This window comes from Rathayibacter sp. AY2B3 (assembly GCF_002931755.1).
In the GTDB taxonomy this organism is placed as follows: Bacteria; Actinomycetota; Actinomycetes; order Actinomycetales; family Microbacteriaceae; genus Rathayibacter.
The window spans coordinates 1-55475 of sequence record NZ_PSUG01000025.1 but is presented as its reverse complement, the minus strand read 5'-3'; the positions used below and the strand labels follow the sequence as shown (position 1 = coordinate 55475).

Sequence of the window (55475 nt, the reverse complement as noted above, 5' to 3'; positions counted from 1 at the left end):
GATGCTCATGTCGTTCCTCCTGAGGGGACGATCGACCGTCCAGGAGTCGTCGCACTCGGCGTCGAGTGCGACGACTCGTGGACAGTGGAGGGTGGGCAGGCGCTTCAGGTCGCCGGCCGGTGGGAGTGGGTCAGCGGCGCAGCTCGAGCGTGCAGCACTTCACGCCGCCGCCGCCGAGCAGCAGCTCGGACAGGTCGACGCCGATCGGGTTGTAGCCGCGCTCGCGCAGCTGGCGCTCGAAGCCCGTCGCGCGGGACGCGATCACGACGTTGAGGCCGTCGGAGAAGGAGTTCAGTCCGAGCACGGACGCGTCCTCCTCCGAGACGAGGATCGCGTCGGGGTAGAGCTCGCGGAGGGTGCGGTTGCCCTCCTCGCTGAACGCGCTCGGGAGGTAGGCGATGGTCGTGTCGTCGAGCACGGCGATCGCGGTGTCGAGGTGGTAGAACGACGGGTTCACGAGCTCGAGCGTGACGACCTCGCGGCCGAAGACGCGGGCGACCTCGGCGTGCGAGTCGGAGGCGGAGCGGAAGCCGGTGCCGGCGAGGATGCGCTCGCCGACGAGGAGGAAGTCGCCCTCGCCCTCGTTGACCTCCTCGGGGACGCGGACGTCGAAGCCGGCCGAGCGGAACCAGTCCATGTACGCGGGGCCCTCGGGCTGGCGCTCGGGGTAGGTGAAGGAGGCGCCGTAGGCGATGCCGTCGATCACGAATCCGCCGTTGGCCGCGTAGACCATGTCCGGCAGACCGGCCTCGGGCTCGATCAGCTCGATCGTGAAGCCGAGCGCCACGTAGGTGTCGTAGAGGGTCTGCCACTGCCGGACGGCGAGGGAGGTGTCGGTGGGGACCTGCGGGTCCATCCACGGATTGATGCGGTAGACGACGGTGAAGTGCTCGGGACGGCACATCAGGATCGTCTTCGCGACGGGGGTTCGGGCGGGTGCCTCAGCGAGCACGGCGGTATCGGTCATTCGAGTCCTCCTGCGAAAGGATGCGGATGAGCGGACCGGGTCCAGTGGCTCCGTGGCCCGCGCGTGACGCAGCGGGATGGAGCACGCTCGCGCCCAGTCTTGCACGCGCCGATCGTGCGATTCTCGCCGTGGCGCGCACGGAACGCGCGTGCATAGCGGGTCTCGCGCACAGGAGTGCCGCGGTCGTCATGGCGAGCGGCGGAGCCCGATGATCCCGAGCTACACACCACGCCTTTCTTCGACAAAGCCTCTCCGATCCTCTGGTCACCGCACCGATGACAATCCCGGACTTCGTGAGATTCTGCCCAGAATGGGGGACTTAGCGAGCCGGAGAAGCACATGGGACGATCCCCCCGGCTCGACAGTCGTCGGACTTCTCTCTCCGACGGATCCGGATGCCCTCCCCCATGCGAACGAAGACCCTCAGCGTCTCCCTTCTCCTCGCCCTGCTCCTCTCCTTCTTCGTCGCGACCCCGGCCCAGGCCGCGGGATCGCCTGCGGCGCCGACGAACGTCGTCGCGGTGCAGAACGGGTGCACGGACGCCGTCACGATCTCCTGGAATGCCCCGCAGCAAGCAGTCGCGGGCTATCGCATCCATTTGTACGAGAAGTACTACTTCTATCCGGGGTATTACTTCTACCAAATGTTCACCACCGCCCTCACCGAGGTCAGAGGGGCTACATCGGCGACGATCTCCATCCCGCACTCCACCGATCCCGTGGGCGTCGAGGTCGTCAGCGTCACCGACTTCTCCGCGCCGTTCGCCGGCGGCTCCGAGGGCGCTCCATTGGAGCCCTCGGACTTCCAGAGCCCTGTCGCAGCGGCAGACGTCCACCGTCAATCCGGAGCGCCCGGACCGTCGGACCTCACTGTCACCGTCGACCCCACGACAACTCTTGCCACCGCGAGCTGGGACGCGCCCTCGCTCGATGGACGGCAGTGCGGGTTTGACGAGTACCACGCAACCACCGACTTCGTCTTCGGGCCGAGCGGCGACCCAGAGGGATACCCCGGATACGATGCGGTCTACGCCGCAGATTCCACTTCTCAGACTCTTTCTCTGGACCGACCCGGGGTCTACCAGTTCTGCATCTGGTCCGCATCGGCGAGCGACGGATTCAAGAACCGTCGCACTTTCACCGACTCTCTCAAGACGTGCGCCGGATTCAGTACGGACTTCTCCATGCCGTCGGCACCGGAACAGGTCCATGCCGAATCCTCGGGCAGTTCCATCACCGTGTCGTGGAGCGAGCCGTCCAACGGCGGCGGCAGTCCCGTCACCGGCTACCGAGTGGCCCGCGACGGCACCGATGCCTCAGGCAGCGGCCCCTGGTCGACCGTCGTCTCCGCGGATCGCCGCTCGCAGACTTTCACGAACCTCCGACCGAACACCTCGTACACCTTCACCGTGAGGGCGATCAACGAGATCGGTGCCGGCGAGACCGCGTCGGTCACGCGCACTGCCGACCCCTACGCCGCCCCCTCAATTCCCACGCGCGTCGCCGGCACCACGAACGACACCGTGCGATCCGCGACGATCTCGTGGTCGCCTCCGGCCTCCCCCGGGAACCCGGCGATCACCGGCTACCGGGTCTCGCGCAACGGCGTCGACAACGCCGGCGCCGGTCCGTGGTCGACGACGGTCGCCGCCACGTCCCGGTCCTTCACCTTCACAGCCCTCGCGGCCGGCGCCACCTACACGCTGAGCGTCACCGCGATCAACGCCGGAGGCGAGAGCGGGGCGGCATCGACCGTCGTGCGCATCGGCGGCACCGCTCTCACCGCCGCCACCCCGACGATCACCGGCACCGCCGCGGTCGGCTCGACGCTCACGGCGAGCGCCGGCACCTGGGGCCCCTCCCCTGTCGCCCTCGCCTACCAGTGGCGCGCGAACGGCACCGCGATCAGCGGGGCGACCGGCACCACGTACCGTCCGGTCGCGGGCGACGCGGGCAGGGTGATCACCGTCGCCGTCACGGGCTCGAAGTCGGGCTACGTCTCGACGACACGCGTCTCCTCCGGGACCGCTGCCGTGACCGGCGGCGCGATCACCGCTGCGACGCCGACCATCAGCGGCACGGCGAAGGTCGGCTCGACCCTCACCGCGAAGCCCGGCACCTGGGGCCCCTCCCCCGTCGCCCTCGCCTACCAGTGGAAGGCGAACGGCACCGCTCTGAGCGGGGCGACGTCTGCGACGTACACGCCGACCAGCGCCACTCTCGGCAAGACGATCACCGTGACGGTCACAGGGTCGAAGTCCGGATTCACCGCCGTGACGAAGACCTCCGCGAAGACGAGCGCCGTGGTGGCGGGCACCCTCTCCGCCGCGACCCCGACGATCACCGGCACCGCGAAGGTCGGCTCCACCCTGACCGCCAAGCCGGGCACCTGGGGTCCCTCGCCGGTGGCCCTCACCTACCAGTGGAAGGCGAACGGCACCGCGATCTCCGGGGCGACCTCCGCCACCTACAAGCCGACCAGCGCCGCGGTGGGGAAGAAGATCACGGTGACCGTCACCGGCAAGAAGGCCGACTACACGACGGCGACGCGCACCTCCGCCGCCACCGCAGCGGTCGTCAAGTAGGGGATCCGACCCGGGTCGCCGAGGGAGCCTGCTCGCGCGGACTCCTCCGGCGGCCCCGGGAATCCACCACCATCGTCCCCCGGACGGGGGCCCATCCCGCCGACACCCGCCCTCGCCCTGAGGCGGGCGGCGGCTAGCATTCAGACACCGTGTCCGCCGCGGCCTCCCGCGGATCCTGCCGAAAGGCCCGCCGTGCCCGCACGCTCCCTCGCCGCGATCGGCGTCTCCGCTCTCCTGCTGGCCGGCCTCGCCGCCGGTCCGGCCGTCGCCGCCCCCGATCTCCCGGGCGCGAGCGCCGCGCAGGAGGCGGCCGCCGAGGTCGTCCTCTCCGGCACCATCGCGCTCCGCGACGCCGATGAGGAGCACCCCGCCCCCGCGAACCCGTCCTTCTACGTCCAGGTCCAGAACGCCGAGGGCGACGTGGTCGCCGAGGCGGACACGGGCGCCGACTTCTCCCTCCCCGTTCCCGGCGGCGAGCCCCTCACCGTCCGCGCGAACCTGATCGGCAGCGACGACTGGTACCCGACCTGGTTCGGCGACACCCCGATCGCCGAGGCCGCGAGGACGACCCGGGGGACCGACGAGTCCGTCGCCATCTCCCTCCTGCGCACCGCCGAGCTGTCCGGATCGATCACCGCCGACGCGGTCCCGGGCGTCTCCTCCCCCTCCTTCGACGTGCAGGCCTGGTGGGTCGACGGAGGGACGTACACGCTCCTCGACTCCGTCCCCGTCACCGGAGCCCCCGGCGCCGCCCGCGCGTGGGACACGAGCGACCTCGCCCTGCCCGCCGGCGACTACCTCCTGCGCCTCGTGGAGCCGGGGTACCCCGCCTACGACGACCAGTACTTCTCGCGCCTGGCCCGCCTCGACGAGCGCGCGGTCGTGTCCGTGCCGCCGGGCGGCCGCAGCGGGATCGACTTCTTCCCGTCGGCCTACTCCTCCGACGTCGCCCGCATCGCCGGGACCGACCGGTACGCGACCGCCGTCGCGGTGACCGCCTCCGGATTCGCCGACGGCGCCCCCGTCGTCTACCTCGCCAGCGGCGCGAACTGGCCGGACGCGCTCAGCGCCGGCCCCGCCGCCGCGAAGCAGGGCGGCGCCCTCCTGCTCACCGACCCGACCGTCCTGCCCGCCGTCGTGGCGGCCGAGCTGCGCCGCCTCGCCCCGCAGCGGATCGTCGTCGTCGGCAGCGCCCTCTCCGTGAGCGACTCGGTGTTCCAGCAGGTGGCGGCCCTCGGGATCCCGACCGAGCGCATCGAGGGCGTCGACCGCTACGACACCTCGCGCCGGATCGTCGAGGACGCCTTCCCCGACGGCAGCTACGAGAACGTCTTCGCCGCGACCGGCACCAACTTCCCGGACGCCCTCTCGGTCGCGCCGATCGCCGGCCGCCGCGCCGAGCCCGTCCTCCTCGTCGACGGCGCCCGCTCGCGCCTCGACCAGCCGACCCGCGACACCCTCGCCGGACTCGACCCCTCCACCGTGCAGCTGCTCGGCGGCGCACCGTCGATCTCGACCGCCGTCGAGGCCGACCTGCGCGCCGCGAAGATCGCCGACACCGTGTCGCGCATCGCCGGGACCGACCGCCACGACACCAGCCGACGCCTCAACGACGTCTTCCCGCCGTCCGAGCTGGGCGACACCGTCTACCTCGCCACGGCCACCGGCTTCGCCGACGCGCTGGCCGTCGGCCCGGTCGCCGCGAAGCAGGGCGCCCCGCTCTACCTCAGCGAGCCGACCTGCCTGCCGCGCAGCACCCGTGTGAAGATGCAGGGCCACGACCTCGATCAGGTGCTGCTCCTCGGCAGCCCTCTGACCCTGTCGGCGCAGGTGCGCTCGCTGTCCGCCTGCTGAGACCCGAGACGCACCGCAGCCCTGGAGATCCATGAGCGCCACCGCCGACCGTCCCCTCCTCGTCGGCATCGAGACCGGGGGCACGAAGGTCGTCGCGGCGGTCGCCGACGCCGCTGATCCCGAGCGGATCCTCGCGACGACGACCCTGCCGACCCGCGGGCCCGCCGAGACTCTCGCCGATCTGGCCGGCTTCGTCAGCGGCCACGGAGTCGACGGCACCGTCGCCGCGGTCGGCGTCGCCTCCTTCGGCCCGCTCGACATCGACCCCGGCTCGCCGACCTACGGACACCTCACCTCCACGCCGAAGCTCGGCTGGGAAGGCACCGACGTCCTCGGCCCGATCGGCGCGGCCGCACCGGGCGCGCGGCTCGCGCTGGTCACCGACGTCAACGGAGCCGCCCTGGGCGAGGCCCGCTGGGGCGCCGGAACCGGAGTCGACGACTTCGTCTACCTGACCGTCGGCACCGGAGTCGGCGGCGGCGTGATCGCGGGCGGACGGCTCCTCGCCGGCAGCGGCTGGCCCGAGGTCGCGCACCTGCTGCCCCGCCGCCACCCCGAGGACGGCTTCGCCGGCACCTGCCCGTTCCACGGCGACTGCCTCGAGGGCCTGGTCGCCGGTCCCGCGATCTCGGCGCGCTGGGGCGTCGACGGCTCCCGCCTCGGCCCGGAGGAGGCGGCCGCGAACCTCCGCTTCAGCTCCTACTACCTCGCACAGCTCGTCACGACGCTCGCCTACGTCGCGGGCGTGCGGCTCGCGGTCGTCGGCGGAGGCGTGTCGAAGACGCCGGGCCTCGTCCCCGCGGTCGAGGCCGAGGTCGAGCGGCTGATGGGCGCGCCTGGAGCGACGGGGACGGGCGGCGGACGGATCCGCATCGTGCGCCCCGCCCTCGGCGACGAGTCCGGAGTGCGCGGTGCGATCTCGCTGGCGGAGTCCCTGCTCGGCTGAGCCCTACCCTCGTTCCATGAGCGAGCGACCCGTCGACCCCTCCGCCCCCGACTCCGGCCGCGACGAGACGGTGGAGGAGAGATCCGACCGCAACTGGAACGAGATCCTGCAGGAGCTGCGGGTCGTGCAGACCGGCACGCAGATCCTGGGCGGCTTCCTCCTGACGCTGTGCTTCCAGCAGCGGTTCGCCGACCTCGCGCCGCCGGACGTGGCGCTCTACCTCGTGCTCGTCCTGCTCGCCGCGTGCGTCACGATCCTGGCGCTGGCGCCGGTCATCGCCCACCGGCTGCTGTTCCAGCGGCGGAGGAAGGCCGAGCTGGTGCGGTTCGGCAACCGGGTGGTCACGGTGTGCCTCGCGGCGGGGTCGCTGCTGTTCGTCGGAGTCGTGGGCTTCGTGTTCGACGTCGTGCTGGGCGGGCCGGCAGGGCTGTGGGCGGGCGGAGGCGTGCTGCTGCTGCTCGCGGTGGTCTGGGCGACCGCGCCGGTCCTCCTGCGGAGGCGCTGACGGCGGCGGAGTCTGCCCGCCCCTCCCCCGCGAGTCAACGGGGTACCCGGGTCCGCGCCGCTCTTCCTACCGTGGGCCGCGAGGCGCGCACCGCGCCGACGCGAGAGGAGCACCATGACCGACCGGACCGGGCAGTCGCAGGAGAACCCGCAGAACCACGACCACGTCGACGACGCGGGCGTCGACAAGCCCTCGCAGGCCGAGGGCGACGACACCGAGGGATCGGCCGGCTGATCGCCCCCTCGATCCCCGCCCTCCCCGCGATCGACAGCAGTGCAGCCGTCCTCGCCGACGGCTACCTCTTCGGGACGCGGCGCTTCGACGACGTGGGCGCGGACGCGTTCCGCACCCGGATCCTCGGACGGCCCGTGATCGTGGCGCGCGGCATCGAGGCGGCGCGATTCTTCTACGAGGGCGGGCGCTTCGACCGCGAGGGCGCGCTGCCCGGCTCGGTGCTGCACCTCCTGCAGGACGAGGGCAGCGTGCAGACCCTCGAGGACGAGCCGCACCGGCGGCGGAAGCGGATGTTCCTCGACCTGGTGGAGACGCCCGAGCAGCGGTCGAGGCTGGTCTCCGCCTTCGCGCGGGAGTGGCAGGCGGCCGCCGCCCGGCTGACCGGCGAGCGGGTCCGCCTCCAGGACGTCGCCGCGGAGGTCCTGGGCCGCGCGGTCCTGTCGTGGGCCGGCATCGAGGCCGACGAGGAGGAGGTGCTGCGGCGCACGGACGAGCTCCGGGCGATGATCGACAACGCCGGGCGCTTCGGCCCGCCCAACTGGTCCGCGCGACTCCGCCGCCGCTCGACCGAGCGGTGGGCGCGGGGCCTGATCGAGGCGAGCCGGACGGCCGGGCCCTCCCCGACCCCCCTGCACCGGATCGCGCACGAGAAGGAGGACGGCGGCCTCCTGCCCGTCGAGGTCGCCGCGGTGGAGCTGATCAACCTGCTGCGGCCCACGGTCGCGGTGGGCGGCTTCGTGGTGCTGGCGGCGCTGGCGCTGCACGGGCATCCGGAGTGGCGGGAGCGGCTCGCCGACCAGGAGGAGCGCGTCGCGTTCGCGAACGAGGTGCGGCGCTTCTCCCCGTTCTTCCCGATGGTCGGAGGACGGGCCCGACGGGAGCTGGACTTCCGCGGCGAGACCCTCCCCGTGGGGCAGTGGATGCTGCTCGACCTCTACGCGACGGACCACGGCTCGCACTGGGAGGCTCCGGGACGCTTCGATCCGGAGCGGTTCCGGTCGCCGGTCGACCGCGACGGCTTCAACGCGCAGGGCGGCGGGCACTACGGAGGCGACCACCGGTGCCCGGGCGAGCCGGCGACCGTCGACCTGCTGTCCGCGGCGCTGGAGCTCCTGGTCGCGGGACACCCGTACGACGTCGAGGACGGGCAGGATCTGCGCGTGAGCCTGCAGAGCTTCCCGACCGGGCCGGAGGACGGCTTCGTGGTGAGGTTCCGCTAGGAGCGGGGCGGCCTCGGCGAGCGGTCTCCGCGGCGGGCGACGCCTGCGGCGGGGCGGGCGACGTCCGCGGCGGGGCGGTCCTCCTCCACAGGCCGCGGTTCTCCGCCTTCTCCCCCGATCCGTTCGGGCGCGTCCCGCCGGAGCGGCCCGACGAGCACGCTCGGGGGATGCAGCAGCCGAATCAGTCCTCCGGAGCGTCGAGCTCCTCGAGCGCCCGCAGCGCCTCGCGGGCGCGCTCGAGCCGATCGGCCTCGGGCTCGTCCCACCAGGCCGGTCCGCGCTCGCCCAGCCCGTGCTTGGCGAGCCCGACCCTCCTGCGCGCCAGCGCCTCCGCTTCCGCGTCCTCGTGCAGCCGGGCGGAGCGCACCCCCGAGCGCCCTCGCCCGAGGTGCGAAGTCAGGCCGGCGACCACGTCCTCCGGCAGCGAGGGATCGGTGCGCCGCCACCGGCGGCCCTTCACCACGAGCCAGCGCTCGTCGTCCTCGTCGCTCACTCCGTCACCGCCGCCTCGGGTTGAGCCGGTCGCCGGTGCTCGTGAGGTCCACCTGCTCCGGCAGCAGGAGCGCCTCGATCCGTCCGGTGGCGGAGAGCCGCAGCAGGTCGTCGACGAGGGCGCGCGAGCCGCCGATCAGCGTCGAGTCGAAATCGACCTCGCTCGCGAGGTACCAGGCCCGGTCCTCCGGCCAGAGCGCGAGCGGAGTCTGCACGACGAGCCCGGAGGCGTCGGCGAAGCCCGCCGCGCGCGCCCACGCGGTGTCCTCGAGCACCCTGACGTCGAGCGAGAGCAGAGGCCCCTCCCGCCCCGGCAGCTCGACCGTCGCCGCGGCGGCGGTCTCGGGGTGCTCCCAGCCGGTCGGCCGGGTGTCGCTCATCCACTCGGGCAGCTCCTCCGAGGCGTCCGAGCGGGAGATCAGGATCCGCGACCCGCCGCTCAGCACGCCGAACCCCTCCCAGAACACGGCGAGGCAGTCGTCGGGGGTGCTCGTGTGCTCCGCGAGCACGGCGGCGACGGCCGCGAGCTCGTCGAGCGGGAGCACTCCGAGGCGGGGCTCCGGGTACTCGTCGGGATGCTCGCCGGTGAGCGAGTACCACTGCGCGAGCGGATGCAGGAGCGTCCCCTCCCGCTCGGCGACCTCGCGCCAGCGCCGGGGCGGGTCGTCGGAGGGGTGCAGGATCCGCACGGCCGCCTCGAACAGCGGAGGGACGATCCCCTCGAAGCGCCCGAACGCGCCGAGAGCGCGCAGCATCGGCTCCGCCCGCCCAGCGTCCCGCTCGGCGCGCAGGGGCGCGTCCTGGGGTGTCGGCTCGACCATCGGCCCAGGCTAGCGCTGGACGGTCGCTCCGCTCAGGGCGGAGAGGGCCCGCTGCGGCCCCGTCTCGCGGGCGAGGCCCTCGGCGAGCGCCGTCAGCCGTTCCCGGGCGGGAGCGTCGAGTGCGAGCATCCGCCGCGCAGCCTCCGCGAGCTCTCCCGCGGATGCGGCGTTGGGGTCGAGCACGGCGGCGAACCCGGCGTCCTCGAGCGCGGCCGCCCCCGCGAACTGGTCCGTCGAGAACGGCAGGACGACGAGCGGCACGCCCGCGGTCATCGCCTCCGTGACGCTGTTGTTGCCGCCGTGGCTGACCGCCAGCGCGGCCCGGCGCAGGAGTGCGACCTGCGGCAGGAAGCCGCGGACCAGCCAGCCCTCGGGGACCTCGCCCAGGGCCGAGCGCTCGGTCGCGCCGGAGGCGAGAGCCACCCGGACGGGCCTGCCCCCGGTCTCGACGCCGGCCAGGGCCTCGACGACCCGGGCCAGCACGTCGTCGCGCACCGAGAGGAAGCTGCCGAAGCTCACGTAGACGACCGGATCCTCGGACGCGGCGAGCCACTCCTCGACCTCCGCGTCGTCAGGCTCCTCGCGGACGGCGGAGCCGAGGAACGCGTGCGGCGGCAGCTGCGCGGTGCGGGCCGAGTCGTGGAGCTCGCCCGGGTAGTTGAGCAGCAGGACGTCGCCGCTCTCGGCGAAGGCGTCGGCGCTGGGCGCCGCTCCGGGGTCGAGGGTGGCGAGGGCGGCGTTCCACTCGGCGGTGAAGGAGTCGCGCACCTGCTCGCAGAGGGCGCGGAGCGCATCGAGGTCGTCCGGCTCCGGTGCGAAGGCGTCCGGCCAGACCGGAGGGAAGCCGTAGACCTCGCCGGGCACCGTGAGCGCGCTGGGGTGGCCGAGCACGACGTCGCCGTAGGGCACGCGCAGTGCCTTCAGCGCCACGCGCGCGGTGAAGGCGAGGTGGTCGACCACGATCGCGTCGGGCTGCACCTCGTCGAGGATCACGCGCAGGCGCGCGGCGACGCCGGCCGGATCCCAGAGCAGGTCGGTGAGCCGCTCCCGCGCCTGGTAGGCGAGGGTGGGGACCATCCCGCGCCGGGTGGCGTCGAAGAAGCCGCGGAGGGACGCGCCCTCGTCGGGCGCCTGCTCCTCCGCGCGGATCGTGCCCGGGTTGGAGCCGCGCCCCAGCCGGAGCGCGATGTGCTCGAAGCCGAAGCCGTCCACGATGGAGCGCGTCGCGTCGCCGGTCGCCACGACGACGCGCTCGCCCGCCTCCTGCCACGCCGTGCCGAGGGTGGCCAGCGGGAGCAGGTGCGACGCGTAGTCGGGACTGATGATCAGCAGGGTCACGAGGCCCCCAGCGCGAGCGGCGAGCGGAGGGGACGCTCCTGGTCCGCGGTCGCCTGCGCGTAGACGCCCGAGAGGGCGTGCGCCATGGCCTGCACCGTGTAGCGCTCGGCGACCATCGCGCGCCCGCGGGCCGCGGCGTGCTCGCCGAGAGGGCCTCCTGCGAGATCGAGTGCGGCGGCGGCACCGGCGGCGAGCGCTGCGGGGTCGGCGGTGTCGACCAGGAAGCCGGTCTCCCCCTCCTCGACGTAGGTCGCGGGCCCGCCGGTCGCCGGAGCGACGACGACCAGTCCCGCGGAGAGCGCCTCGAGGAGGGCGATGCCGAACTCCTCCTTGACGCTCGCGCAGACGTACGCGCCTCCCGGAGCCGAGAGCCCCGGTCGGCCGTGCCGGATCGCGCCGAGCCAGCGGGCCACGGTCCCGTTCGGGCGGTGGCCGGCCAGGAGCAGACCGTCGGACGCGACGGCGCGGATGCGGTCGAGCTGCTCGCGCTCGTCGGGGCTCGGGTCGGCGAGGTCTCCGCCGACCAGGAGCAGGTTGGCGCGCTCCCGGAGCGAGGGGTCGGACGCCCAGGCCTCGGCGAGCGCCGCCATCCCCTTCACCCGGTGCAGGCGGCCCACGCTGAGCAGCAGCGGGAGGCCGCGGCGGTGCTCGGGCAGCTCCTCCAGCAGGAGGTCGAGCGAGGCCAGGTCGCCGCCCTCGTCCAGCGCGACCGGCTCACCGGCGGCGGAGGCGCGCGCGGCCGCCTCGCCGCGCTCGACGAGGCCGACGTCGATCCCCTCCGGGACGATCGTGTGCCGCTCCGGGTGCGCGGTGATGTCGACGCCGATCAGCTCGCGGATGGTCGCGGCCAGCTCCTCCCGCGGGAAGAGGACGGTGTGCGCGGCGTCGGCGGCCAGCCGCTGCACCAGTCGCACGCGGAACCAGAAGTGCTCGGCGGCGTCGCGCTCGCCGAAGTCCGCGCGGGTGAGGGCGCCGGAGGCGTCCAGGCCCGCGATCAGGGCGTGCGGGTCCGGAGCGAGGGTGAACACGACAGGGATCTCGAGCTCCCGGGCGACCGCGGCCGCCGCGAGGGATCCGACGTCCGCCATCCGCAGGTGCAGCACGTCGACCCGGCCGGCCTTGCGCAGGATCCGGCGGATGCCGCGCTCGGCGGCGATGCGTCGGCTCCAGGCCTGGGGCATGGCGACGGGGGGCCCCACGAACGGGACCGGAGCGAAGCCGTGGCCGGAGCCGGGCAGCTCGCCGAGCGCGCGCTCGGCCTCGGCCGGAGTCCCGCGCGACAGCGTGAGCACCCGGTCGATCCCCTCCTGCTCGACGAGCGAGTCGCCCAGGCGCACCAGCAGGGTCGCGATCCCGCCGTTGTCTCCGGCTCCCACCCGGGTCAGAGTCCCGTCGATGTCGGCGTGGACGAAGAGCTGCGCGACCGTCGGACCGGCCTCCACGGCCGGTCCGGGGGCGAGGTCGCCCAGGGCGAGCCGGGCGAGGGGCCCGATCGGCGCCGCCTCCTCGGCCAGGCCGGTGAGCAGGAGCTCGGCGTCGTCGGAGCCGCGCTCGCCGAGCGCGTCCGTCGCGGCGGCCCGCGCCTCCACCCCCTCCGCGCGATCGGCGGCCACGTGCAGGAGGGTGCGCTCGGCGATCGCGCCGGGCACGAGGCCCAGGGTCTCGACGAGCCGTGCCCGAGCCGCCGCCTCGCGCTCGCCGAGCAGTGCGCCCTCGAGCGCGACGGCGACGAGGTCGGGGGTCGAGGAGGCCCAGAGCAGGACGGTGCGCTGCGCGAGCATGCCGGAGAACGCGCCGTCGCGGACCAGGCGCAGCAGCGGCCCGAGCGCGGCCGGGCGGGGCAGGCGCCCGCCGAAGGCCCAGGCGGCGTGCTCGCGGAGGTACGGGCGCTCGTCCTCGAGCAGCATGAGCAGCGCGAGGTCGGCCTCCTCGTCGAAGACCTGCGCGAGCGAGTGCACGGCCGCGATCGCGGTGAGCTGGTCCGAGGGGTCCAGGGCTGCTCGGGTGAGCAGCCGTACCGCGCGGCCGCCGCCGTCGCTGACCGCGGCGACCGTCAGCTCGTCGGCCATCCGGACGGCCTCGAGCAGAGTGGGAGCGGCGCGCACGGCGTCGAGAGCGGTCTGCGTGGCCATGGTTCACCTGGTCTGTCGGAGTGGAGAGTGCGGCGGAGCGCGACTCCCGACCGCTGGAGCGGCCCAGGAGGAGCGGACCGGTACCGAGCATGCCGCGCGGGCGGCTGGGATTTCGCCACTTGCGCCGGATCTCCTCCCACGGTACGGCCTCCTGTCAAGGGGGTGATGGCCGCAGTTCGTTTGCGCAACGCGCGAGGATCCTCAGCCGCGGGTCCACTCCAGGAGCCGCTCGACCGGCCAGGTGGTCACGATCCGCTCCTCCGGGACGCCGAGCCGCTCCGCCCGCTCCGCTCCGTAGTCGAGCAGGCCGAGCTGGCCCGGGGCGTGCGCATCGCTGTCGATCGAGAACAGGCAGCCCGCCTCCATCGCGAGCGCGATCAGCTCGTCAGGCGGGTCCTCGCGCTCGGGGCGGGCGTTGATCTCGACGGCGGTGGAGTGGTCGGCGCACGCCCGGAAGACGGCCCGCGCGTCGAAGGTCGACGGCGGGCGGGTGCCGCGCTCGCCCGACACCAGCCGCCCGGTGACGTGGCCGAGGACGTCGGTCCGCGGATCCGACGCTGCTGCGACCAGCCGGGCCGTCATCTCACGGGAGGGCAGCCGCAGCTTCGAGTGGGCGCTCGCGACGACCACGTCGAGACGGTCCAGCAGCTCGTCCGTCTGGTCGAGCGCGCCGTCCTCGAGGACGTCCACCTCGATCCCGCTGAGCAGCCGCAGGGTCCCGGTGTCGAGGCCCGCGAGATGGGTCAGCTGCTCCTCCAGCCGCTCCGCGCTGAGACCGTGGGCGACTCGGAGCCGCGGCGAGTGGTCGGTGAGCGCCAGGTACTCGTGGCCGAGCGCGCGGGCGGCGTCCGCCATCGCGAGGACGGGCGTCGCCCCGTCGGACCACTCGCTGTGGCTGTGGAGGTCGCCGCGCAGCCGTCCCCGCAGAGCACTCGCGGGCGGAGGAGCAGAGCCGCGCAGCTCCGCGAGATAGTCGGGCACCCGGCCCGATCGCGCCTGCTCGATCACGGTGAAGGTCGTGTCGCCGATCCCGGAGGCCCGTCGCACGAGGGCGAGGTCGTCCCGCTCAGCGGGCGCCATCCCCTCCAGCACCGCGGCCGCGCGGCGGAACGCCTTCGCCCGGTAGCGCGAGGCCCGCTCCCGCTCGAGCAGTGCTGCGATCTCCTCGAGTGCCGCGATCGGGTCCATGCGCCCGGTCTACCACGGAGCCCGCCGCGCCCTCACCCCCTCGACAGCGGCGCCGGCCCGCCACGGCGCCGCCCCTTGTCCCGGCCGCTCGACGCTGGGAACCGGCCGAACCCCATTGCCGAGTGGCGTGATCGAGATATATCGTGACTGTCGTCCACTCGCGATGTATCGCGTTTCAGAAGGCACCCCGGTGCAGGAGGAGGAGCTCATGTCCCTCGAGAAATGGCTCGTACAGGCGGGCGAGACGAAGGTCATCGACCTCGACGTCGTCCGCTCGGTCAAGGTCGCCCTCGTCGGCGGCCAGATCGACGTCATCGCCCACGACGAGCCGACGGCCCGCGTGGAGGTCCACAGCGTCGACGGCCGCCCGCTCAAGGTCTCGATGGACGGCGACCGCCTCGAGATCGACCACGTCCAGCTCCGCTGGGACACCATCGTCGACGTCGTGAAGGGCCTCGGCCGCCGCGGCGACCGCGCCGACATCAGCCTCCTCGTCCCCCGCGGCGTCGACCTGAAGTTCGACACCGTCTCGGCCGACGGCCTGGTCTCGGGCCTCCACAGCGACGCCCGCGTCTCGACGGTCGGCGGCGACATCGTCGTCGACGGCCTGCACGGCGACATCGAGGTGAACACCGTCCACGGCGAGCTCTCGGTCCGCAGCCACACCGGCCGCGTCACCGCGCGCACCGTGTCCGGCGACGTCACCGCGACCGGCGACCTCACCCGCTTCACCGTCGACGGCGTCTCGGGCAGCGTCTTCGTCGACGCCGAGGGCACCCCCGACCGGATCCAGGCCAACACCGTCAGCGGCGACCTCACGATCCGCGTCGACGAGGGCCTCGGCGCCCGCTACCGCATCAACACCGTCTCGGGCACGCTCCAGCTCGACGGCACCGTCGTCAAGGGCACCTTCGGCCGGGGCTTCACCTCGACCACGGGCTCGCTCGACTCGAAGTGGGTCGACGTCGCCGCCAACTCCGTCTCGGGAGACGTGGTCGTCGTCCGCCGGTCCGTCGCCGCCGCCTCCGCCTCAGTGGGCGAGGGCTGGGGCTTCCCCGGCTCCGGCCCCGCCGACGGCCCGCGCCCGATGGACGGGAGCTCGCTGTGAGCCCCGTCTTCGCGCACGGCCGCCTGCGCCTCTACCTGCTCAACCTCCTCGCCGAGTCACCGCGCCACGGCTACGAGCTCATCCAGGCGCTCAGCGAGCGCTTCGGCGGCACCTACGCGCCCAGCGCCGGCACGGTCTACCCGCGCCTCGCGAAGCTCGAGGAGGAGGGACTCGTGACCAAGGAGGCCGACGGCCGCAAGACCGTCTACTCCATCACCGACGCCGGCCGGGCCGAGCTCGCGAACCGCGCGACCGACCTGGGCGACATCGAGGAGGAGCTCACCGACTCCGTCCGCCGCCTGGCCGACGAGGTGCGCCTCGGCGTCGCGGAGGCGATGAAGAGCCTCCGCGCCGACCTCGCCAGCGCCGCCCGCGACTCGCGCGAGCCCGGACGCCGTCCGGAGCACTCCGCGGAGGAGCCGCGTCCGCAGGACACGCCCGGCACCCCGACCGAGCGGCCCGAGCAGACCGAGCGGACCGCACCGGCAGCCCCGGCCGCGACCGACGCGCGCACCGCCTCGCGGATCGCCCTGCGCGACGCCGAGGTGCTGCTCACCGAGTTCCGCGACGAGCTGCGCGCGGAGCTGCGCACCGCCGCCTCCTCGGGATCCGTGACGACCGGGAGCGTCGACGCCCTGCGCGCCGCGCTCGACGAGGCCCGCGCCTCGGTCCGCTCCACGCTGGGCTGAGCCCGGACACCGCACCGCCGAGAGGGCGGGGAACCCACCCGGGGTCCCCGCCCTCTCGGCGCTACTGCCGCCCGACCGCCAGCGCCTCCTCCTCCACGTCGAGGAACGCCAGAGCGCTCACCACCGCCGGCTCCTGGTACCGCCCCTCGGCACGGGCGCGGAGCACCGCCTCCCGCTCGGCCGCGATCATCACGCGCCGGAGCCGGTTGTAGGCCTGCGGGAGCGGCTCCACACCCTCGCCCTCGGGCGGGTTCTCGAGGGCGTCGGCGAGGAAGGTGGCGTTGCGTCGCAGCCGGTCGAGCACGCGGTCCTCCACGCCGTCCTGCGGCTCCTCGTCGAGCCGGGCGAGCCCCGCCGCCTGCGCCTCCGCGAGCAGCATCTGCTTCTCGACGTGCTCCTGCATCTCGTTCGGGGCAGGCAGCTTCAGGGCGCGGACGAGCCGCGGGAGCGCGAGCCCCTCGACGAGCGTCCCCGCCACCACGATGAAGGCGAGGAACTGCAGGAACGCGCGCTGCGGCGTCTCCGCGGGCAGGAGGAACGCGGCGGCGAGGGTGACCACGCCGCGGATACCGGCGAACGACACTCCGATCGCGGTCGGCCAGGTCCACCCGCGCTGCTGCAGCCGGCGCGGGCCGTGCCGGAACAGCAGCGTCGTCATGCACATCCAGGCCACGCGGCTCCCGACCAGCGCCGCGAGCACGGCGGCGCCGATGCCGACCGTCTGCCAGACCCCGATGCCCGAGTCGGCCGTCGCCTCCACCACCGACGACAGGCTCAGCCCGATGAAGAGGAAGACCGCGTTCTCGAGCAGGAACTGGATCGTCCGCCAGTTGAGCGACTCCGCGATCCGCGCCTGCGCCGACTGGATGACGGGCGCCCGATAGCCCAGGTAGAGGCCCGCGACCACGACCGCCAGCACCCCGGAGCCGTGCAGCAGCTGCGCCGGGATGAACGCGACGTAGGGCGTCACCAGCGAGAGGCTCGTGTCCAGGACGGACGACTGCACCTGCTTGCGCACGAACCCGAGCAGCACGGCGATGCCGATCCCGACTCCGCCGCCCACCGCCACGGCCAGCACGAAGTCGAGCGCGATGCGCCCGGGCGTGACCGTGCTGACGATCGCGAGGAGGGAGGCGTTCAGCGCCACCAGGGCGGTCGCGTCGTTGAGGAGGCTCTCGCCCTCGAGCACCGTGAGCATCCGCCGCGGCAGGCGGAGCCGCCCCGCGATCGCGGTGACCGCCACCGCGTCCGTCGGCGCGACGATCGCGCCGAACGCGAGGGCCGCGGCGACCGTGATCGCCGGGACGACCATCCAGGCCACCGCGCCGACCACCGCGACCGTGAACACGACCAGCCCCACCGACAGCAGGAGGATGCTGTCGCCGCGGGCCCGGACGTCGAGGACGGAGGTGCGGATCGCCGCCGCGTAGAGCAGCGGCGGGAGGATCCCGAACAGCACCACGTCCGGCTCGACCACCACCTCCGGGATCCCGGGGACGAAGGAGGCGAGGGCCCCGACAGCGACGAGCGCCACGGGAGCGGACCAGTTCACCCGCCCCGACAGCCCGGTGACCAGGACGGTCACCACCACGAACGAGACGATCCAGACGATCGCGACGACGGGCTCCTCCATCGCGTCACTCCTCCCGGGCGTCCGCGCGCCACGGCCCCATTGTGGCCGCTCGGAGATCAGCCCGGACAGCCGCCGGGAGGGTGCGGCTAGCGGCCGGCCTCGTGGATGTCGCGCGCCTTGGTGACCTTCGCCGGATCCACCGGGTTCATGCCGAGCACGATCTTGCCGCGCGAGTGGCGCTTCTCGAGGTCGTCGAAGGCGTCCTGCACCTGGTCGAAGGGGTAGAAGCCCGAGACGAGCACCCGCAGCTTCTGGTCGGCGACGAGGCCGACCAGCTCGCCGAGGATCTCGGTGTCGCGCTGGGCGGTCTCGGCGTCGGGCCAGACGGCGCGGAGCTCGATCTCCTTGCGGTCGTCGCTGGAGTGGAAGCGGCCCGCCGCGATGCCGAGCTCGTCGGCGAGGGCGTCGTTCTCCCCGCCGAAGTTGTCGAGGAACACCGTGACCCCGCCGGGCGCCGCGGCCCGGATGCGGTCGGCGATCCCGTCGCCGTAGACGACCGGCTTCACGCCGATCTGGCGGAGGTAGTCGAAGTTCCGCTCGCCGCAGGTGCCGATCACGGTCGCGCCGCGGAGCTTCGCCAGCTGGATCTCGAGGCTGCCCACCCCTCCGGCCGCCGCGGAGACGAGGACGGTGTCGTCGGGTCCGACGCGGGTGGCCTCGAGCGCGCGCCACGCGGTCACTCCGGCGAGGAACAGCGCGCCGCCGACCTCCCAGCTCACGGAGGCGGGCTTGGCGACGAGGTTGCGGCGCGGCACCACGACGTGGGTCGCGTGCGAGCCGACGAGCGCGTGGCCGACCACGTCGCTGCGGAGCTTGATGTCGGTGACGCCCTCGCCGAGAGCGACGACGACTCCCGAGAAGTCGGTGCCCTGGCGGATCGGGAAGGCGGCGGAGTGGTCGGAGTCGAACTGGCCCTGCCGGATGAACGCCTCCATGTGGTTCACCCCGGCGGAGAGCACCTCGACCAGCACCTCGCCCGCTCCGGGCTTCGGCCGCTCGACCTCGACGATCTCGAGGACGTCCGCGTCGCCGAAACGGCTGTACTGGACGACGCGGGCGGCGGTGGGGCTCAGACGGGGCATGCGCTCATCATCCGCCCCCGCCGCCCGAAGCCCTTGACCCCCGAACGGGGGCGTGCGACTCAGGAGGGGTCGCTCGGGCAGTACAGCTGGGTGCGCGGACCGGAGCGGTCGATGACATGCTCGGACATCGGCCGGCCGCAGAGCGGGCAGGCCTGCCCCGCAGGCGCCTCCTGCTCGGGCTGGTCGTAGGGGCCGAGCGGCGGCGGGCCGATCCAGGGGAACAGCCGCGCGTTGAAGCGCTGGTAGAGGGAGCCGGTCTTCTTCCGCGTCATACCCTTAGTGTACTAACCATCAGGGCACGATGAGAGGATGACGCCGTGGAAACCGATCCGCTCGCCCTCCAGAACCAGGTCTGCTTCTCCCTCGCCGTCGCGGCGCGCACCGTCATCGGGCTGTACCGCCCCGTGCTCGAGCCGCTCGGGCTCACCCACCCGCAGTACCTCGTGATGCTCGCGCTCTGGGAGCGCAGCCCCCGCTCGCTCGCCGACCTCGGCTCCGCCCTCCGCCTCGAGCCCGCGACGCTCAGCCCGCTCGTGAAGCGCCTGGAGGCGAGCGGCCACGTCACGCGGGCCCGGAGCAGCGAGGACGAGCGCCGTCTCGACGTCGCACTGACCCCCTCCGGGGCGGCCCTCCGCGAGCAGGCCCTGCAGGTGCCGCCGCAGATCGTGGAGCGGCTCGACGTCCCCCTCGAGGAGCTCACCGCGCTCCGCGACAGCCTCACCGGCCTGATCGGAGCCGCGACCCGCGACGGCCGCTGACCCCCCGCTCGGGGCTCCGCCCGCGTGCACGCCGGCCGCCGCTGCCCGCCGCACCGGGAAACTCCCGGTCACAGCGCGAGATCAGCCTCCGCTCGGCCCGCTCCCGGCCGTCTTGACTGCCCCCTCGTACGGAGTAGTGTCATCGCTCGTGACACACGAGGGCCCCCCGTCCGCCGCGGACGGATCACCGGCCGACGCGACCGAGCTGCGCACCGCCAAGCACTTCTTCATCGGCGAGCCGCTCCCCAGCGACAAGCTCGAGGGACAGCTGCTGCAGAAGCGGCTCGCGCTCCCCATCTTCGCCAGCGACCCGCTCTCCTCCGTGGCCTACGCGCCGCAGGAGCTGCTGATGATCCTGCTGCTCGGCGGGCTCTCCTTCCTCACCTTCGCCCCCTGGGTGGCCGCGTGCGTGGTCGTCCTCCTCGTCGTGGTGGTGCTGAGCTACCGCCAGCTGATCCGGGCCTACCCGTCCGGCGGCGGCGACTACGAGGTCGCCCGCACCAACCTGGGCGAGACGGCGGGCCTCACGGTCGCCGCCGCCCTCCTCGTGGACTACGTGCTCACCGTGGCCGTGTCGGTCGCCTCCGGAGTCGACAACATCATCTCGGCGGTGCCCGAGCTCGCGCCGCTGCGGGTCGAGCTGGCGATCCTCTTCGTGGTGCTGCTGGCGGCCGTGAACCTCCGCGGCGTCTCGGAGTCGAGCCGCGCCTTCGCGATCCCGACCTACCTCTTCGTCGCGAGCGTCTTCGTGATGGTCGTCGTCGGCCTGGTCCGCACCGCCTTCGGCGACACCCCCGTGGCGGAGTCGGCGGGCTTCACGGTGCAGGGCGAGCAGCTCACGCAGGCGGCCGTCGTCCTCCTGCTGCTGCGCTCCTTCGCGAGCGGCTGCGCGGCGCTCACCGGCGTCGAGGCGATCTCGAACGGTGTGCCGGCGTTCCGCGCCCCGAAGGTCAAGAACGCCCAGCGCACCCTCGTCGCGATGGGCACGATCGCGATCGTGCTCTTCGTCGGCCTGACCGCCCTCGCCCTGCTCTCGAACGTGCACTACGCCGAGAACGCCTGCCACCTGGTCGGATTCGCCGACTGCGCCACGACCCCGCAGCGCTCCGTCATCGCGCAGGTCGCCGCCGCCACGTTCGGCAGCAACACGATCCTGTTCTTCATCATCCAGGCCGCGACCGCCGCCGTCCTGCTCCTCGCGGCGAACACCGCCTTCAACGGCTTCCCGCTGCTGGGGTCCGTGCTGGCCCGCGACGGCTACGCGCCCAAGTCGCTGAACACCCGCGGCGACCGCCTCATCTACTCCAACGGCGTGATCATCCTGGCGCTCGTCGCCGCGATCATCCTGCTCGTCTACCAGGCCTCGCTCACGAGCCTCGTGCAGCTGTACATCATCGGCGTCTTCGTCTCGTTCACGCTCGGGCAGTCGGGCATGGTCAAGCACTGGGTGCGGATGATCCGCAACGGCGAGGGCTCGCGCACCGTCTACACGAGCCTGGCCATCAACCTGTTCGGCGCGACGCTGACCTTCGCGGTCCTCGTGGTCGTCACGATCACGAAGTTCACCCACGGCGCCTGGCTCGTCTACCTGGTGATGCCGATCCTCGGAGTCCTGATGGCCGGCGTCTACCGCTACTACCGCGACGTCGAGAAGGAGATCGAGGTCGACCCGACCACGACCTTCGGCGCCAACGGCGATCACGCGATCGTGCTGGTGGGCCGGATGAACAAGCCCACGCTGAAGGCGCTCGACTACGCCATCGCGGCGCGGCACGAGACGCTGGAGGCGGTGCACTCCTCCATCGACGACGCGCAGACCGCGCAGCTCAAGGCCGACTGGGCGCAGATGGACATCGAGGTGCCGCTGCGCTGCGTGGCCTCGCCGTACCGCGACATCTCGTACCCGCTGATCAAGTACATCAAGGCCCACCGCCTCGAGCACGGCTCCGAGATCACCACGGTCTACATGCCGCAGTACATCGTCGGGCACTGGTGGGAGGCGTTCCTCCACAACCACAAGTCGCGGCGGATCCGCCAGAAGCTCCTGCTGGTGCACGGAGTGACGGTGGCGCTGGTGCCGTGGCTGCTCGACTCGTCCGAGCTGATCTACGGGCGCCGCTCGCGGCCGATCCCCGGCCAGACGCGCCGCGGCGAGCCGGTGCGCCCGGTGACCCGTCGCCCGATCCCGCCCGCGTCCTCGCTCCCTCAGGGTGCCGCCGGCGAGGGCGCCCCGCGCATCCCGCAGCGCCCGGCCGCGCAGAACCGGCCGCGCTCGAAGCGGCGCTGAGGCGGCGAGGCCCGCAGACGGGTAGAGGGCCCGCGGCGTGTGCCGCGAGCCCCCGATTTCCCCTTAGTGCCTTCCCCCGAAGGCGGCCCGCCCCAACGGGCCGTGTCCGACGCTATCGGTGGGCTATGCACCTGCGCATCCTCCTCGCGACGGATGCCCGTGATCCCTTCAGACGACAGGCTCGTCCTCCGCCGTGTCAGACGACGGCCCCGCGCACCCCTCGGCCGGTGAGCCACCAGACCGCGGCGACGGCGATCGCGGCCGCCGCACCGCCTCCCACGAGCAGGACCGCCGCCCGCACCACGTGCGCCCGGTAGGCGGCGTCGAGCGGATCGATGCCCGCCCCCGCCAGCACGATCCCGGCGGGCACCACCGCAGCCGCGAGCACCACGGCCGCGGCCGCGATGCGCACCGGCTGCCGGCCGTCGGAACGGAGCTTCCGGGGACGGCGGCCGACGTACCAGACCACCGCGCCGATCCCGAGCCCGAGCAGCCCGAGCACGCCGCTCGCGTACTGCGCCCACCGGAAGCCGGGGAAGGGCCCGAGCTCCTGCTGCAGCACCGGGATCGCCGAGACGAAGAGGCCGCCCCGGTGGGTGAAGCCGTCCCACATCACGTGACTGGCGGCTCCGATGGCGATGCCGGCGGCCGCGAAGACGAGCACGCGGATCCACTCGGCTGCCCCGCGGGGCGGTGAGCGCCGGGGACGCAGGCGCGAGCGGACCAGCGCGGGTGCGAGGTCGCGCCAGGCCGGAGCGACGACCGCGCTCCAGAGCGCGAGGCCGAGCATCCCGAGCAGCAGGTCGACGGTGACGACGCCGAGGAGGGAGTGGGTGGACTCGCGGGCGACGGCGATCGGGAGGTACATGCCGATGTCCGGGACCATCGCGCCGACGGCGACGGCCGCGGCGGGGATCCGGCCGTTCGAGAACGCGAGCGCGACGACGGCGTGGCTCGGCGTGAAGGGCATGACACGCACGTTATCCCGGCGATGCGACCGGCGAGTGTCCGCGTCGCGAAGCGGGCGTCACCGATCGCGATCCGGCCCCTGCGCGCCACTCCGGCGCGCCGGCTTCCCGGGGCCGGCGGTCAGCCCGAGGAACGTGATCCCCAGGACGAGGAATACCGGCCAGACCGGATTCCCGAGGACCGCGAAGACCGCTCCCGCCGCGAGGAACAGCGGACCCGTGACCGCGTTCCAGCGCCGGGACGCCTCCTCCGTCGACATCCGACCCGGACCCTTCCCGCCCTGCGCGCGCACCATTCCTCCACGCTAGGCCGCCTCCGCGGGGCCCGCCTCCCCCGTCCGGCGGAGCTCCGCGCTCGGGGAGCTCCGAGCGCGGCGACCGTAGAATCGTCCGGAAGTCCGGCCCTCCGGGCCCAGCGGCGACGGATCGGAGCGGGTGTGCGGAAGGCGTTCGCGATCCTCCGCCTGGCCCTCGCCGGGCTGGGCGCGGTCGGACTCGTCGGCGACTTCTTCTACACGCTCGGCTTCCGCGCGTTCCAGATCGACAACTTCTTCGCCTACTTCACGACGCAGTCGAACATGGCCGGGGTCGTGGTGCTGGGCCTGTCCGGCCTGGTCGCCCTCGCGCGCGAGCGGGAGCCGCGCTGGCTCAGCACGGTGCGGGCGCTCGTGCTCACCTACATGGTCGTGTCGGGGATCGTCTTCGGGCTGATCGCGGTCGAGGCCAACAACCGCGGCGTGCGGGTCGACGTGCCCTGGTCGAGCGCGCTCCTGCACTTCGTGATCCCCACGCTCGCGATCCTCGACTGGATCCTCGGCCCCGGCCGCAGCCCGGTCGCCTGGCGCGGGGCGCTGACCGTGCTCGGCTTCCCGATCGTCTGGGGCGTCATCACCCTGGTCCGCGGGGCCCTCATCGGCTGGTACCCGTACTTCTTCCTCGACCCCGGCCAGGTCGACGGACCCGTGATGTTCGTTCTCTACGACGTGATCGTGCTGAGCCTGATCTCGGGCATCGCCGCGTTCGTCCTCGCGCTCAGCCGGGTGCGGCCGCTCGGGGCGGCGCACGCGTCGGAGTGGCGCGGGCCGCTGGCGCGGCTCCGCGAGCTCGTCAGCCGGCGACGACGGCGAACGGCTCGAGCGCCGTCTGCGCGAGGGTGACCAGCTCGTCGTCGCTGAGGTCCTGCAGCGAGAGGGCCTGATCCGCTCCGACCAGCCCGACGAGCACCGCCTCGCCGGTCGACGGCTGGAGGTCGAGCCACTCGGTGATGCCCGCCTCGGAGCCGACGAGCGACCAGCGCGCCGGTCCGCCCGTCTTCCAGAACGCCTCGTCGAAGCGCAGCCACAGCGTCTCGACGACACCGGAGCCGAGGGCCGCGACGGCCGCGCGCTGCGCGAACGGGAGCGGCGGGTCGAAGGCGATCGCGTCCGTCTGCAGGACCCCGATCGGAACGGTGACCAGCACCCGGTCGGCTGTGAACGACTCGCCGGTGCCCAGGCGGATGCTGACGCCGGTCTCCGTGTAGCCGATGCCGCTCACCACGGCGCGCAGCGAGACCTCGACGTCGGCGAGCAGCGTGTCGACCAGAGGCGCGAGCCCGTCGGTCAGCAGCGCGTCGCCGGAGTCGTCGCTCAGCTCCTCCGCGGTCGTGGCGGCGGAGGCGTCGCCCAGTCCGTACCAGGAGGAGAGCTCCTCGGGAGCGGCGCCGGTGCGCAGCGCGGTCGTGCCGGCGAGGTGCGCCGCCACGCGGGCGGCGTCGCCGTCGCCGGAGCCCGGCTCGGCCTCGGCGGGGTCGGGCGCTCCGGAGCCGGCGAACGACTCGGCGAGCGCCAGGTCCTCCGGCTGCTCCGCTCCCCACTCGAGCGCGCGGGTCAGAGCATCGGCTCCCGTGGTGCCGGTGTCGAGGGCCGCGCCGTCGGCATCGCTCGAGCGGACGTCGGCGAGGTCGACCGCGGTCGTGACCACGCCCGCGTCCGCGATGCTCTCGCGCAGGGCGGCTCCCGCGCCGGTGAGGGCCCAGGTCCCGGTCTCGACGGCGATCGGCCAGCCGTCCGGAGTCGCGGTCGCGATGCGGCCGCCGGTGCGCTCGCGCGCCTCCACCACGGTGACGTCGAAGCCCGCGTCGGACAGGCGCCGCGCGGCGACCGCTCCGGCGAGACCGGCCCCGACGATCGCGATCCGCTCGCCCTCGTCGGCGACGGCGCTGATCTCGGCGGCTGCGCGGACCCCGGAGTTCCAGGCGCCCTGGAGCGTGCCGGGCGCCTCCGTGTCGGTGGCCTCGCCCGCGAGGAAGACGCGGTCGAGGACTGCGGTGCCCAGGTCGGTGCGGTGCTGCGGCGTCGCGCCGACGGGCAGGTAGGAGACGGAGCCGAGCGCGTACGGATCCTCGGCCCAGGCGGAGCGCACGAACGCGGACGGCGCGGGGACGGCGGTGGTGCTCGGCGTCGGCACGGGGGCCTTCGTGACGGAGCGGGTCGGCGTCGGACGCGACGGGGTGCAGCCCGCGAGGGCCAGGAGCCCGACTCCCGTGGCGGCTCCCGAGAGGAAGAGGCGGCGTCCGATCGTCATCCCGGACATCCTACGTTCTCGGCGTTCCGCGGGGGCGGCGCGGGCGGATGGTCAGTGCCGCCGGGAGCGGACGTTCTGTAGCGCCCACCCGGCCAGGAGCACGACCGCGACGATCACTGCGGTGATCACCGCGCTCCACGGATCCTTCGCGCCCACGGCGGTCGAGACCCCGGCACCGGCCAACGCCCCCACGAGCGCGAACGCCAGGGCGGTCCAGGGCGTGAGCGTCCTCGACGCCGTCGTCCGGTTCCGTCGACTGCTCATGTCCGAATACTCCCCTCGAGTCGTGCACACCCGTCTAGCCTGCCGGAGAAACCGAGCCGACGTCGATAAAACGAGACAGGCGGGCGAGATTCGTTCAGGTTCTCGTCCAGAAGCATCATCGCCATCCGGGGTGACGGCGGAACGGCGAGCGGATAGCGTCGGGGCAACGCGGACCGGGCCGCGGCGACGGGGGACGCAGCATGGACACGACACGGATACGGACCGCGACGACGACCACGGCCGGGGCTCCTCCCCGCAGCCACCTCCACGCGGTTCTGCTCGGCGCGCTGGGCATGATCGTGGTACCGCTCCTCATCGTCCTCGCGACCACGGCCTGGTCCTCCCCCGGCCCGGAGGAGTACGTGCGCATGTCGCTCGGCTCGGTCGTCGCGGCGTGCGTCTCGGTGGTCGGCGCGTGGTGGCTCGCCTTCGAGCGGCGCAGCGCCGGGGCGCCCGGTCGCACCTGGTTCTGGGGCATCGCCTGCCTCGTCACGCTCAGCGCGGTCTCGACCGTCGGAGCCGCCGCCGACCGCCTCACCGGCCTGATCACGGGCTGAGCGAGCGGCCGTCCTGGCGCGGTCACCGCGCGCGCCTCACCCCTCGGCGACCGGCCCGGTGGCTTTGAGCCCCTCCCCGAGTGAGCGGCAGCAGCATCGGCGCAGGTGACAGCCCCGTCGAGACGACCGCGCGGCTCAAGGTCTTGGATCGGAGGCGCGTCGCTCGCGCTCGGCGGACGGCCGGCGGATCGGGGAGGAGGGCGCTGAGGTACTCGCCGGACGGTGCATCCGCGGTCCGTCGCCCCGCGGCGCGTTAGCGTCGTCGGATGGCGAGCATCACGTACCCTGCACCCCTCCGCGCCGGAGGCCGGGTGGAGGTGCCCGCGCCCTCGATGGGAGTCTCCGAGCACCTGCACGACCGGCTGCAGGACGCCGTCCGCCGTCTCGGCTCGGCGGGCTACGACGTCCGGGTCCGGCATCACGCCCTCACGGGCGGACTCGTGCCGGCGCCCGCCGCGGATCGAGCAGCCGATCTGCACGACGCCTTCCGGAGCGGGGACGCGATCCTTCCTCCGTGGGGTGGCGAGCTCGCCCTCGAGCTCGTGGAGAGGCTCGACTGGCACGCCCTCGCAGAGGCCCGGCCCTGGTTCGTCGGCTGGTCGGACGTCTCGACGCTGCTCCTGCCCCTGACGACGATGACCGGGCTCGCGACGATCCACGGCGCCAACCTGATGGACGAGCCGTGGGAGCTGCCGGTCGAGTTCCACCGCTGGACGGAGGTCGCCGCCCTCGAGCCCGGAGCCGCGTTCACGCAGCACGCCGCGCCGCGACGCCGGAGCCGCCCGTGGGGCGCGTGGGTGGACGAGCCGCTCGGCCGCGAGCGCGCCTACGAGGAGCCGACCCACTGGCGATCGCTCGACGGAGCCGCGGACGTGACGATGTCCGGCCGTCTGATCGGCGGATGCCTCGAGACGGTGTCCCTGCTTGCGGGCACGCCCTACGGCGACGTGCCCGGCTTCGCTCGACGGCACGCTCCGGAAGGGACGGTCGTCTACCTGGAGGCGGCCGGGTCCGACGCCGTCTCGGTGCTCCGGATGCTCACCTCCCTCCGACTCGCGGGCTGGTTCGAGCAGGCGAACGGCGTCCTGATCGGACGGACCGAGGGCGCTTCGCTGCTCGAACTGAGCCAGGAGGACGCGGTGCGGCGGGCTCTCGGCGACCTCGGCGTGCCTGTGATCCTCGACGTCGACACCGGGCACCAGCCTCCGCAGATGCCCCTGGTCAACGGCGCCCTCGCCGAGATCGCGCTGAGCGGGCCGAGGGCCTCGGTCACGCAGCGGCTCGTGGCCTGAGCGCAAGGCCGAGCGGCGGGGAGGCGGCGAGTGGTAGACCTGGGGGCATGAGCAACGACATCCGCGCACTCGCCGACGGCGAGAGCTACCTCGCCTTCTTCCAGGGCGGGCCGTTCGACGGCCAGACCGAGAACCGCGTCAGCACCGACGGGGGCTACGAGAAGGAGGTCGACGTCTACGCCGCCGTCGACGGCCAGGAGACGCACCTCGTCTACAACGCCGTCTCCGCCAAGGAGGTCGGCGAGTCGGTCCACGTGACCTATTCGATCGACACTCCCGACTCCGACCCGATCGAGGACCCGGAGGACCGCGGCGGCGGATTCCAGTAGTCCGCACCACCCTTCGGATGCCGCTCCGGCGTCGCGCTCAGCGCGGCCGGGGCGGCATCCGCATGTGAGGACGCGCCACTTCGGGCCGGCGGCGGCCGGGGCCACTAGAATGATGGTTCCTCATTGTCCCGACGGGCTCGGATCCGCCGTAGTCCTGGAGCCGCCGCAGTGTCCGACCCGCAGATCCGCACGACGCCGCTCCGCGGAGACTCCGCCCGGCGCTGGCTGCACGCCCGCCACGCCGAGACCGGGCCCGATCCCGCCTTCGCCGTCACCGGCCAGGAGGCCACGGCCGAGGGTCTGCTCCTCCGGCGGATCTGGCACTCGGCCGGGTCGATCGAGTTCCGCCCGAGTCCCCGGGCCGACTCGCGATCGGTGGTGCTCCTGCTCCCGCTCGAGGGCGCGTTCACGGTCGTATGCCGGGAGGAGCGCGCGGTCGTCACCCGCGGCACCCTCGCCGTGCTGCCCGCCCGATCGGGAGCGACGATCACCACGAGCGCCTCCGGCTCCCGGCTCGTCCTGGTGGCGCGGCCCTCGGGCGACGTGCGCCCGCCGTCCGGCCTCACCGTCCTCTCCTCCCCTGCGGCGCCCGTGCTGGTCGCCGCCGCGAACGCCCTGCTCGACGCCCGCCTGCCCGTGAGCGGGGGGCTGCGCACGGCGCTCGAGGGGCTCGCGGCAGCGGTCATGGCGGGATGACGGGCGCTGTCAACCCTCCTCGCCCCCACCATCCACACACAGCGACGTCCTCGAACATCAGGTGACGCCGATCGTCGGCGCCGGAAGGAGCACTCGCCATGGCCGAGATCACCGCCCACCACGGACTCTTCAAGGACACGGACCTGCACGTCGACGACACCGGCGGATCGGGACGTCCCGTGGTCCTCATCCACGGCTGGCCCCTCTCGGGCGAGTCGTGGAAGGAGCAGGTCCCCGCGTTCGCCGAGGCCGGCTACCGCGTCGTCACCTACGACCGCCGCGGCTTCGGGCGCAGCGACAAGCCGCTCACCGGCTACAGCTACGACACGCTCACCGAGGACCTGCACACCCTCCTCACCGAGCTCGACCTGCAGGACGTCACCCTGGTCGGCTTCTCGATGGGAGGCGGCGAGGTCGCCCGCTACTTCACGAAGTACGGCGCCGAGCGCCTGCACAGCGTCGTCTTCGCCTCGGCCGTCCCGCCGTACCTGATGAAGACGGACGACAACCCCGACGGCCCGCTCGAGAAGGCGCAGGCCGCGCAGATGACGGCCGGACTCACGAAGAGCGAGGACGACTTCTACGACCAGTTCACCACCGACTTCTTCTCGGTCGACGGGGTGCTGAAGGTGACGGAGGAGCAGCGTCAGGAGGCGATCGCTCTGGCGAAGCAGTCGGCCAAGCACGCGGCGCTCGCCTGCATGACGGCGTTCGCGACCACCGACTTCCGCGAGGACCTGCCGAACGTGTCGGTGCCCGCGCTCGTCATCCACGGCGACGGCGACGGCACGGTTCCGTTCGAGGGCTCCGGTGCGCGCACGCACGCGGCGATCCCCGGCTCCGAGCTGCACGTCGTCCACGGCGCCCCCCACGGAGTGACCGTGAGCCACCCCGAGGAGTGGAACCGCGTCGTCCTGGAGTTCCTCGCGAAGTAGCGGCTCCCCTGCTGATCGAGCAGCCCCGCAGGGACGTGTCGAGACCCTCCGCACGGACACGGATCTCGATGCGCGCTGCGCGGGCTGCCCGATCAGCAGGGGGCTCTCCGCAGCGCCCGAGTCAGCCCTTCTCCGCGCCCTCGGTCGTGTTCATGATCCGCCGCTGGAAGACGAAGACCAGCACGGCGACCGGGATCGACATCAGCACCGCGGCCGCGAGCTGCAGCGGGTACTGGTCGCCGGTGCCCAGCTGCCCCGACACGAGCGACGCGACTCCGGTCGTCAGCGTGTTGAGCTCCGGCGACTGCCGCTACACCACGAAGTGCGAGAACTCGTTCCACGACCCCTGGAACGACGGGATGAACAGCGTCACGATCGCCGGACGCGCCATCGGCACCACGATCGAGCGGAAGGTCCGGAACACCCCGGCCCCGTCGATCCGCGCGGCCTCCTCGAGGGAGAGCGGGATCGAGTCGAAGAACTGCTTCATGATGAAGATCCCCGCCGCGTCCACGATGAGCGGGACGATCACCCCGGCGTAGCTGTCGTAGAGACCGAGCTGCTCGAGGATCAGGAACCGCGGGATCAGCAGCACCACCGCGGGCACGCTCATCACTCCGATGAACAGCGCGAACAGCAGCCCCCGTCCGCGGAAGCGCAGTCGCGACAGCGCGTAGCCGGCCAGCGAGTCGAAGAAGACCCGGCCGACCGTGACGAACACGGTGACGATCACCGAGTTGAGCGTCCACAGCGGCAGCGGCACGTCGGCGTCGGTCGGCCTGCGGACCCCTCGGACACCGGCTCGGGCGGCTACTGGCCGCTCTCGTACCACGGAGGCTCGGTCTGGGCCCACGACACCGCGATCGCCGTCACCGGGCTCGCCCGGGAGGGCTTCGGAGCGGAGGCGACACCCTGGTCGTCGCGCCGCTCTCGCCCGCGCTCGCCGGGCCGATCCGGGTGCACGGGATCCGCTACCGCGGCTCCGTGGTGCCGGTGGACTGGGACGGCAGGATCTGAGGCGCCGCGCCGGTCGGGGCCGCCGCGCTCAGGCAAGCGCGCTCAGGCAGGCGCGCTCTTGCAGTCGCGCTCAGGGAAGGCGCGCCACGACCGCACGCGCGATGCGTCGGCCCGAGCGGTTCGCCCCGATGGTGGAGGCCGTCGGGCCGTAGCCGGCGAAGAAGACGCGCGGATCGGTCAGCGAGGCGCCGTCGGCGACCGCGATGCCGCCCTCGCGCTCGCGCAGTCCGAGCGGAGCGAGGTGGCGCAGCTCCGGCCGGAAGCCCGTCGCCCAGATGATCGCGTCGGCGCGCGTGAAGGAGCCGTCGGGCCAGCGCACGCCCTCCTCCTCGATCGAGGAGAACATGCCCCGCTCGTGCAGCAGCCCGCGCTCGATGCCGGCCACCACCCGGCGAGTGCGCTGCACGCCGGTGCCGCCGACGATGCTCGGGAGGGGCAGGCCGGCGCGCGCGGCGCGGTCCTGCTCGGCCACCGCCTCCACCGCCGACTCCATCGCGAGCTGCTCGCCGTCGTGGTAGACGACCGGCCGCCGCGTCGCCCAGGTCAGCGAGCGCGCCACCCGCTCGAGCTCGAGCAGGAAGCCGATCGCCGAGGTGCCGCCGCCGACCACGAGCACCTGCTTGCCGGCGAAGTCCTCGGCGCGGACGTACTCGGTCGGGTCGATCTGCACGCCGCGGAAGCGGTCGCGCCCGCGGTAGTGCGGGACGAAGGGCGAGCCCCAGGTGCCGGTCGCGTTGACGAGCAGGCTCGCGCGCTCGACCGCGCGGTCGGACTCGACGACGAGCGGCGACCCCGTGTCGTGCGGCGTCGCGCTCGCGACACGCCGCACCGACTCCGGACGGCGGATCTCGAGACCGAGCTCCTCCTCGTAGCGCCCGTAGTACTCGCGGACCACGTCCCGTGCCGGACGCCGGTGGTCGGCCGTGCGGAACGACAGCCCCATCCGCTCCATTCCGGGGAGATCGTGCACGCGGTGCGCGGAGCCGAGCCGCAGCGCCTCCCAGCGGAACTGCCAGGCCCCACCGGGCTCCGGGCCGCGGTCGAGGATCACCAGGTCGCGCCCGGGGACGAGGCCGAGACGGCGCAGGTAGTAGGCCACGGACAGGCCCGCCTGGCCCGCGCCGATCACCACGACGGGGCGCGGTGGGGCGACGCTGTCCACGGTGCTCCTGACGCGGTCGAGGATGGGCGGCCGTCCGGCAGATCGAGGCCCGGGGTGGCGTGTCCCCCGTCTGCTAAACTACCGCGTAGATTTCAACTTTCCCTGTCTGCTCTTTTCCCCAGCCGGCTCACTGCCCGTCTGGCCTGTCATCGTGAGGGGGTCACCCATGGGGCGCGGCCGTCAGAAGGCGAAGAACACCAAGATCGCCCGTGAGCTGAAGTCGTTCAGCCCGGCGGTCGATTACAGCGCGCTCGAGCGCGAGCTCAGCCACCCGGACGAGCCCGACTACTCGAAGTGGATCGACGCCGAGGACGACGGCGACGACACGGACCTCGTCGAGGAGCCGCACCAGAAGCGTGCGTGACTCCTCCCGCGAGACGGGGCCGCTCCCTCGGGGCGGCCCCGTTTCGCGTGCGAGCGAGGATCCGGCGGGCGAGGACCGGGCGACCGGGCAGTCGTCGGTCAAGGATCCGCCCCGCGGGGACGCGGCCGACGGCGCCGTCCGGCAGCTGTCGACGCGGGTCGCCTACGAGACCCCGTGGATCCGCGTCCGCGAGGACGAGGTGCTCTGGCCGGGCGGGACGCGCGGCGTCTACTCCGTCGTCGAGCGCGAGGACTACGCCCTCGTGCTCCCGCGGGAGCGCGGCGGATTCTGGCTGGTCGAGCAGTACCGGTACCCGATCGGCCGCCGCGCGTGGGAGTTCCCGGCCGGGGGCTGGCCGCACGGCTCGTCCGGCGGCGACGCCGAGGCGCTCGCGCGCGCCGAGCTGCGCGAGGAGACGGGCCTCCGGGCCGAGCGCCTGACCCACCTGGGCCGACTCGCGGAGGCGTACGGCTTCGTCGCGCAGTCCGTGGACGTCTTCCTCGCCGAGGGGCTGGAGCACGGCGAGCACGAGCGCGAGGACACCGAGCAGGACATGCGGCAGGAGTGGTTCCCCGATGCGGAGATCGCGGAGATGGTCCGCTCCGGGGCGATCGTCGAGACGGCCGCGGTGGCCGCGCTCGCCCTCTTCCATCTGGAGCGCGGGTCGCTCGGTTGAGCACGTTCTCCCGCTTTCCGCCACGGAGTGCAGATTGTCGGTGCCCCCTGGGACACTGACCGGATGAGCTCTTCCCCGCCCGCACAGCTGCCCGTGTGGCAGTCGGAGCGGCGCGGGAACGACCTCGAGGAGGCGCGCGACTTCTACGCCGGCTCGTACAACGGCTCCGGCTTCCGGGCCGAGCGCTCGGTCGTGCCGTTCGCGTTCCGCTACACGACGACCGGGCCCGGGCCCGTGAGCCTCCACTCCGCCTCGTTCCTCGGCCGGGTGCGCGGCACGGTGGCCCCGAGCGACGTCTACGTCGCCCTCTGGCTGACCGCCGGGCGCGCCTTGCTCGACCTGGGGCGCGACGAGCACCGCCTCGTCGTCGGGCGCCCGGCCATGTTCCCGAGCGGCCGGCCCTTCGGCTTCGAGGCCCTCGAGTACCGCGACGCGCTCGTGCACTTCGAGGCCGCCCACCTCGAGGCGATCGCCGCCGAGCTGCACGGCACCGAGCCCGGCCCGCTGCAGTTCGCCCCCGTGGCGCGCGACACGACGGCCTGGTGGGCGGCCGTCCGGCTCCTGCGCGACACCCTCGCCTCCGCGCACACGCCCACCGTGCTGCAGCGTGACGGCGTCGCGCGCATCGCCGCGATCGCCGCCCTGCAGACCTTCGCCCACCGCATCGCCCCGCTGCCGGCCGTCCCGCCCTCCGTCAGCGCGCGGCGCCTCCGCCGGGCCGTGGAGTTCGTGCAGGCCAACGCCGACCTGCCCCTCGGAGTGGCCGACATCGCCGACGCGGCGGGGCTCACGGTCCGCGGCGTGCAGCTGGCCTTCCAGCGCGCCTTCGGCGAGACCCCGAGGCGCTACCTGCGCGACGTCCGCCTCGAGCGCGCGCACGAGGAGCTCTCGGCCGGATCGATCGGCTCGCTGGTGGTCGGCGACGTCGCCGCCCGCTGGGGATTCATCAGCGGCGGTCGTTTCGCCCAGCACTACGCGACGCGCTTCGGCGAGCTCCCGAGCGAGACACTCCGCCGCTAGCCCCGCCGATCCCCGACGGCGGTTCCGCCGCGAGGCGTTCGGGCGTACTGTCCGAGGACCGCCCGCTGCCCCGCGGGCCCGCGTCGATGGAGTCGCGAATGTTCGAACCCGGAGGATCCGCGCGACCTGTCGCGCGGATCGGCTACGTCACCGCCGCCCTGCTGGTCGGCGCGATCCTGGTGGGCGGCGCGGTCGGCGCCTCCGTCGCCCTGGTCCTCTACCTGCCCGGCGTCCTCGCCGCCGACGGCCCGCCCGGACTGATCGGCTTCGGCCTGCTCATGGGAGCCGCATCCGGCGTCGGCATCGGAGTGGTCGGAGGCGCGGGAGCGGTCGCCGGCATGGTCGCGGTACGCGTCGCGAGCCGCCGCGACGGTCCGTTCGTGCTCGGCACCAGCGCGGGCGCGGGCCTCGGCGTGCTGGTCGCCTCCGCGAACCTGCTCGTCAGCCGCGACGCTCCGACCTGGGCGTCCGCTCTGCTCGCCACCGCGGCCGCCTGCGCCCTCTGCGCTGCGGGCTCGTGGCTGCTGACCCGGCACGAGCACTCCTGGGAGCGCGCGCACGCCGCACCGCGCTGATCCGCGGCGCCTCCGGAGGTCAGCCCGCGTAGGACCCGACCAGGCGGACCGCTCCGCCGTCGACGCCCTTCGCGCCCTGCTCGAAGCCCTCGAATCCGCGCGCGGCCGTCGAGACGCGGCCCGCGACCCACGACGGGACGCCCGAGCGCTCGAGGCGCGCGATCACGCCGTCGGCCGCCTCCGCCGCGACCACGGCGAACATGCCGATGCCGAGGTTCCAGGTGCCCTCGGTGCTCTCGAGCGTCGCGCCGGACATCCCGGCGAGCGCGCGGAACACGTCGGACGGGCTCCAGCTCGCCCGCTCGACCTCGACCCACGAGCCGCGCGGCAGCACCCGGGCGAGGTTCGCCGCGATGCCGCCGCCGGTGACGTGGCTGATCGAGTGGACGGCCGGGCCGAGCCCGGCGTCGTCGAGCAGGTCGAGGAGGGGACGGGTGTAGAGGCGGGTCGGCTCCAGCAGCACCTCGCCGACCACGCCGCCCAGCTCCTCAGAGCGATCGGTGAAGCCGATGCCGCGCTCGGCGAGGATGTGGCGCACGAGCGAGTAGCCGTTCGAGTGCAGTCCGGAGGAGGCCATCGCCACCACGACGTCGCCGTCGCGCACGCGGTCGGCGCCGCGCACCTGGTCGGCCTCGATCGCGCCGACCGCCGCGCCCGCCACGTCGTAGTCGTCGGGTCCGAGCAGGCCCGGGTGCTCGGCCGTCTCGCCGCCGACGAGCGCGGTGCCCGTCTCGGAGCAGGCGAGCGCGATGCCGGCGACGATGTCGGCGATGCGGGCCGGGACCACCTTGCCGCACGCGATGTAGTCGGTCATGAAGAAGGGGCGGGCGCCGACCACGACGATGTCGTCGACGACCATGCCCACGAGGTCCTGCCCGATGGTGTCGTGCTTGTCGATCGCCTGCGCGAGCGCGACCTTGGTGCCGACGCCGTCGGTCGAGGTCGCGAGGAGCGGGGCGCGGAAGTCGCGGAGGAAGGAGACGTCGTACAGGCCCGCGAAGCCGCCGACCCCGCCGAGGACGCGGCTGTCGTGCGTCGCCGACACCGCCGACTTCATCAGCTCGACGGCGAGGTCCCCCGCCGCCGTGTCGACTCCTGCGCGGGCGTAGCTGCTCGTCTCATCACTCACGCGACGACCCTACCGACTGGCCCCTCCCGCCGCGGCGCGGATCCGGGTCCGCCGCCCCGGCGGCTCCCGCTGCGCGCCCGCGGTCACGCGTCCCAGGCCACGTAGTGCAGCTCGGCGCGGTCGCGGCTGCGGTGGAGGTCGAGGTAGGACCGGGCGATGACCTCGGCCGCCGCGTCCGGGTGGCCGCCGTCGATGAGCGCGGTGATCGCCACGTGGGCGGCGTAGACGCCTCGGGGCTCGAGCGCGGAGTGGAGGTTGAGGACCCAGTTCCGCAGGCCCGCGGCGGCGATGTTGATGTTCGCCAGCGCCGCGTGCGGGGCGACGGAGCCGCCGCCGGTGGTGACGAGGATCGTCCCGCTGCCGGCGGCGATCATGTCCGGAACCACTTCGCCGACGGCACGGAGCGCGCCGCCGAGGTAGAAGTCGATCTGCGGCTGCAGGTTCTCGGGCGTGACGTCCAGGACTCCGACCGGAGCGAGAGCGGAGTCGGCGGGGGAGAACTCGAGGACGTCGATCGGACCGAGGTCGGCACGGATCGCCCGCAACGCGGCGGTCAGGGTCTCGGGCCGCGCGATATCGGCGGCGAACCCCGTCGCCTCGATGCCCTCCTCGGCGAGACGAGCGGCCAGGCCGTCCAGCTTCTCCTGGTTCCGCGAGACGAGCGCGACGGTGAAGCCGGCCCGGCCGAAGACGCGGGCGATCTCGAGGCCGAGGCCGGGGCCCGCGCCGATGACGGTGAGAAGGGGCATGGGAGGTCCTGTCGTCGTGCGCCCTGGGGCGCGATGAGCGGGGCTGCTAACTTGAGGTCAGCCTCAAGACTCATTGGACCATGAGTTGAGTGGCACCTCGAGATCATCGGGAGGATCGCATGGACGAGCAGAAGGTCCTGCGCCGGGACGCGCAGCGGAACGTCGAGAAGCTGCACGCCGCCGCCCTCGAGGTCTTCGGCTCCCGCGGCCTGGCCGCCCCCCTCGAGGACATCGCCCGTCACGCCGGCGTGAGCATCGGCACCCTCTACAACCGAGTCGGCTCCCGTGAGGAGCTCATCGACGCCGTCGTCCCGGCCGTCGCCGGCGAGAAGCTGAAGGGTCTGACAGAGCGCGCTCTCGCCGAGCGGTCCTCCCGCGGACGCCTGGAGCGCTTCGTCTCCGGGATGATCGACCTCCAGCTGGAGGACCCCGCCCTCAACGACGCGATGCTGCGCCGCTTCCCCGACGCGGTCGCCCTCATCGAGGCCTGCGACCGCTCGATCGAGCTCGGCCGGGATCTCGTCGAGGCCGCCCACCGCGACGGATCCCTCTCCCCCGACTTCACCCACGACGACCTGATGGCCCTGCTCTGGATGGCGGGCACGACCAGCCGCGAGTCCGCGGCTCCGCAGGGCTGGCGCCGCGTCCTGGACCGGAGCCTCGCGGGAGCCTGGACGGCTCCGAGCAGCTGAGCGGCCGCGCGGCTCCCCGACCGCCCGCCCGGCCGATCCGCCGGTCGGCGCCGCCCTGAGCACCCCCGGAGCCACGGATCCGCCCACGGCGAACCATTAGGGGATGAGTCCCCCGCGTGCCAGGATGGACCGTCAAACCCCCCTGCTATCCCCTTGGGAGCCCCTCCGGCATGTGCGGAATCGTTGGGATCGTGTCCTCCGGACCGGTCAACCAGTCCATCTACGACAGCCTCTCCCTCCTGCAGCACCGCGGCCAGGACTCGACCGGCATCGCGACCGCCGACGGCAGCACCCTGCACATCAAGAAGGCCGCGGGACAGGTCCGCGAGGCGTTCCGCACCCGCGACATGCGCTCGCTGCTGGGCTCCATGGGCCTCGGCCACGTGCGCTACGCGACGAAGGGCAACGCCGAGCGCGAGGAGGAGGCCCAGCCGTTCTACGTGAACGCGCCGTACGGCATCATCCTCGTCCACAACGGCAACCTCACGAACACGCGCGAGCTCACCGAGGAGCTCTTCCGCATCGACCGCCGCCACCTCAACACCACCTCCGACACGGAGCTGCTGGTCAACGTGCTGGCGAACGAGCTGCAGGCGTCGATGTCGGGCCGCGACCTCGACGCCGACGAGGTGTTCGACGCCGTCGCCCGCGTGCACGAGCGCGTCGAGGGCTCCTACGCCACCATCGCGCTGATCGCCGGCGTCGGGCTCCTGGCGTTCCGCGACCCCTTCGGCATCCGCCCGCTCATCGTCGGCCGCCGCAGCAACACCGGGGCTCCGGACGACTGGGTGGTCGCCTCCGAGTCGCTCGTCCTCGAGGCGCAGGGCTTCGAGATCGTGCGCGACGTCGCTCCCGGCGAGGCGGTCTTCATCACGCCCGACGGCCGGATGGCCAGCCGCCAGTGCGCGAAGGACCCGCGCCTCATCCCGTGCTCGTTCGAGTACGTCTACCTCGCCCGCCCCGACTCCGTGATGTCGGGCATCTCGGTCTACGAGGCGCGCCTGCGCCTGGGCGACCGCCTCGCCGACACCATCGCGCAGTACACCCCGGGCGGAGCGATCGACGTCGTCATGCCGATCCCCGACTCCTCGCGCCCCGCTGCGATGCAGGTCGCGCAGAAGCTCGGGATCGAGTACCGCGAGGGCTTCTACAAGAACCGCTACGTCGGCCGGACGTTCATCATGCCCGGGCAGGCGGTCCGCAAGAAGTCGGTGCGCCAGAAGCTCAACGCGATGTCGAGCGAGTTCAAGGGCAAGAACGTCCTGATCGTCGACGACTCGATCGTCCGCGGCACCACCTCCAAGGAGATCGTCGACATGGCACGCGCGGCCGGCGCGAACACGGTCACCTTCGCGTCCGCCGCGCCTCCCGTGCGCTACCCGCACGTGTACGGGATCAACATGCCCTCGCGCCAGGAGCTCGTGGCCCACAACCGCCGCATCCCCGAGATCTCGGAGGCGATCGGCGCCGACCAGCTGATCTACCAGGAGGTCGCCGACATGAAGGCGGCGATCCTCGAGGGCTCGGACGTCACCGACCTCGAGACCAGCTGCTTCACCGGCGAGTACGTGACGGGCACCGTCACCCCGGAGTACCTCGACTGGGTGGAGCGCACGCAGCTCAGCTGAGCTCTGCACAGCGCCGGGCGCGGCGCAACGGGTGCCGCGGATCCGTGCGCCGCTCCATGATCGGAGGGTGCGCGGCCCCGCGCGCATGCACCCGAGGAGTCCCCCGTGATCTACCGAATCCTGCCGTTCCTGCTCACCTTCGTGGCCAAGAAGATCTCGAAGTCGCAGAAGGCCAAGCGCGCCGCCGCCAAGCGCCCGACGTCCACCACGAGCAGCAGCCGCCGCTCCTCGTCGCGCCGGGGACGCTGACGCCGCGGTCCCGTCCGCGAGCGCGAGCCGCGGACGGGACCCCCGGCTCAGGGCGGAGTGCCGCGGCCGCTGGGCGGTCCGTCTCCGCCTGCTAGACCCGGTCGGACCCGGCCCGGGGGTCGCCCTCGTCGGACGAGGTCCCCACGTCGGGCGGAGTCCCCTCGGCCGCGGGCTCCTCGGCCGCGTCCTCGCGCTCGACGATCCGCTCGGCGGTGGTCCGGACGACCTTTCGGCCGACGACCCGGTCGAGCAGCACCACGACGAGCCCCGCGAGGGCGCCGAACAGCGTCACGAAGAGCAGCAGGCTGAAGCCGAAGACCTGCCCGCGGGAGAAGCCCTCCGTCTCGGGCAGCGCGAAGGTCAGCACGAAGGCCGCGATCGCTCCGAGCCCGACGCCGAGCGTCAGGATGCGCCAGACGCGCGGCGAGCGGCGGACGTCGACCTGTTCGCGGGTGACCTCGGGGCGGGCGGGATCGCTCATGCCTCCATTCTCCCCCGCACGAGCGGAGTCCCGGCACCGTGATCGCTCAGAGCGCGTGCACGAGCCGCCCGGCCTGCGCCCGCAGCTCGCGGACCACGGTGCGGACCGAGAGCCGCTCCGCCCGGTCCGGACGCATCAGAGCGACGATGTGCCGCACGGAGTTCACCCCGCGGAGCGGCTTCACGACGACTCCCGCGCCGCCCGCCGTGTAGCGCGGGAGGACCGCGATCCCCAGGCCCGCCGCGACGAACGCCTCCGTCACGCGCGTGGACGCGAAGCGCTGCTCCACCCGCACCGCCTCGCCGGACGCGGTCTCGATGTCCTGCATCACGCGCTCGAACGGGAACCCGTCCGGGACGCCGATCCAGGTCTCGCCGACCAGGTCCGCCGCCGAGACCGTCGCCCGGTCCGCGAGGCGGTGCCCGACCGGCAGGCCGATGTCGAGGGGCTCGATCATCAGCTCCGCCATCGCGAGGCCGCGGCCGGCCCAGGCGCTGCGGCCGGTGGGCGAGTGGGCGAGCACGATGTCGAAGTCGGCGGTCAGGTCGGCGAACTCGTCGGTGCCGGGGTCCGCGTCCTCGCATTGCACGACGAGCCCCTCGACGCTCCGGAGCGCCACCAGCGCGTTCGGGAGGAGCATCTGCCCCGCGGTGGGGAAGGTCGCGATGGTGACCTCGCCGATCGGGTTGTTCTTGAACGTCTGCCAGACGGCGTCGGCCCGCTCGAGCGCGATCGCGATCTCGGTGGCGCTCCGGGCGAGCTCGCGTCCCGCCGCCGTGAGCACCACGCCGCGGCCGGAGCGCTCGATCAGCGGCACGCCGGCCTCGCGCTCGAGGACCTTGAGCTGCTGCGAGACCGCGGAGGGCGTGCGGTGCGTCGCCTCCGCCACGGCCGTGATCGAGCGGCGCATCGAGAGCTCGCGGAGCAGTTCCAGCCGTCGCACGTCCATGTAGAGAAACTACACGTCAGGGCAAGAACAGTTCGATTGTCCTACGGAACACGGGGCCGGACACTGGACGTTGTACACAGCATCCCGGCGGATGGATCAGAAGCCGCCGCAACGAAAGGCAGAACACTCATGAGCATCGCAATCCTCGTCGTCCTCAGTGGCCTCGCCGCATGGGGCACGGTGTCGACGGTGCTCGTCGCCAGCCGCGACGGCTACCGTCAGGTCCCCGCGCAGCACTGAGCCCCGCCGCTCCGCGACAGCACCTCATCGCGTTCCGACGCCGTCTCCCGATCGGGAGGCGGCGTTCTCGCGTCTCCGGGGGCTGCTGCCGCTCCTCGGGGAACGCCTCCCCGCCGCGGCTTTCAGGGGCCCCCCATCGGCTCGCCCCGCACACGACGACGGGCCCCCGACCGGAGTCGAGGGCCCGTCGTGCGCGCGGTGCGGCTACTTCGCGGCTGTGCGGCGGCGCAGGCGCGCGACCGTCATGCCCAGACCGAGCAGCAGAGCGGCGATCCCGGCGACGAACGCGGGGGTCGCGTCCACTCCGGTCTCGGCGAGGTGGTGCGAGCCGGCGACCGGAGTGGTGGTCGGCGTCGGCGCGGGGCCCGTGGTGGGCGGCGTGGTCGGCGCGGGCGTCGGCTCCGTGGTCGGTCCGGGAGTCGGGGTGCCCGCTCCGGCGCCGGCCGCGACGGCGAAGCCGACGCTGATCTCGGTGCCGGTGGTGTCGAGCGCGAACGTCGCGGTGTGCGCGCCGCCCGCCAGGCTCTCGTCGATCGGGACCGAGAACGAGGCGCGACCGGTCGAGTCGTCGGTGACGGCCCGGGTGGGGTCGATCGTCGCGGTGCCGACGACGGTGCCGTCGACGCTCGCGGTCACGGTGGTGTCGGCCGCGGCTCCGGTGCTGAACAGGAGCGAGGAGAGCTCGACGGTCATGGTGTCGCCGACCGCGTACTCGCCCGAGTCCGGGACGTTGTCGGTCAGGCCGATCGTGCGCTGCACGGGGTCGGGGCTGACGGTGCCGAGGTCCTGGATGTAGCCGACGAAGGCGTCCAGGTCGATGCGGCCGGAGTCGGCCGTGCCGGTGCCCTCGGTGAAGGTGCTGAAGCCGTCGCCGCCGCTCGCGAGGAAGCTGCTGGTCACGACGGTGAAGGTCGCGGCCGGGTCGATCGGCTCGTTCTGGAAGAACACCTGCGAGATGCGCGAGCCCTCGGGGGCCGTGGCGTCGAAGACGTAGGTGAGGTCCTTCGAGGTGGAGAGGTTCAGCTGCGGGTGGCTGGAGCTGCCCACCCACTGCTCCTCGAGCAGGTCGGAGATCTGCTCGCCGGTGAGCTGCAGGGTCACCAGGGTGTTCGCGAAGGGCTGGGCGTCGGAGGCCTCGGCGTAGGTGACCACGCCGTCCGCGTCGCCGGGCTGGTCCGGAGTCGCGGTGTAGGAGAGGTCGTCGCGCAGGCCGCCCGCGTTCGAGAAGGCGATCTGCGTGCCGAGCTCACGGGTGGCCCAGAGCTGGGCGTCCGAGACGAGGTTGCCGAGGGTCGACTCCGAGCCGCGGTTGGTCGTGGTGCCGTCCGGGCGGTAGGCGCGCGAGATGTCCTCGGTGATGGTGCCGACCTTCACGCTGCCCTCGCGGACGGCGACGGCCTGGGCGTCGGCGACGATGCTCTCGACCTCGGCGTCGGGCTCGAAGGCGCCGACGACGATCGTCTTGGCCGGGTCGTCGGAGGCCGGGTCGTCGACGACCTTCGTGAGCGGCACGACCTCGCTGGTGAGCGAGGTGAGCTGCTTGGTCGCCGGGTCGACGGTCAGGGACATGCGGCCGATGTTCTCGGCGTAGCTGCCGGTCTGCGACACGACGGTCGGGAAGGCCCGGCCGGCGTCGATGCCCGCGTTGTACTCCTGGTGGCTGTGGCCCGAGACGATCGCGTCGACGTTCGGGGCGACGGCGTTGACGATCGCGCCGAACTTGGGGTCCGCCTCCGGGGTGTTCAGCTCGGCCGCGTCGGCGTCGGCTCCCTCGTGCAGGAGCAGGACGACCACGTCGGCCTCGTCGTTGGCGGCGTCGCCGTCCTGGAGCTGCGCGGCGACCTCGTTGACGTTCTCGGCGATCGGCTCGATGGAGAGCGTCGAGATCGTGGCGGGGCTGACGAGCTTGCCGAGGTCCTCGGTGATCGCACCGATGAAGGCGACGGAGACGCCGTCCTGCTCGGTGATCACGTAGGGGGAGTAGGCGCGCTCGCCGGTCGCGGTGTCGTAGAGGTTCGCGTTCACGTAGGGGAACGCCGAGGCGTCCACGACGCGGCCGTCCACGTCGGCGCGGCCCTGGTCGAACTCGTGGTTGCCCAGCGTGCTGACGTCGAGGCCCATCGCGTTGAGCGAGTCGAGCGTGGGGATGTCGCCCTGCACCTTCGACACGAAGGTCGAGGCGCCGATGTTGTCGCCGGCCGAGACGAACAGCGTGTTCGGGTTGGCGGCGCGGTAGGAGTCGACGGCGCCGGCGAGCACAGCGGCTCCGGCGACGGCGCGGTCGGCGGCGAGCCGCCCATGGAAGTCGTTGATCGAGAGGATGTCGATGGCGACATCGCCCTCGGCCGCCGCGGCGGGGGTGGCACCGAGGAGGGCCGCTCCGGCGACGGCGCCGACGGCGGTCGCGGAGAGGAGTCGGGTGAGGCCGCGTCGGCCCGGGGAGGTACTGCGCATCGTGAAGGGGACTCCAAGCATCGAGCGGTGGATCCGGAGAGGATTCGTGCCGCGTGAGGGGGTTATTCCCAGACAACCCGACGGCGGACCCCAGGTCAAACGTTCCGACGACGGCTCGCCGCCGCGTTTACGAGAAATTAACTCGCCGACGCTCAGCCCACGCGCAGGACGGGGAGGAACGGCGTGAGGTCCGCGCGTACTCCCGAGGCGTGGATCCGCCCGCTCGCGACGCCCTCGCTCCACGGCAGGGAGCCGGTCGCGAGCGGCAGCCAGGTCGCCGCGTCCATCTCGATCACGTTCGGCGGAGTGCCGCGGGTGTGGCCCGGACCCTCGACGCACTGGGCCGCGCCGAAAGGCGGAACGCGCACCTCGACGCTGCGACCGGGGACGTTCGTCTCGATGATCTGCAGGAGGAACCGCACCGCCGTCGCCGTCGTGTTCCGGTCCGCTCCACCGGCGAGCGCCGCCCGCACCGCGGACTGCCCGCTCGCCTCGTCGATCCTGCCCTTGGCCATGCACCCATCCTGCCGCCGCCGCCCGCTCCCGGACGCCTCCCGCGGGGCCCCGCCCGGCGTGTCGGCGTCCGCAGCGCCGCCCCGCGGAGGAGGACGTCACAGGGACCTGGCCCGGGGCGGGGCGCCCTATCCTGTCAGGGTGAAGATCCTCGTCCTCGGTTCGGGTGCCCGTGAGCACGCCATCATCACGGCTCTCCTCGCGGAGGAGGAGCACCATGAGATCATCGCGGCGCCCGGCAACGCCGGGATCGCGCGCGACGTCGAGGTCATCCACTTCGACACGAACAGCCCCCGGCTGGTCAGCGGCTTCGCCGTGGAGCAGGGCATCGAGCTCGTCGTGATCGGCCCCGAGGCGCCCCTGGTCGCGGGAGTCGCCGACGCGCTCCGCAAGCGCCGCATCCCCACCTTCGGCCCGGACAAGGCCGCGGCGGCGCTCGAGGGCTCGAAGACCTTCGCGAAGCGGGTGATGGACATGGCTCGCGTGCCCACCGGCCGCGCGACCCGCGTCTCCACCCTGGTCGACGCCACCCGCGCCATCGACGACTACGGACTCCCCTCGGTCGTCAAGGCCGACGGCCTCGCCGCGGGCAAGGGCGTCCTGGTGACGGAGTCGCGCAGCGCCGCGATCGCGCACGCCGAGTTCTGGCTGCAGTCCGGCGACGTCCTCATCGAGGAGTTCCTCGCCGGCCAGGAGGTCTCCCTCTTCCTCCTCTCCGACGGCCACGACGTCGTCCCCCTCTCCCCCGCGCAGGACTTCAAGCGCCTGAGCGACGGCGACGAAGGACCGAACACGGGCGGCATGGGCGCCTACTCCCCGCTGCCCTGGCTCGCCGACCGCTGGGAGAGCGAGCGCGCGTTCGTCGACGAGGTGATCGACACGGTCGCCATCCCGACCATCCGCCAGCTCGAGCGCGAGCGCACCCCCTTCGTCGGACTCCTCTACTGCGGCCTCATCGTGACCGACGCGGGCCTGCGCGTGATCGAGTTCAACGCCCGCTTCGGAGACCCCGAGACCCAGGTCGTCCTCCCCCGCCTCGCCTCCCCGCTGTCCGCGCTGCTGCACGCGGCGGCCACCGGTGCGCTCGCCTCCGTCCCGTGGCCCGCGTTCACGGACGAGGTCGCCGTCACCGTCGTCCTCGCGAGCGAGGGCTACCCCGAGAACGCCGTCACCGGTCGGACCATCACCGGGCTCGAGGCGGCGGCGGCCGTCCCCGGCGTCACCATCGCCCACGCGGCGACCCAGCTGGTCGACGGGCGCTTCGTCGCCACCGGCGGCCGCGTGCTCAACGTCGTCGCGCGCGGCGCCGACTTCGCCGAGGCGCGGGAGCGGGCGTACCGCGCGCTCGACCTGATCCACCTCGACGGCGGGCTGTATCGGAGCGACATCGCGGCGAAGGTCGCGCAGTAGCGCGACCTCCGACGTGATCTCGATCACGCCGCTCCCCGCGCGGCGTGGCGCAGTCGGCGAGGAGGGTGGCCGGGTTCTGCAGAGCGGGGTGCGTTCGGCGCATCCGAAACGCTCGGCACGCGTTCCAGCCGGCGCCTCGAGGGTGGCCGGGTGGCGGGGCGGATCCGCGCTCGGACCCAGGCCTCCGCGACGCAGGCTCGCGGCGGAGGTCGGTCGCCGCGGCGGGCCGGGTCAGGCCAGGCTGCGGAGGGCCTCGGCGAGGTCGGGGTGCGCGAAGGCGAAGCCGGCGTCCTCGAGGCGGCCGGGCACGACCCAGCGGGACTTGAGCAGGAGCTCGGGCTCGGTGCGGAGCAGGAGGGTCGCGGGCTCGAGGACGAAGCGCGGGGCCGGTATCCCGATCCGACGGCCGACGGCCGCGCGGAGCAGCCGCGAGAGCTCGGTGTTGTCGCTCGGGTTCGGCGACGCGAGGTTCACCGGTCCGTCGAGGGACGACTCCTCGAGGAAGCGGATCGACTGGTACACGTCCTCCACGTGGATCCAGCTGAAGCGCTGCCGACCGCGGGTGCGCCGGTGCTCGTGGTGCACGCCGGCGTCCCGGCGGGCGCGCGTCGAGGGCCACGGCCCGTCGAACTGCGGACCCCCCAGGCCGAGTCGCGCCAACCGCAGCAGGATCGCCGTCGCCGGACCGTCTCCGAGCACGATGGACATCCTCAGCGCGACTCGCCGCACCCCGGGCGTCTCTCCCGCGAAGAACTCCGACTCCCACGCCCGCGCCACGTCGACCGAGAACCCCTCGCCGAGCACGCCCTCGTCCTCGGTGTTCGCCCGCTCCTCTTCGTGCCGGTAGATCGTGGCCGTGCTCGCGTTCATCCAGACCGGCGGAGGAGTCGCGGCCGCCCCGACCGCGCGGTGCAGCTCCGCGGTGGTCGCCACCCGGGAGCGGAGGATCTCGGCGCGGTTCGCCGCGGTGTACCGGCAGTCGACGCTCTTGCCGGCGAGGTTCACCAGGAGGCGGGCGCCGTCGAGCGTCCGCGTGATCCCGGCGATGTCGCCCCAGCGCGCGTCCGGCCCCGAGCGGCCGATCCGCCGCACCGTCCAGCCGTCGGCGGTGAAGCGGCGGGCGAGCTCGGTCCCGAGGAACCCGCTCGCACCGGCGAGGACGACGACGGGGTCAGCGGTGCTGCTCATCGCCCCATCGTGCCGCACCCCGCCGGAGTCAGGGGGAGGACTCGTCGGAGACGCGCTGGCGGGACGTGGAGACGGTCCACGGCGGGCCTCGGTCAGCCGCCGAGCGGCCCCGCACCACCGAGTAGACGCGCCGCGGCGAGCGCCCCGGCCAGCCGCTCGCCGAACCCCGGCGGCACCTCGGAGGGCAGCGAGTCCACCGGCCACCAGGCCACGTCGTCGCTCTCGTCGCTGACCGTCACGGGAGCGTCCGGATCGGCGATCGCGCCGAAGCCCACGTCCCAGTGCCGGGAGCAGCGGCCGAAGCCGTCGCCGAGCGCGTGCCGGTCGAGGTCGAGCGGCAGCACGCCGAGCGGCTGCAGGCGCGCCACCCCGCTCTCCTCCCGCGCCTCGCGGAGGGCAGCGGCGGCCACGGAGTCGTCGCCGGCCTCGATGTGCCCGCCGAGCTGCACCCAGAACCGGCCCTTGCGGTGGAAGCAGAGGAGCACCTCCGCGAGATCCGGCGAGAGCACGAAGCAGCTCGCGGTGATGTGCTCGGGGCCGCCGTCGCGCTCGAGCGCCGACTCGCCGCGCTGCTCGAGGAACGCCAGGTACTCGTCCCGCAGTCCGGCGAGCGCACCCGCATCCCACTCCCGCAGCTCGCTCGCCAGCGCCGCCCCTCGCTCCCCTGTCACGCGAAGCACCCTACTTCCTCTCCGCGAGATGCCACTTGGGTACGCGACACGCCGTGCGGCGCGTACCCAAGTGGCATCTCGCGGAGAGGGGACGGACGGGAGCGTCAGACGGAGAGGCCGGAGAGGCCCTCGCGGTCGACGCGGCGGTGGAAGCGCATGCCGGCGAGACCGCCGAGCACGGCGCCGACCAGCGCGACGACCAGTGCGGCGAGCGCCGTCACGATCGCCGCGGCCGTGGCGTCGCCCGCGTCCAGCGGGATCGTCGGGAAGCCGCTGACCGCGGAGAGCGCCTGGCTGCCGCCGGTGATCGCCGAGACGATGCCCACGACGATCGCGACGACGACCGCCCAGGCCCACACTCCGACGCCCTGCTTCGCTCCGCTGAAGCGGGCCATGCGGCCGGCCACGTAGCCGCCGCAGTAGTAGGCGACGAGGAGGACGACCAGCAGCGCGATCGCGCCCGCCCAGCCGAACGCGGCCGGGTCGGCCGCGAGGTCGCCGGTGACGTCCTGGGTCCCGATGACGGCGGCCCCGATCGCGGTGACGAGAGCGGTCAGGAGGACGGCGAGCCCGGTGGCGGCGAGCCAGCCGAAGAAGGCGCAGCCGATCTTGAAGCCGCCGAAGCGGTCGCGCTCGCGCTGGTGGATGTCCTTGCGCGCGGCCGCACGGGCCTGCTTCGCCTCGGCGGAGTCGGGGTCGACGGGCGCGGCGCGGTGCTCGGGCGCCGAGTGGGCGGAGGCGGAGCGGTCCGCGGAGTCGGAGCGGTCCGGAGTCGCGGAGCGGTCCGGAGTCGCGGAGCGGTCCGGAGTCGCGGAGCGGTCCGTCGCCGCAGCCGCTCCCGTGTCCCCCGCCGAGTCGATGCGCGCCGTGCCGCCCGCCGCCGAGCCCTCTGCCCGTCGCGGCAATCCGCCGTCAGCCGGATCCCTGTCTGTCGTGCTCATGTCGAACCTCCTGGCCGAGCGCCCCGAAGAAGGGCGACACGCTCAGTCAAGACCCAGGGAGCCCTCGGTGTCGCGGGCTTGACGACAGGACGGGGCGGTCGGGTCGTCAACCCCCTGCGCCCCCTCCCTCCCACCCGCTTGCATGGGGGCACCGACCGACGACACGAGAGGGAGAGTCATGACTCCGGAATCCCCTGAGCAGACACCGCCCGGCACCGAGGCCGAGCTGACGCCGAAGGCCGACCACGGCGAGACCAGCTACCGCGGCACCGGCCGCCTCAGCGGCAAGGTCGCCCTCATCACCGGCGGCGACAGCGGCATCGGCAAGGCCGTCGCGATCGCGTTCGCGCGCGAGGGCGCCGACGTCGCGATCTCGTACCTCGACGAGCACGACGACGCCGAGGACACCGCGAAGTGGGTCCGGGACGCCGGCCGCGAGGCGCTGCTCCTCCCCGGCGACCTGCAGGACCCGGCGCACTGCCGCGCCGTCGTCACAGAGACCGTCGAGCGCTTCGGCCACCTCGAGGTGCTCGTCAGCAACGCCGCCTTCCAGATGAGCCGCGAGAGCGTCACCGACATCCCGGACGAGGAGTGGGACCGCACGATCGCGACGAACATCAGCGCCTACTTCCACCTCGTGAAGTCGGCGCTCCCCCACCTGAAGGAGGGAGCGTCGATCATCGCGACGAGCTCGGTGCAGTCCGACCAGCCGTCGTACCAGCTGCTGCCCTACGCCGCCACGAAGTCGGCGATCCTCAGCCTCACCGCCTCGTTCGCGCAGGCGCTCGGCGAGAAGGGCATCCGTGCGAACTCCGTCGCGCCCGGCCCGATCTGGACCCCGCTGATCCCCTCGACCATGCCGGAGGAGGCCGTCGCCGAGTTCGGCGAGCAGGTCCCGCTGGGCCGCCCCGGGCAGCCGGCCGAGGCGGCCCCCGCCTACGTCCTCCTCGCCTCCGACGAGGCGAGCTACATCAGCGGGTCGACGATCGCCGTCACCGGCGGGAAGCCGATCCTCTGATCACGCTCCCGGGCACCGCTCACCCGCAGGATTCCGCGATAGGTTCCTGCGGGTGAGCGTCCACATCCGCAGCATCGAGACGGCGGTGCCGACCACGGTCCTGCGCCAGTCCGAGGTGCGCGACCTCTTCGCGTCCCAGCCCGCGATGACCCGTCTCGGGTCCCGCCTGATCGGCGCGGCCTTCGACGCGTCCGGGATCGACACCCGCAGCACGGTGGTCGACGAGCTCGACCGCGTCGAGCGGGAGGGCGCGAGCGTCTTCTACGACGCCGAGAGCGGCCTGGTGCTCGACCCGGGGACGGCGGCCCGCAACGCCGTCTACACCGAGCGCGCTCCCGAGCTCTTCACGGAGGCCGCCCGCCGCGCCCTCGCGTCCGCGTCGATGACAGCCGAGGACGTCACCCACGTGGTGACCGTCTCCTGCACCGGCTTCTACGCTCCGGGGCCCGACTACCAGCTGGTCCGCCGCCTCGGCCTCGCGCCCTCGACGCAGCGCTTCCACCTCGGCTTCATGGGCTGCTACGGCGCCTTCCCCGGCCTGCGCGCCGCCCGCCAGTTCTGCGAGGCCGACCCGGAGGCGGTCGTCCTCGTCGTCGCGGTCGAGCTGTGCACCATCCACCTCACGAGCTCCAACGACCCGGAGCAGATCGTCGCGACCTCCGTCTTCGCCGACGGCGGAGCGGCGGCCGTCGTCACCGCCCGCGAGGCCGCGCCCGGCACCCCGGTGCTCGAGCTCGACGCGCTCGCCACGACGCTCACCGACGAGGGCGAGACCGAGATGGCGTGGACGATCGGCGACCACGGCTTCTCGATGCGGCTGAGCACCTACGTGCCCTCGATCATCGGAGCGAACATCGAGGCGGCCGTCGCCCCGCTGCTGGCCGGCGCAGAGGTCGAGCGGAGCGACGTGCAGCGCTGGGCGATCCACCCCGGCGGCCGCAGCATCCTCGACAAGGTGCAGGCCTCGCTCGCCCTCAGCGACGAGCAGCTGGCCCCGTCGCGCGAGGTGCTGCGGACCAACGGCAACATGTCGAGCGCGACCGTCCTCTTCATCCTGCGGCGCCTGCTCCACGGCGAGGCGGCCGACGGCGAGCGGATCGGCGCGATGGCGTTCGGTCCCGGCCTCACCGTCGAGCTCGCGCTGCTCACCAAGCGGGGCGGGGAGTGACTCCGCGAGCCCCTCTCGCGCCGGACCTTCGCCACCGCGAGGTCTCCGAGCAGGAGCTGATGGACGACCCGGACTGCGACCGGACCCTGCTCGACGCCACCTACGCCCGCTTCGGCACGGTGAACCGGCTGGTCTCGGGGTGGCGCGGCCTCTACCGCTCGCGCCTGCGCCCGCTGCTGCGGCCCGACGAGCCGTTCCGCCTGCTCGACATCGGCTCCGGAGGCGGCGACGTCGCCCGCTCCCTCGCAGGCTGGGCCCGCGAGGACGGTCTCCGCCTGGCGATCACCGCCGTCGATCCGGACGAGCGCGCCTCCGCCTTCGCCACGTCGACGCCCGCGCCGCCCGGAGTCGAGTTCCGCCGCGCGAGCAGCGCCGACCTGGTCGCCGAGGGCGAGCACTTCGACCTCGTGACCTCGAATCACGTGCTGCACCACCTGTCGCCGGAGTCGCTCGCCGACCTGCTCGCCGACAGCGAGCGCCTGGCTCCGCGCGCCCTCCACAACGACATCGAGCGGTCGCGGCTGGCCTACACGGCGTACCTGCTGGCGACGCGCCCGATCGCGGCGGGCTCGTTCCTCCACTACGACGGGTCGCTGTCGGTGCGGCGCAGCTTCACCGCCGCCGAGCTGCGGGCGGTGGCGCCCGAGGGGTGGCGGGTCGAGCGCGCGGCGCCCTACCGGCTGCTGCTCGCGCGGGGCGAGGTGTGAGGACGCGGCGGAGGGCGGGCGCTTCCGGTCCGCTCTGGCTGCGCGCCGCCGCGGTCGGCTACTCCGCCAACTGCGCCCTCGGCACCGCCGTCGCCACCGGCGCTCTGCGCACGGGCCGCTGGCACTGGATCCACCACGCGCTCTACATCTGCACGTCGACGCTCACCGCTCTGGCCTGGGCGACGCTGCGGCGGTCGGACCCCCGCGCCGCGGCCGCGCTGGCTCCCGCCGCCGTCCCGCTCGCGGCGATCCCCTTCGCGGGGACGCACGGACGCCGGCACCCAGCGATCGCGCTGGCGGTAGCTCCGTTCGTGCTCGTCGCGCTCGGCCGGACGCGGCGGCCGGCGCGGCGGCAGGACGTCCGCCGACTGCTCGGGTCCGGGTCGTTCGGGCGCTGACGGACTGCGGCCGCAGCGCAACGTCGGCTGACACCGGTCCCCCTCCTCCGTCGAGGAACGGACCCCCTTCTCAGCCGAGGTTGCGCCGGACCGCCTCCGCGCTGGCGCGGGGTGCCGGACCGGACCCGCCGCTAGCGCGGGGGCTCGACGTCGCGGTCGGGGTCGGAGCGGTAGGAGCGCAGCGCCTGCCAGCCGGCGATCGCGAGGATGAGCGCGCCGCAGAGCATCGTCAGCAGGTTCGGCACCGAGAAGCCGCTGCCCACGACCGAGTTGATGCCCGCACCGAGCACGAACACTCCTCCGAGAAGGTAGAAGATGACCCTCGTCTTCACCGTTCCACCGCTTCCCTCGAGCCTGCACAGGACCCTCGATGCTACCCCGCGCGCCCCGGACGGGCGCCGCTCGCCCCGTGCGCAGCCGATCGGGGCAGGATCGAGGCATGGAGTTCCTCGATGTCGTCCGGCGCCGGAAGACCACCAACGGCGCGTTCCTGCCCGATCCCGTCTCCGAGGAGCACCAGCGGCTCCTGATCGAGGTGGCCGGTCGAGCGCCGTCGCAGCTCAACAGCCAGCCGTGGCGGTTCGTGCTCGTCGAGGAGCGCGAGACGATCGACCGGATCGCCGCGATCAGCGGCGAGAGCATGACCACCGCCATGTCGAACGGCACGTTCTTCGAGCGCTACAAGCCCTACTTCCGCTTCAGCAGCGAGGAGATGGAGCAGCGGCGCGACGGGATGCTGTTCGACAAGCTGCCGGCTCCGCTCCGCCCCTTCACGAAGCAGGTCTTCACGAAGCGCGGCCAGTTCCTGATGAACTCCCTCCGCGTCCCGCAGACCCTCGGCGAGGAGAACCGCCGGCTCGTCGCGGGTTCGCCGCTGCTGCTCGGGGTGATGCTCGACCGCTCCGAGTACCGGCCGGGCGAGCTCTCCTCCTTCTACTCGGTGTTCAGCATGGGCGCCGCGATGGAGAACGTCTGGCTGTCGACGGTCGAGCTGGGGATGGGGATCCAGTTCGTGTCGTTCCCGATGGAGGTGCCGGGAGCGTGGGCGCGGATCGAGTCGCTGCTCGCCGTGCCCGACGAGCTCGAGCTGATGGCGGTGTACCGGCTCGGCTACCTGCCTCCGGAGCAGCGGCGGCCGGCGATCGACTGGTCCTCGCACCAGCGGAAGCTGCCGTCGCAGTACGTCTTCCGCGGCACCTGCGCGACCCCGCAGGAGGGGTGGGATGCGCCGACCGGGCCGTGACGAGGATCCGGAGCGACGCGGCCGGCAGCCGGCACGAGGTGCCCGCGCCCGCTCCCGGGCCGGCCCCGCCCGACCGGAGATCCGCGACGGAGCATCGACTCCGCCGTCACGCGTCGGCTATCGTGGCGCCCAGCACGCCCGGCGGTGATACGTCCCGTCCGCGGGACTGTCAATGGGGGTCCGGCGTGTCTCCCGCCCGATTCCCCGCACCGGGGTCCGAGCGGATACCGTCCCCCGAGGAGCCGTCCGCCAGGGCCGGCCCGATGAACGAAGGGGGCCCGTGGCCACGCTCATCTACGGACCGCAGAACCTCGAGATCGAATTCGAGGAGCGCGTCCTCGCGCACCTGAAGGTCGCCGTCCTCTCGAAGCTGCGCCGCAACGAAGCCTTCTCGCTCTCGTGGATGGAGGACGCCTCCACCGGACACGGCCGGAGCTCCGTCTGGCTGCACCCGTCGGTGCCGCTGCACTTCCGCTTCACCGAGGCGCACCAGCCCAAGCTCAACCGCGCGTGGATCGAGCAGATGCTCAGCGTCGCCAGCATGCACGGCGAGCTCTCGGTCCTGCCGGAGCCCGAGGAGCAGCGCCAGGGCTCCTGAGCCCTGCTGCCCCCTGATCGCGCGGCCGTCAACCCCGTCCCCTCTGCGGGGGACGCGAAGTACCGTCGAGAAGACGTCCCCGGAACCATCGGCGGACGTCGACGGACGGAGACGACCATGACGGACACCGCGCGAGCGACCGGCCTGCCCACCCTCACCCCGGTGCGGACGCTCCGCAAGGAGCAGCCGATCGAGCCGCGCCGCGTGCCGGACTCCGTCTCCGTCGGCTCCCGGCCGGTCATCGGCTGCCGGATCGACGTGAGCGGCCGCTCCTTCGTCGTCGAGCTCGACATGGCCGGCATCTTCCTGCGCCAGGTGCGCCGGAGCCTGCGCGAGGGCGAGGGCGGCCTCGTGCTGCTGCGCCACGTCGACGGGATCGAGATGATCCCGTTCTCGCGCGCGACACCGTTCGACGTCTCGGACATCGTCTGCCCCGAGGGCGTCGAGCCCGCGGACGCCCGCTCGGCCCTGGGCCTCCGCGACCGCTGAGCCGCGACGGGCGGCGCTCCGACCCCGCGCCCGCCGCTGAGCGGGATCAGGCGGGGAGCGACGCCTCGATCAGACCGACGATCCGCGGGTCGTCGGGCTCGACCGTCGGGCGGAACCGGTGCACCGTGCCGTCGGCCGTGATCAGGAACTTCTCGAAGTTCCACTTCACGCGTCCGGCCTTGCCGTTCTCGTCCTCCGCCTTGGTGAGCTCCGCGTAGAGCGGGTGCGCCGAGCGGCCGTTGACGCGCACCTTCTCGAACATCGGGAAGGTGACCCCCCAGGTCGTCGAGCAGTACGCCTTGATCTTGTCCTCGTCGCTCAGCTCCTGGAGGAACTGGTTGCTCGGGAAGCCGAGGACCGTGAATCCGCGCTCCCCGTAGCTCTTCTGCAGGGCCTCGAGCTTCTCGTACTGCGGGGCGAGGCCGCAGCGGGAGGCGACGTTGACGATCAGCCGCACGGGCGGGTAGTCGGCGAGGGTCGACGTGGTGCCGTCGATCGTGGTGAGGGGGATGTCGGCGATCGTGTCGGGCACGGAGGGCTCCTTCGGACGTGGTGCGTCGACGCTACTCCTCGCCGCCGAGGGAACCCCGAGTCGTCGAGGGAGCCCGCTCGTGCGGGTTCCCTCGACGGTCCGGGGTTCCCTCGGCGAGCGCCTGCCTCCACCATGGAGGGATGGCCGCCTCGCAGCAGATCGTCTCGGTCGGCGGGCGGAGGCTCCGGCTGACGAACCTCGACAAGGTCGTCTACCCGGAGACCGGCTTCACCAAGGCCGACGTGCTCTCCTACTACGCCTCCGTCGCCTCCGCGATGCTGCCGCATCTCGCCCGCCGCCCGGTCACCCGGAAGCGCTGGGTCGACGGAGTGGGCACCGCCGAGCATCCGGGCGAGGTCTTCTTCGAGAAGAACCTCCCCTCCTCCGCTCCCTACTGGCTGAGCCGGACCCGGCTCGCGCACTCGTCGCGCGACGTCGAGTACCCGCTGGTCGACGACGTCGCCGGGCTCACCTGGCTGGCGCAGCAGGCGGCGCTCGAGCTGCACGTCCCGCAGTGGCGGGTGGGATCCGACGGCGAGCGCCGTCCGCCCGACCGCCTCGTGCTCGACCTCGACCCGGGCGAGGGGGCGGGCCTGGCCGAGTGCGCCGAGGTCGCGTTCCTCGCCCGCGACCTGCTGGAGGGGATGGGCCTGGCTCCGCTGCCGGTGACCAGCGGGAGCAAGGGGATCCACCTCTACTGCCCGCTGGACGCCTCCGCCTCCAGCGACCAGATCTCGGCGGTCGCGCACGAGCTGGCGCGCGCGCTCGAGTCGGACCACCGCGACCTCGTCGTCTCGGACATGAAGAAGACCCTGCGCGAGGGCAAGGTCCTCGTCGACTGGAGCCAGAACAGCGCGGCGAAGACGACCATCGCCCCCTACTCCCTCCGCGGGCGCCTCCGGCCCGCCGTCGCCGCGCCCCGCACCTGGGAGGAGCTGGGCGAAGAGGGACTGCGCCACCTGTCGCCCGACGAGGTGGTGGAGCGGCTGCGGAGCGACGGCGACCTCCTCCGCCCGCTGCTCGCCGCCCGCGGCGCCGGTCTCGAGCCGACCCCGGAGCGGATGGCGGGCTTCGCCGCGACGGACGCCTCCTCCGACCGCCTGGCGACCTATCGCAGCATGCGCGACGCGTCGAAGACCCCGGAGCCGGTGCCCGAGGCGGGGTCCGCGGGCTCCTCCTCGGGCGACTCCTTCGTCATCCAGGAGCACCACGCGCGGCGCCTGCACTACGACTTCCGGCTCGAGCACGACGGCGTCCTGGTCAGCTGGGCGGTGCCGAAGGGCCCGCCGCTGGAGGGCGACCCGAACCGGCTCGCGGTGCAGACCGAGGACCACCCCCTCGAGTACGCGACCTTCGAGGGCACGATCCCGGCCGGCGAGTACGGCGGCGGCGAGGTGCGCATCTGGGACGAGGGGACCTACGCCCTCGAGAAGTGGCGCGAGGGGAAGGAGGTGATCGCGGTACTGACCGGCCGCCCCGACGGCGGGCTCGGCGGCGAGCCCCGCCGCTACGCCCTGCTGCACACGGGAGCGCACGCAGGCGCCGAGAAGAACTGGCTCCTGCACCTCATGGCGCCGGGGCCCGCTCACAGCCACGGGACGCAGCGACGGGGCCGGGCGGCCGCGTCCGTTGCGTCGCCCGCTTCCCGCCCCGCACCCTCCGCCGACCGCCCGGCCGAGGACTCCGCCCCGCGGCGTCCGGCGGTGGCGAGCATGGGGCGGTGGCGGCGCGGGGAGGTGGACCCCTGGGCCGCGATCACCTCCTTCCCC

Annotated in this window: 57 protein-coding genes and 1 pseudogene (1 of these 58 running past the window's edge); 31 read left to right on the top strand and 27 right to left on the bottom strand. The window is 73.3% G+C overall.

The annotated features are described in order from the left end of the window. Together rocD and ddaH are read right to left on the bottom strand one after the other, a co-directional pair. Positions 1-9, bottom strand: the beginning of a protein-coding gene (gene rocD / locus C5C24_RS10075) for an ornithine--oxo-acid transaminase (protein WP_104304866.1). 1221 nt of this gene lie to the left of the window's left edge; 9 of the gene's 1230 nt are visible here — the first part of the coding sequence; its start codon is at positions 7-9; its stop codon lies off the left edge, out of view. 121 nt (positions 10-130) lie between these two features. Further along, positions 131-967, bottom strand: coding sequence for a dimethylargininase (gene ddaH / locus C5C24_RS10070; RefSeq protein WP_104304865.1), 837 nt, complete (start codon positions 965-967; stop codon positions 131-133). Between the two features lie 407 nt (positions 968-1374). Between ddaH and C5C24_RS10065 the strand changes: the two genes are divergently transcribed. From C5C24_RS10065 to C5C24_RS10045, 5 genes are all read left to right on the top strand, one after another. Further along, the gene (locus C5C24_RS10065) at positions 1375-3552 is read left to right on the top strand and encodes a fibronectin type III domain-containing protein (RefSeq protein ID WP_181135513.1); all 2178 of its coding nucleotides are present in this window, start codon (positions 1375-1377) and stop codon (positions 3550-3552) included. Between the two features lie 192 nt (positions 3553-3744). Further along, positions 3745-5406, top strand: coding sequence for a cell wall-binding repeat-containing protein (locus C5C24_RS18570; RefSeq protein WP_104304863.1), 1662 nt, complete (start codon positions 3745-3747; stop codon positions 5404-5406). 31 nt (positions 5407-5437) lie between these two features. Then, the gene (locus tag C5C24_RS10055; protein WP_104277033.1) at positions 5438-6352 is read left to right on the top strand and encodes an ROK family protein; all 915 of its coding nucleotides are present in this window, start codon (positions 5438-5440) and stop codon (positions 6350-6352) included. A 16-nt stretch (positions 6353-6368) separates the two neighbouring features. Next, on the top strand, positions 6369-6857 hold the full coding sequence (locus C5C24_RS10050) for a DUF6328 family protein (protein ID WP_104256068.1): 489 nt from the start codon (positions 6369-6371) through the stop codon (positions 6855-6857). Positions 6858-7183: 326 nt separating this feature from the next. Further along, positions 7184-8311 carry a cytochrome P450 gene (locus tag C5C24_RS10045; protein WP_104277034.1) on the top strand — a complete coding sequence of 376 codons (1128 nt, stop codon included), beginning with the start codon at positions 7184-7186 and terminating at the stop codon, positions 8309-8311. Positions 8312-8492: 181 nt separating this feature from the next. Here the strand turns inward: C5C24_RS10045 and C5C24_RS10040 are convergent, their stop codons facing one another. From C5C24_RS10040 to C5C24_RS10020, 5 genes are all read right to left on the bottom strand, one after another. Further along, the gene (locus C5C24_RS10040) at positions 8493-8804 is read right to left on the bottom strand and encodes a biopolymer transporter Tol (protein ID WP_104223799.1); all 312 of its coding nucleotides are present in this window, start codon (positions 8802-8804) and stop codon (positions 8493-8495) included. 4 nt (positions 8805-8808) lie between these two features. Continuing rightward, positions 8809-9624: a hypothetical protein gene (locus tag C5C24_RS10035; RefSeq protein ID WP_104277035.1), complete on the bottom strand. Its 816-nt coding sequence runs from the start codon at positions 9622-9624 to the stop codon at positions 8809-8811. 9 nt (positions 9625-9633) lie between these two features. Beyond that, complete coding sequence (locus C5C24_RS10030) at positions 9634-10962, bottom strand: glycosyltransferase (protein WP_104277036.1); 1329 nt, start codon at positions 10960-10962, stop codon at positions 9634-9636. Continuing rightward, the gene (locus C5C24_RS10025) at positions 10959-13094 is read right to left on the bottom strand and encodes a glycosyltransferase (protein WP_104304862.1); all 2136 of its coding nucleotides are present in this window, start codon (positions 13092-13094) and stop codon (positions 10959-10961) included. The genes C5C24_RS10030 and C5C24_RS10025 overlap by 4 nt, the downstream gene beginning before the upstream one ends. 201 nt (positions 13095-13295) lie before the next feature. After that, entirely contained in the window at positions 13296-14282 is a 987-nt protein-coding gene (locus C5C24_RS10020) for a PHP domain-containing protein (protein WP_104277038.1), read from the bottom strand. Positions 14283-14490: 208 nt separating this feature from the next. On the opposite strand from C5C24_RS10020, the gene C5C24_RS10015 reads away from it, so the two are divergent. Together C5C24_RS10015 and C5C24_RS10010 are read left to right on the top strand one after the other, a co-directional pair. Continuing rightward, positions 14491-15390: a hypothetical protein gene (locus C5C24_RS10015; RefSeq protein ID WP_258065147.1), complete on the top strand. Its 900-nt coding sequence runs from the start codon at positions 14491-14493 to the stop codon at positions 15388-15390. Continuing rightward, a complete protein-coding gene (locus C5C24_RS10010; protein WP_104277039.1) occupies positions 15387-16079 on the top strand; it encodes a PadR family transcriptional regulator in 693 nt (230 codons plus the stop codon). The genes C5C24_RS10015 and C5C24_RS10010 overlap by 4 nt, the downstream gene beginning before the upstream one ends. A gap of 61 nt (positions 16080-16140) precedes the next feature. On the opposite strand, the gene C5C24_RS10005 is transcribed toward C5C24_RS10010, so the two are convergent. From C5C24_RS10005 to C5C24_RS09995, 3 genes are all read right to left on the bottom strand, one after another. After that, positions 16141-17712: a sodium:proton antiporter gene (locus tag C5C24_RS10005; protein ID WP_104277040.1), complete on the bottom strand. Its 1572-nt coding sequence runs from the start codon at positions 17710-17712 to the stop codon at positions 16141-16143. Between the two features lie 86 nt (positions 17713-17798). Further along, a complete protein-coding gene (locus C5C24_RS10000; protein WP_104277041.1) occupies positions 17799-18794 on the bottom strand; it encodes an NADP-dependent oxidoreductase in 996 nt (331 codons plus the stop codon). Positions 18795-18853: 59 nt separating this feature from the next. Beyond that, on the bottom strand, positions 18854-19066 hold the full coding sequence (locus tag C5C24_RS09995) for a hypothetical protein (RefSeq protein WP_104223750.1): 213 nt from the start codon (positions 19064-19066) through the stop codon (positions 18854-18856). Between the two features lie 45 nt (positions 19067-19111). On the opposite strand from C5C24_RS09995, the gene C5C24_RS09990 reads away from it, so the two are divergent. Both C5C24_RS09990 and C5C24_RS09985 read left to right on the top strand, forming a co-directional pair. Then, positions 19112-19552 (top strand): MarR family winged helix-turn-helix transcriptional regulator, encoded by a 441-nt coding sequence (locus C5C24_RS09990; protein WP_104277042.1) that lies wholly within the window; start codon positions 19112-19114, stop codon positions 19550-19552. A gap of 205 nt (positions 19553-19757) precedes the next feature. Continuing rightward, positions 19758-21839, top strand: a complete 2082-nt coding sequence (locus C5C24_RS09985) for an APC family permease (protein ID WP_104304870.1) — start codon at positions 19758-19760, stop codon at positions 21837-21839. A gap of 196 nt (positions 21840-22035) precedes the next feature. On the opposite strand, the gene C5C24_RS09980 is transcribed toward C5C24_RS09985, so the two are convergent. Then, on the bottom strand, positions 22036-22809 hold the full coding sequence (locus tag C5C24_RS09980; RefSeq protein ID WP_104304861.1) for a DUF4184 family protein: 774 nt from the start codon (positions 22807-22809) through the stop codon (positions 22036-22038). 57 nt (positions 22810-22866) lie between these two features. Continuing rightward, on the bottom strand, positions 22867-23103 hold the full coding sequence (locus C5C24_RS09975) for a hypothetical protein (protein ID WP_104304860.1): 237 nt from the start codon (positions 23101-23103) through the stop codon (positions 22867-22869). A 141-nt stretch (positions 23104-23244) separates the two neighbouring features. Here C5C24_RS09975 and C5C24_RS09970 point away from each other — a divergent pair, with 141 nt between their 5' ends. Next, positions 23245-23964: a Pr6Pr family membrane protein gene (locus tag C5C24_RS09970; RefSeq protein WP_104277045.1), complete on the top strand. Its 720-nt coding sequence runs from the start codon at positions 23245-23247 to the stop codon at positions 23962-23964. Here C5C24_RS09970 and C5C24_RS09965 read toward each other — a convergent pair. Together C5C24_RS09965 and C5C24_RS09960 are read right to left on the bottom strand one after the other, a co-directional pair. Beyond that, positions 23915-25372: an NAD(P)/FAD-dependent oxidoreductase gene (locus C5C24_RS09965; protein WP_181135512.1), complete on the bottom strand. Its 1458-nt coding sequence runs from the start codon at positions 25370-25372 to the stop codon at positions 23915-23917. The genes C5C24_RS09970 and C5C24_RS09965 overlap by 50 nt on opposite strands. Before the next feature lie 51 nt (positions 25373-25423). Next, complete coding sequence (locus C5C24_RS09960) at positions 25424-25636, bottom strand: hypothetical protein (protein ID WP_104277047.1); 213 nt, start codon at positions 25634-25636, stop codon at positions 25424-25426. Positions 25637-25836: 200 nt separating this feature from the next. Here C5C24_RS09960 and C5C24_RS09955 point away from each other — a divergent pair, with 200 nt between their 5' ends. The 5 genes from C5C24_RS09955 (at position 25837) to C5C24_RS09935 (ending at position 29445) form a co-directional block, all read left to right on the top strand. Then, complete coding sequence (locus C5C24_RS09955) at positions 25837-26193, top strand: hypothetical protein (RefSeq protein ID WP_104277048.1); 357 nt, start codon at positions 25837-25839, stop codon at positions 26191-26193. A 266-nt stretch (positions 26194-26459) separates the two neighbouring features. Next, positions 26460-27485, top strand: coding sequence for a S66 peptidase family protein (locus C5C24_RS09950; RefSeq protein WP_104304858.1), 1026 nt, complete (start codon positions 26460-26462; stop codon positions 27483-27485). Positions 27486-27532: 47 nt separating this feature from the next. Next, a complete protein-coding gene (locus C5C24_RS09945) occupies positions 27533-27814 on the top strand; it encodes an oligoribonuclease (RefSeq protein ID WP_104277050.1) in 282 nt (93 codons plus the stop codon). 168 nt (positions 27815-27982) lie between these two features. Further along, positions 27983-28510, top strand: a complete 528-nt coding sequence (locus C5C24_RS09940; protein WP_104304857.1) for a hypothetical protein — start codon at positions 27983-27985, stop codon at positions 28508-28510. A 98-nt stretch (positions 28511-28608) separates the two neighbouring features. Beyond that, positions 28609-29445: an alpha/beta fold hydrolase gene (locus C5C24_RS09935; RefSeq protein ID WP_104257891.1), complete on the top strand. Its 837-nt coding sequence runs from the start codon at positions 28609-28611 to the stop codon at positions 29443-29445. A 121-nt stretch (positions 29446-29566) separates the two neighbouring features. On the opposite strand, the pseudogene C5C24_RS09930 reads toward C5C24_RS09935, so the two are convergent. Together C5C24_RS09930 and C5C24_RS09925 are read right to left on the bottom strand one after the other, a co-directional pair. Then, positions 29567-30199 (bottom strand): annotated as a pseudogene (locus tag C5C24_RS09930) (carbohydrate ABC transporter permease); the annotation flags it as partial. A gap of 333 nt (positions 30200-30532) precedes the next feature. Further along, on the bottom strand, positions 30533-31624 hold the full coding sequence (locus tag C5C24_RS09925; RefSeq protein ID WP_104304856.1) for an FAD-dependent oxidoreductase: 1092 nt from the start codon (positions 31622-31624) through the stop codon (positions 30533-30535). A 166-nt stretch (positions 31625-31790) separates the two neighbouring features. Between C5C24_RS09925 and C5C24_RS09920 the strand changes: the two genes are divergently transcribed. From C5C24_RS09920 to C5C24_RS09905, 4 genes are all read left to right on the top strand, one after another. After that, on the top strand, positions 31791-31988 hold the full coding sequence (locus tag C5C24_RS09920) for a DUF3073 domain-containing protein (protein ID WP_097167615.1): 198 nt from the start codon (positions 31791-31793) through the stop codon (positions 31986-31988). Further along, positions 31981-32664, top strand: coding sequence for an NUDIX hydrolase (locus C5C24_RS09915; protein WP_258065144.1), 684 nt, complete (start codon positions 31981-31983; stop codon positions 32662-32664). The genes C5C24_RS09920 and C5C24_RS09915 overlap by 8 nt, the downstream gene beginning before the upstream one ends. A gap of 63 nt (positions 32665-32727) precedes the next feature. Next, a complete protein-coding gene (locus tag C5C24_RS09910; protein WP_104277055.1) occupies positions 32728-33684 on the top strand; it encodes a helix-turn-helix transcriptional regulator in 957 nt (318 codons plus the stop codon). A gap of 98 nt (positions 33685-33782) precedes the next feature. Beyond that, on the top strand, positions 33783-34259 hold the full coding sequence (locus tag C5C24_RS09905) for a hypothetical protein (RefSeq protein WP_104304854.1): 477 nt from the start codon (positions 33783-33785) through the stop codon (positions 34257-34259). Positions 34260-34278: 19 nt separating this feature from the next. Here C5C24_RS09905 and purM read toward each other — a convergent pair whose 3' ends face one another. After that, positions 34279-35388 (bottom strand): phosphoribosylformylglycinamidine cyclo-ligase, encoded by a 1110-nt coding sequence (gene purM, locus C5C24_RS09900; RefSeq protein ID WP_104304853.1) that lies wholly within the window; start codon positions 35386-35388, stop codon positions 34279-34281. Positions 35389-35471: 83 nt separating this feature from the next. Beyond that, positions 35472-36137, bottom strand: a complete 666-nt coding sequence (locus C5C24_RS09895; RefSeq protein WP_104281797.1) for an SDR family NAD(P)-dependent oxidoreductase — start codon at positions 36135-36137, stop codon at positions 35472-35474. A gap of 119 nt (positions 36138-36256) precedes the next feature. On the opposite strand from C5C24_RS09895, the gene C5C24_RS09890 reads away from it, so the two are divergent. The 3 genes from C5C24_RS09890 to C5C24_RS17950 all read left to right on the top strand — a co-directional run bounded on the left by C5C24_RS09890 (position 36257) and on the right by C5C24_RS17950 (position 38706). Beyond that, positions 36257-36829, top strand: coding sequence for a TetR/AcrR family transcriptional regulator (locus C5C24_RS09890; RefSeq protein ID WP_104233833.1), 573 nt, complete (start codon positions 36257-36259; stop codon positions 36827-36829). Between the two features lie 170 nt (positions 36830-36999). After that, on the top strand, positions 37000-38457 hold the full coding sequence (gene purF, locus C5C24_RS09885) for an amidophosphoribosyltransferase (RefSeq protein ID WP_104223766.1): 1458 nt from the start codon (positions 37000-37002) through the stop codon (positions 38455-38457). Positions 38458-38562: 105 nt separating this feature from the next. Further along, positions 38563-38706: a hypothetical protein gene (locus C5C24_RS17950; RefSeq protein ID WP_181065538.1), complete on the top strand. Its 144-nt coding sequence runs from the start codon at positions 38563-38565 to the stop codon at positions 38704-38706. A gap of 91 nt (positions 38707-38797) precedes the next feature. On the opposite strand, the gene C5C24_RS09880 is transcribed toward C5C24_RS17950, so the two are convergent. The 4 genes from C5C24_RS09880 to C5C24_RS09865 form a co-directional block, all read right to left on the bottom strand. Next, a complete protein-coding gene (locus tag C5C24_RS09880) occupies positions 38798-39187 on the bottom strand; it encodes a hypothetical protein (protein WP_104304852.1) in 390 nt (129 codons plus the stop codon). A gap of 46 nt (positions 39188-39233) precedes the next feature. Next, entirely contained in the window at positions 39234-40136 is a 903-nt protein-coding gene (locus tag C5C24_RS09875) for a LysR family transcriptional regulator (protein ID WP_104277060.1), read from the bottom strand. 444 nt (positions 40137-40580) lie between these two features. Further along, entirely contained in the window at positions 40581-42830 is a 2250-nt protein-coding gene (locus tag C5C24_RS09870) for a bifunctional UDP-sugar hydrolase/5'-nucleotidase (RefSeq protein WP_104304851.1), read from the bottom strand. Between the two features lie 152 nt (positions 42831-42982). Beyond that, complete coding sequence (locus C5C24_RS09865; RefSeq protein ID WP_104304850.1) at positions 42983-43345, bottom strand: sterol carrier family protein; 363 nt, start codon at positions 43343-43345, stop codon at positions 42983-42985. 139 nt (positions 43346-43484) lie between these two features. Between C5C24_RS09865 and purD the strand changes: the two genes are divergently transcribed. Next, complete coding sequence (gene purD / locus C5C24_RS09860) at positions 43485-44753, top strand: phosphoribosylamine--glycine ligase (RefSeq protein ID WP_104277063.1); 1269 nt, start codon at positions 43485-43487, stop codon at positions 44751-44753. A 231-nt stretch (positions 44754-44984) separates the two neighbouring features. Here purD and C5C24_RS09855 read toward each other — a convergent pair whose 3' ends face one another. The 3 genes from C5C24_RS09855 to C5C24_RS09845 form a co-directional block, all read right to left on the bottom strand. After that, complete coding sequence (locus C5C24_RS09855) at positions 44985-45941, bottom strand: epimerase (protein ID WP_104304849.1); 957 nt, start codon at positions 45939-45941, stop codon at positions 44985-44987. A 92-nt stretch (positions 45942-46033) separates the two neighbouring features. Next, entirely contained in the window at positions 46034-46612 is a 579-nt protein-coding gene (locus tag C5C24_RS09850; protein ID WP_258065140.1) for an NUDIX hydrolase, read from the bottom strand. Between the two features lie 104 nt (positions 46613-46716). Further along, complete coding sequence (locus tag C5C24_RS09845; RefSeq protein WP_258065138.1) at positions 46717-47553, bottom strand: hypothetical protein; 837 nt, start codon at positions 47551-47553, stop codon at positions 46717-46719. A gap of 178 nt (positions 47554-47731) precedes the next feature. Between C5C24_RS09845 and C5C24_RS09840 the strand changes: the two genes are divergently transcribed. Genes C5C24_RS09840 through C5C24_RS09825 form a run of 4 tightly spaced genes read left to right on the top strand, consistent with a single transcriptional unit; the run spans position 47732 to position 50844 of the window. Then, positions 47732-48571 carry an SDR family oxidoreductase gene (locus C5C24_RS09840; RefSeq protein ID WP_104304848.1) on the top strand — a complete coding sequence of 280 codons (840 nt, stop codon included), beginning with the start codon at positions 47732-47734 and terminating at the stop codon, positions 48569-48571. Positions 48572-48623: 52 nt separating this feature from the next. Then, positions 48624-49739: a type III polyketide synthase gene (locus C5C24_RS09835; protein ID WP_104277066.1), complete on the top strand. Its 1116-nt coding sequence runs from the start codon at positions 48624-48626 to the stop codon at positions 49737-49739. After that, positions 49736-50446: a class I SAM-dependent methyltransferase gene (locus tag C5C24_RS09830; protein ID WP_258060494.1), complete on the top strand. Its 711-nt coding sequence runs from the start codon at positions 49736-49738 to the stop codon at positions 50444-50446. The genes C5C24_RS09835 and C5C24_RS09830 overlap by 4 nt, the downstream gene beginning before the upstream one ends. Then, positions 50443-50844: a hypothetical protein gene (locus C5C24_RS09825; RefSeq protein ID WP_181110109.1), complete on the top strand. Its 402-nt coding sequence runs from the start codon at positions 50443-50445 to the stop codon at positions 50842-50844. The genes C5C24_RS09830 and C5C24_RS09825 overlap by 4 nt, the downstream gene beginning before the upstream one ends. A 131-nt stretch (positions 50845-50975) precedes the next feature. Here the strand turns inward: C5C24_RS09825 and C5C24_RS09820 are convergent, their stop codons facing one another. After that, complete coding sequence (locus C5C24_RS09820; RefSeq protein ID WP_104223776.1) at positions 50976-51176, bottom strand: hypothetical protein; 201 nt, start codon at positions 51174-51176, stop codon at positions 50976-50978. A gap of 107 nt (positions 51177-51283) precedes the next feature. On the opposite strand from C5C24_RS09820, the gene C5C24_RS09815 reads away from it, so the two are divergent. From C5C24_RS09815 to C5C24_RS09805, 3 genes are all read left to right on the top strand, one after another. After that, entirely contained in the window at positions 51284-52087 is an 804-nt protein-coding gene (locus C5C24_RS09815; protein ID WP_104304847.1) for a nitroreductase family protein, read from the top strand. A 280-nt stretch (positions 52088-52367) separates the two neighbouring features. Beyond that, positions 52368-52685, top strand: a complete 318-nt coding sequence (locus tag C5C24_RS09810; protein ID WP_244229547.1) for a hypothetical protein — start codon at positions 52368-52370, stop codon at positions 52683-52685. 117 nt (positions 52686-52802) lie between these two features. Then, positions 52803-53174 carry a hypothetical protein gene (locus C5C24_RS09805; protein WP_104304846.1) on the top strand — a complete coding sequence of 124 codons (372 nt, stop codon included), beginning with the start codon at positions 52803-52805 and terminating at the stop codon, positions 53172-53174. Between the two features lie 46 nt (positions 53175-53220). Here the strand turns inward: C5C24_RS09805 and C5C24_RS09800 are convergent, their stop codons facing one another. Next, the gene (locus tag C5C24_RS09800; RefSeq protein WP_258065135.1) at positions 53221-53706 is read right to left on the bottom strand and encodes a glutathione peroxidase; all 486 of its coding nucleotides are present in this window, start codon (positions 53704-53706) and stop codon (positions 53221-53223) included. 140 nt (positions 53707-53846) lie between these two features. Here C5C24_RS09800 and ligD point away from each other — a divergent pair. Then, positions 53847-55475 (top strand): non-homologous end-joining DNA ligase (gene ligD, locus C5C24_RS09795; protein WP_219812857.1); only part of this gene is annotated, 1629 nt, incomplete at its 3' end.

Coding starts and splice junctions, on each gene's coding strand:
- ddaH (WP_104304865.1), bottom strand. CDS start 967: ATGACCGATACCGCCGTGCTCGCTGAGGCACCCGCCCGAACCCCCGTC.
- C5C24_RS10065 (WP_181135513.1), top strand. CDS start 1,375: ATGCGAACGAAGACCCTCAGCGTCTCCCTTCTCCTCGCCCTGCTCCTC.
- C5C24_RS10055 (WP_104277033.1), top strand. CDS start 5,438: ATGAGCGCCACCGCCGACCGTCCCCTCCTCGTCGGCATCGAGACCGGG.
- C5C24_RS10050 (WP_104256068.1), top strand. CDS start 6,369: ATGAGCGAGCGACCCGTCGACCCCTCCGCCCCCGACTCCGGCCGCGAC.
- C5C24_RS10035 (WP_104277035.1), bottom strand. CDS start 9,624: ATGGTCGAGCCGACACCCCAGGACGCGCCCCTGCGCGCCGAGCGGGAC.
- C5C24_RS10025 (WP_104304862.1), bottom strand. CDS start 13,094: ATGGCCACGCAGACCGCTCTCGACGCCGTGCGCGCCGCTCCCACTCTG.
- C5C24_RS10020 (WP_104277038.1), bottom strand. CDS start 14,282: ATGGACCCGATCGCGGCACTCGAGGAGATCGCAGCACTGCTCGAGCGG.
- C5C24_RS10015 (WP_258065147.1), top strand. CDS start 14,491: ATGTCCCTCGAGAAATGGCTCGTACAGGCGGGCGAGACGAAGGTCATC.
- C5C24_RS10005 (WP_104277040.1), bottom strand. CDS start 17,712: ATGGAGGAGCCCGTCGTCGCGATCGTCTGGATCGTCTCGTTCGTGGTG.
- C5C24_RS10000 (WP_104277041.1), bottom strand. CDS start 18,794: ATGCCCCGTCTGAGCCCCACCGCCGCCCGCGTCGTCCAGTACAGCCGT.
- C5C24_RS09995 (WP_104223750.1), bottom strand. CDS start 19,066: ATGACGCGGAAGAAGACCGGCTCCCTCTACCAGCGCTTCAACGCGCGG.
- C5C24_RS09980 (WP_104304861.1), bottom strand. CDS start 22,809: ATGCCCTTCACGCCGAGCCACGCCGTCGTCGCGCTCGCGTTCTCGAAC.
- C5C24_RS09975 (WP_104304860.1), bottom strand. CDS start 23,103: ATGGTGCGCGCGCAGGGCGGGAAGGGTCCGGGTCGGATGTCGACGGAG.
- C5C24_RS09965 (WP_181135512.1), bottom strand. CDS start 25,372: ATGACGATCGGACGCCGCCTCTTCCTCTCGGGAGCCGCCACGGGAGTC.
- C5C24_RS09960 (WP_104277047.1), bottom strand. CDS start 25,636: ATGAGCAGTCGACGGAACCGGACGACGGCGTCGAGGACGCTCACGCCC.
- C5C24_RS09955 (WP_104277048.1), top strand. CDS start 25,837: ATGGACACGACACGGATACGGACCGCGACGACGACCACGGCCGGGGCT.
- C5C24_RS09950 (WP_104304858.1), top strand. CDS start 26,460: ATGGCGAGCATCACGTACCCTGCACCCCTCCGCGCCGGAGGCCGGGTG.
- C5C24_RS09945 (WP_104277050.1), top strand. CDS start 27,533: ATGAGCAACGACATCCGCGCACTCGCCGACGGCGAGAGCTACCTCGCC.
- C5C24_RS09935 (WP_104257891.1), top strand. CDS start 28,609: ATGGCCGAGATCACCGCCCACCACGGACTCTTCAAGGACACGGACCTG.
- C5C24_RS09920 (WP_097167615.1), top strand. CDS start 31,791: ATGGGGCGCGGCCGTCAGAAGGCGAAGAACACCAAGATCGCCCGTGAG.
- C5C24_RS09910 (WP_104277055.1), top strand. CDS start 32,728: ATGAGCTCTTCCCCGCCCGCACAGCTGCCCGTGTGGCAGTCGGAGCGG.
- C5C24_RS09905 (WP_104304854.1), top strand. CDS start 33,783: ATGTTCGAACCCGGAGGATCCGCGCGACCTGTCGCGCGGATCGGCTAC.
- C5C24_RS09895 (WP_104281797.1), bottom strand. CDS start 36,137: ATGCCCCTTCTCACCGTCATCGGCGCGGGCCCCGGCCTCGGCCTCGAG.
- C5C24_RS09890 (WP_104233833.1), top strand. CDS start 36,257: ATGGACGAGCAGAAGGTCCTGCGCCGGGACGCGCAGCGGAACGTCGAG.
- purF (WP_104223766.1), top strand. CDS start 37,000: ATGTGCGGAATCGTTGGGATCGTGTCCTCCGGACCGGTCAACCAGTCC.
- C5C24_RS09880 (WP_104304852.1), bottom strand. CDS start 39,187: ATGAGCGATCCCGCCCGCCCCGAGGTCACCCGCGAACAGGTCGACGTC.
- C5C24_RS09875 (WP_104277060.1), bottom strand. CDS start 40,136: ATGGACGTGCGACGGCTGGAACTGCTCCGCGAGCTCTCGATGCGCCGC.
- C5C24_RS09870 (WP_104304851.1), bottom strand. CDS start 42,830: ATGCGCAGTACCTCCCCGGGCCGACGCGGCCTCACCCGACTCCTCTCC.
- C5C24_RS09865 (WP_104304850.1), bottom strand. CDS start 43,345: ATGGCCAAGGGCAGGATCGACGAGGCGAGCGGGCAGTCCGCGGTGCGG.
- C5C24_RS09855 (WP_104304849.1), bottom strand. CDS start 45,941: ATGAGCAGCACCGCTGACCCCGTCGTCGTCCTCGCCGGTGCGAGCGGG.
- C5C24_RS09845 (WP_258065138.1), bottom strand. CDS start 47,553: ATGAGCACGACAGACAGGGATCCGGCTGACGGCGGATTGCCGCGACGG.
- C5C24_RS09840 (WP_104304848.1), top strand. CDS start 47,732: ATGACTCCGGAATCCCCTGAGCAGACACCGCCCGGCACCGAGGCCGAG.
- C5C24_RS09815 (WP_104304847.1), top strand. CDS start 51,284: ATGGAGTTCCTCGATGTCGTCCGGCGCCGGAAGACCACCAACGGCGCG.
- C5C24_RS09805 (WP_104304846.1), top strand. CDS start 52,803: ATGACGGACACCGCGCGAGCGACCGGCCTGCCCACCCTCACCCCGGTG.